The organism is Arthrobacter sp. Soil_N43 (assembly GCF_057655195.1).
In genome coordinates, this window is record NZ_JBDGML010000073.1 from 1 (window position 1) to 55,260 (window position 55,260).

54 protein-coding genes, 3 tRNA genes and 1 riboswitch (1 of these 58 only partly in view) are annotated in these 55,260 nt (G+C 66.6%); of the genes, 17 read left to right on the plus strand and 40 right to left on the minus strand.

What is annotated here, in order from left to right; all coding sequences use genetic code 11:
* Positions 1–389, plus strand: a 389-nt coding sequence (locus AC3A3W_RS07645) for a sodium:solute symporter family transporter (RefSeq protein ID WP_487441644.1), incomplete at its 5' end; no start/stop codon positions are given.
* 45 nt (positions 390–434) lie between these two features.
* On the opposite strand, the gene AC3A3W_RS07650 is transcribed toward AC3A3W_RS07645, so the two are convergent.
* From AC3A3W_RS07650 to rpsB, 6 genes are all read right to left on the minus strand, one after another.
* Entirely contained in the window at positions 435–1,013 is a 579-nt protein-coding gene (locus tag AC3A3W_RS07650) for a DivIVA domain-containing protein (protein WP_487441645.1), read from the minus strand.
* A 67-nt stretch (positions 1,014–1,080) separates the two neighbouring features.
* Entirely contained in the window at positions 1,081–2,013 is a 933-nt protein-coding gene (locus AC3A3W_RS07655; RefSeq protein WP_487441647.1) for a phosphatidate cytidylyltransferase, read from the minus strand.
* Positions 2,013–2,570: a ribosome recycling factor gene (gene frr, locus AC3A3W_RS07660; RefSeq protein ID WP_205654474.1), complete on the minus strand. Its 558-nt coding sequence runs from the start codon at positions 2,568–2,570 to the stop codon at positions 2,013–2,015. Before frr ends, AC3A3W_RS07655 begins: the two co-directional genes overlap by 1 nt.
* A 98-nt stretch (positions 2,571–2,668) precedes the next feature.
* A complete protein-coding gene (pyrH, locus tag AC3A3W_RS07665) occupies positions 2,669–3,406 on the minus strand; it encodes a UMP kinase (protein WP_205654473.1) in 738 nt (245 codons plus the stop codon).
* A 126-nt stretch (positions 3,407–3,532) separates the two neighbouring features.
* Positions 3,533–4,369 (minus strand): translation elongation factor Ts, encoded by an 837-nt coding sequence (gene tsf, locus AC3A3W_RS07670; protein WP_205654472.1) that lies wholly within the window; start codon positions 4,367–4,369, stop codon positions 3,533–3,535.
* 126 nt (positions 4,370–4,495) lie between these two features.
* The gene (rpsB, locus tag AC3A3W_RS07675) at positions 4,496–5,395 is read right to left on the minus strand and encodes a 30S ribosomal protein S2 (protein WP_487441650.1); all 900 of its coding nucleotides are present in this window, start codon (positions 5,393–5,395) and stop codon (positions 4,496–4,498) included.
* Between the two features lie 430 nt (positions 5,396–5,825).
* Between rpsB and AC3A3W_RS07680 the strand changes: the two genes are divergently transcribed.
* Positions 5,826–6,383: a M23 family metallopeptidase gene (locus AC3A3W_RS07680; RefSeq protein ID WP_487441652.1), complete on the plus strand. Its 558-nt coding sequence runs from the start codon at positions 5,826–5,828 to the stop codon at positions 6,381–6,383.
* 7 nt (positions 6,384–6,390) lie between these two features.
* Here the strand turns inward: AC3A3W_RS07680 and AC3A3W_RS07685 are convergent, their stop codons facing one another.
* The 6 genes from AC3A3W_RS07685 to AC3A3W_RS07710 form a co-directional block, all read right to left on the minus strand.
* Positions 6,391–7,581 carry an acyl-CoA dehydrogenase family protein gene (locus AC3A3W_RS07685; RefSeq protein WP_487441653.1) on the minus strand — a complete coding sequence of 397 codons (1,191 nt, stop codon included), beginning with the start codon at positions 7,579–7,581 and terminating at the stop codon, positions 6,391–6,393.
* Between the two features lie 165 nt (positions 7,582–7,746).
* Positions 7,747–7,820 (minus strand) — tRNA-Ile (locus tag AC3A3W_RS07690).
* A 114-nt stretch (positions 7,821–7,934) separates the two neighbouring features.
* Positions 7,935–9,131 (minus strand): glycosyltransferase, encoded by a 1,197-nt coding sequence (locus AC3A3W_RS07695; protein ID WP_487441655.1) that lies wholly within the window; start codon positions 9,129–9,131, stop codon positions 7,935–7,937.
* Between the two features lie 111 nt (positions 9,132–9,242).
* Positions 9,243–10,151: a DMT family transporter gene (locus tag AC3A3W_RS07700; protein ID WP_487441657.1), complete on the minus strand. Its 909-nt coding sequence runs from the start codon at positions 10,149–10,151 to the stop codon at positions 9,243–9,245.
* Positions 10,151–10,774 (minus strand): CDP-alcohol phosphatidyltransferase family protein, encoded by a 624-nt coding sequence (locus AC3A3W_RS07705; RefSeq protein WP_487441658.1) that lies wholly within the window; start codon positions 10,772–10,774, stop codon positions 10,151–10,153. The genes AC3A3W_RS07700 and AC3A3W_RS07705 overlap by 1 nt, the downstream gene beginning before the upstream one ends.
* Before the next feature lie 55 nt (positions 10,775–10,829).
* Positions 10,830–11,708, minus strand: coding sequence for a phage holin family protein (locus AC3A3W_RS07710; RefSeq protein WP_487441659.1), 879 nt, complete (start codon positions 11,706–11,708; stop codon positions 10,830–10,832).
* Positions 11,709–11,889: 181 nt separating this feature from the next.
* Here AC3A3W_RS07710 and AC3A3W_RS07715 point away from each other — a divergent pair, with 181 nt between their 5' ends.
* The 3 genes from AC3A3W_RS07715 to AC3A3W_RS07725 all read left to right on the plus strand — a co-directional run bounded on the left by AC3A3W_RS07715 (position 11,890) and on the right by AC3A3W_RS07725 (position 13,798).
* The gene (locus AC3A3W_RS07715; protein ID WP_487441661.1) at positions 11,890–13,110 is read left to right on the plus strand and encodes a multidrug effflux MFS transporter; all 1,221 of its coding nucleotides are present in this window, start codon (positions 11,890–11,892) and stop codon (positions 13,108–13,110) included.
* A gap of 12 nt (positions 13,111–13,122) precedes the next feature.
* The gene (locus tag AC3A3W_RS07720; protein WP_487441663.1) at positions 13,123–13,308 is read left to right on the plus strand and encodes a hypothetical protein; all 186 of its coding nucleotides are present in this window, start codon (positions 13,123–13,125) and stop codon (positions 13,306–13,308) included.
* A gap of 82 nt (positions 13,309–13,390) precedes the next feature.
* Positions 13,391–13,798 (plus strand): hypothetical protein, encoded by a 408-nt coding sequence (locus AC3A3W_RS07725; protein ID WP_487441665.1) that lies wholly within the window; start codon positions 13,391–13,393, stop codon positions 13,796–13,798.
* Positions 13,799–13,892: 94 nt separating this feature from the next.
* Here the strand turns inward: AC3A3W_RS07725 and AC3A3W_RS07730 are convergent.
* From AC3A3W_RS07730 to AC3A3W_RS07755, 6 genes are all read right to left on the minus strand, one after another.
* Positions 13,893–13,965: transfer RNA gene (locus AC3A3W_RS07730), tRNA-Asn, on the minus strand.
* A 126-nt stretch (positions 13,966–14,091) separates the two neighbouring features.
* Positions 14,092–14,164: transfer RNA gene (locus AC3A3W_RS07735), tRNA-Asn, on the minus strand.
* Between the two features lie 89 nt (positions 14,165–14,253).
* Positions 14,254–16,182, minus strand: coding sequence for a DNA primase (dnaG, locus tag AC3A3W_RS07740; protein ID WP_487441666.1), 1,929 nt, complete (start codon positions 16,180–16,182; stop codon positions 14,254–14,256).
* A 52-nt stretch (positions 16,183–16,234) separates the two neighbouring features.
* On the minus strand, positions 16,235–17,554 hold the full coding sequence (locus tag AC3A3W_RS07745; RefSeq protein ID WP_487441668.1) for a deoxyguanosinetriphosphate triphosphohydrolase: 1,320 nt from the start codon (positions 17,552–17,554) through the stop codon (positions 16,235–16,237).
* A complete protein-coding gene (gene dusB, locus AC3A3W_RS07750) occupies positions 17,547–18,728 on the minus strand; it encodes a tRNA dihydrouridine synthase DusB (RefSeq protein ID WP_487441670.1) in 1,182 nt (393 codons plus the stop codon). Before dusB ends, AC3A3W_RS07745 begins: the two co-directional genes overlap by 8 nt.
* Before the next feature lie 95 nt (positions 18,729–18,823).
* Complete coding sequence (locus AC3A3W_RS07755) at positions 18,824–20,269, minus strand: YibE/F family protein (RefSeq protein WP_487441756.1); 1,446 nt, start codon at positions 20,267–20,269, stop codon at positions 18,824–18,826.
* A gap of 62 nt (positions 20,270–20,331) precedes the next feature.
* Between AC3A3W_RS07755 and AC3A3W_RS07760 the strand changes: the two genes are divergently transcribed.
* From AC3A3W_RS07760 to AC3A3W_RS07770, 3 genes are read left to right on the plus strand one after another with little or no spacing between them, the layout of a single operon-like run.
* Positions 20,332–21,105: an alpha/beta hydrolase gene (locus AC3A3W_RS07760; protein WP_487441758.1), complete on the plus strand. Its 774-nt coding sequence runs from the start codon at positions 20,332–20,334 to the stop codon at positions 21,103–21,105.
* A 13-nt stretch (positions 21,106–21,118) separates the two neighbouring features.
* Positions 21,119–21,931, plus strand: a complete 813-nt coding sequence (locus tag AC3A3W_RS07765; protein ID WP_487441672.1) for a DUF1295 domain-containing protein — start codon at positions 21,119–21,121, stop codon at positions 21,929–21,931.
* A gap of 2 nt (positions 21,932–21,933) precedes the next feature.
* Positions 21,934–22,776 (plus strand): lysophospholipid acyltransferase family protein, encoded by an 843-nt coding sequence (locus AC3A3W_RS07770; protein WP_487441674.1) that lies wholly within the window; start codon positions 21,934–21,936, stop codon positions 22,774–22,776.
* Here the strand turns inward: AC3A3W_RS07770 and AC3A3W_RS07775 are convergent.
* The 3 genes from AC3A3W_RS07775 to AC3A3W_RS07785 all read right to left on the minus strand — a co-directional run bounded on the left by AC3A3W_RS07775 (position 22,773) and on the right by AC3A3W_RS07785 (position 26,273).
* Positions 22,773–23,750 (minus strand): GNAT family N-acetyltransferase, encoded by a 978-nt coding sequence (locus AC3A3W_RS07775; RefSeq protein WP_487441676.1) that lies wholly within the window; start codon positions 23,748–23,750, stop codon positions 22,773–22,775. The genes AC3A3W_RS07770 and AC3A3W_RS07775 overlap by 4 nt on opposite strands.
* A gap of 2 nt (positions 23,751–23,752) precedes the next feature.
* Positions 23,753–25,138, minus strand: a complete 1,386-nt coding sequence (locus AC3A3W_RS07780; RefSeq protein WP_487441678.1) for a glycine--tRNA ligase — start codon at positions 25,136–25,138, stop codon at positions 23,753–23,755.
* Between the two features lie 136 nt (positions 25,139–25,274).
* Complete coding sequence (locus AC3A3W_RS07785) at positions 25,275–26,273, minus strand: DMT family transporter (RefSeq protein WP_487441679.1); 999 nt, start codon at positions 26,271–26,273, stop codon at positions 25,275–25,277.
* A 33-nt stretch (positions 26,274–26,306) separates the two neighbouring features.
* Between AC3A3W_RS07785 and AC3A3W_RS07790 the strand changes: the two genes are divergently transcribed.
* Complete coding sequence (locus AC3A3W_RS07790; RefSeq protein ID WP_205654439.1) at positions 26,307–26,540, plus strand: RNA-binding S4 domain-containing protein; 234 nt, start codon at positions 26,307–26,309, stop codon at positions 26,538–26,540.
* A 36-nt stretch (positions 26,541–26,576) separates the two neighbouring features.
* Here AC3A3W_RS07790 and AC3A3W_RS07795 read toward each other — a convergent pair whose 3' ends face one another.
* Complete coding sequence (locus AC3A3W_RS07795) at positions 26,577–27,227, minus strand: alpha/beta hydrolase (protein ID WP_487441680.1); 651 nt, start codon at positions 27,225–27,227, stop codon at positions 26,577–26,579.
* Between the two features lie 89 nt (positions 27,228–27,316).
* Here AC3A3W_RS07795 and AC3A3W_RS07800 point away from each other — a divergent pair, with 89 nt between their 5' ends.
* Positions 27,317–28,453, plus strand: coding sequence for a winged helix DNA-binding domain-containing protein (locus AC3A3W_RS07800; protein WP_487441682.1), 1,137 nt, complete (start codon positions 27,317–27,319; stop codon positions 28,451–28,453).
* Between the two features lie 74 nt (positions 28,454–28,527).
* Entirely contained in the window at positions 28,528–29,058 is a 531-nt protein-coding gene (locus tag AC3A3W_RS07805) for a hypothetical protein (protein WP_487441684.1), read from the plus strand.
* Between the two features lie 17 nt (positions 29,059–29,075).
* Here AC3A3W_RS07805 and AC3A3W_RS07810 read toward each other — a convergent pair whose 3' ends face one another.
* A complete protein-coding gene (locus tag AC3A3W_RS07810; protein ID WP_487441686.1) occupies positions 29,076–30,560 on the minus strand; it encodes a CoA-acylating methylmalonate-semialdehyde dehydrogenase in 1,485 nt (494 codons plus the stop codon).
* A gap of 32 nt (positions 30,561–30,592) precedes the next feature.
* Positions 30,593–31,495, minus strand: coding sequence for a 3-hydroxyisobutyrate dehydrogenase (gene mmsB / locus AC3A3W_RS07815; RefSeq protein WP_487441687.1), 903 nt, complete (start codon positions 31,493–31,495; stop codon positions 30,593–30,595).
* 139 nt (positions 31,496–31,634) lie between these two features.
* On the opposite strand from mmsB, the gene AC3A3W_RS07820 reads away from it, so the two are divergent.
* Entirely contained in the window at positions 31,635–32,534 is a 900-nt protein-coding gene (locus AC3A3W_RS07820; protein WP_487441688.1) for a LysR family transcriptional regulator, read from the plus strand.
* Positions 32,535–32,572: 38 nt separating this feature from the next.
* Here the strand turns inward: AC3A3W_RS07820 and AC3A3W_RS07825 are convergent, their stop codons facing one another.
* The 3 genes from AC3A3W_RS07825 to metX all read right to left on the minus strand — a co-directional run bounded on the left by AC3A3W_RS07825 (position 32,573) and on the right by metX (position 36,583).
* On the minus strand, positions 32,573–33,691 hold the full coding sequence (locus AC3A3W_RS07825) for a zinc-dependent alcohol dehydrogenase family protein (protein WP_487441689.1): 1,119 nt from the start codon (positions 33,689–33,691) through the stop codon (positions 32,573–32,575).
* Between the two features lie 110 nt (positions 33,692–33,801).
* Positions 33,802–35,184 carry an MFS transporter gene (locus AC3A3W_RS07830; RefSeq protein WP_487441691.1) on the minus strand — a complete coding sequence of 461 codons (1,383 nt, stop codon included), beginning with the start codon at positions 35,182–35,184 and terminating at the stop codon, positions 33,802–33,804.
* Positions 35,185–35,410: 226 nt separating this feature from the next.
* On the minus strand, positions 35,411–36,583 hold the full coding sequence (gene metX / locus AC3A3W_RS07835) for a homoserine O-acetyltransferase MetX (protein WP_487441693.1): 1,173 nt from the start codon (positions 36,581–36,583) through the stop codon (positions 35,411–35,413).
* A 12-nt stretch (positions 36,584–36,595) separates the two neighbouring features.
* Positions 36,596–36,711, minus strand: a riboswitch (SAM riboswitch).
* 186 nt (positions 36,712–36,897) lie between these two features.
* Between metX and AC3A3W_RS07840 the strand changes: the two genes are divergently transcribed.
* Positions 36,898–37,536: a VOC family protein gene (locus tag AC3A3W_RS07840; protein ID WP_487441694.1), complete on the plus strand. Its 639-nt coding sequence runs from the start codon at positions 36,898–36,900 to the stop codon at positions 37,534–37,536.
* Between the two features lie 115 nt (positions 37,537–37,651).
* Here the strand turns inward: AC3A3W_RS07840 and AC3A3W_RS07845 are convergent, their stop codons facing one another.
* A complete protein-coding gene (locus AC3A3W_RS07845; RefSeq protein ID WP_487441696.1) occupies positions 37,652–38,431 on the minus strand; it encodes a CPBP family intramembrane glutamic endopeptidase in 780 nt (259 codons plus the stop codon).
* Between the two features lie 96 nt (positions 38,432–38,527).
* Here AC3A3W_RS07845 and AC3A3W_RS07850 point away from each other — a divergent pair, with 96 nt between their 5' ends.
* Positions 38,528–39,208: a histidine phosphatase family protein gene (locus AC3A3W_RS07850; RefSeq protein WP_487441697.1), complete on the plus strand. Its 681-nt coding sequence runs from the start codon at positions 38,528–38,530 to the stop codon at positions 39,206–39,208.
* Between the two features lie 37 nt (positions 39,209–39,245).
* Here the strand turns inward: AC3A3W_RS07850 and AC3A3W_RS07855 are convergent, their stop codons facing one another.
* From AC3A3W_RS07855 to tdh, 5 genes are all read right to left on the minus strand, one after another.
* Positions 39,246–40,055 carry a DeoR/GlpR family DNA-binding transcription regulator gene (locus AC3A3W_RS07855; RefSeq protein ID WP_487441699.1) on the minus strand — a complete coding sequence of 270 codons (810 nt, stop codon included), beginning with the start codon at positions 40,053–40,055 and terminating at the stop codon, positions 39,246–39,248.
* 107 nt (positions 40,056–40,162) lie between these two features.
* Positions 40,163–41,374, minus strand: a complete 1,212-nt coding sequence (gene hutI / locus AC3A3W_RS07860) for an imidazolonepropionase (protein WP_487441701.1) — start codon at positions 41,372–41,374, stop codon at positions 40,163–40,165.
* An 11-nt stretch (positions 41,375–41,385) separates the two neighbouring features.
* The gene (locus AC3A3W_RS07865; protein WP_487441703.1) at positions 41,386–42,492 is read right to left on the minus strand and encodes an NAD(P)/FAD-dependent oxidoreductase; all 1,107 of its coding nucleotides are present in this window, start codon (positions 42,490–42,492) and stop codon (positions 41,386–41,388) included.
* A 45-nt stretch (positions 42,493–42,537) separates the two neighbouring features.
* Entirely contained in the window at positions 42,538–43,734 is a 1,197-nt protein-coding gene (locus tag AC3A3W_RS07870) for a glycine C-acetyltransferase (RefSeq protein ID WP_487441705.1), read from the minus strand.
* 71 nt (positions 43,735–43,805) lie between these two features.
* Complete coding sequence (gene tdh / locus AC3A3W_RS07875; RefSeq protein ID WP_487441706.1) at positions 43,806–44,852, minus strand: L-threonine 3-dehydrogenase; 1,047 nt, start codon at positions 44,850–44,852, stop codon at positions 43,806–43,808.
* A 137-nt stretch (positions 44,853–44,989) separates the two neighbouring features.
* Between tdh and AC3A3W_RS07880 the strand changes: the two genes are divergently transcribed.
* Complete coding sequence (locus AC3A3W_RS07880; RefSeq protein ID WP_487441708.1) at positions 44,990–45,898, plus strand: LysR family transcriptional regulator; 909 nt, start codon at positions 44,990–44,992, stop codon at positions 45,896–45,898.
* Here AC3A3W_RS07880 and AC3A3W_RS07885 read toward each other — a convergent pair.
* From AC3A3W_RS07885 to AC3A3W_RS07905, 5 genes are all read right to left on the minus strand, one after another.
* The gene (locus AC3A3W_RS07885; RefSeq protein ID WP_487441710.1) at positions 45,895–46,629 is read right to left on the minus strand and encodes a hypothetical protein; all 735 of its coding nucleotides are present in this window, start codon (positions 46,627–46,629) and stop codon (positions 45,895–45,897) included. The genes AC3A3W_RS07880 and AC3A3W_RS07885 overlap by 4 nt on opposite strands.
* 177 nt (positions 46,630–46,806) lie before the next feature.
* Positions 46,807–48,315, minus strand: a complete 1,509-nt coding sequence (gatB, locus tag AC3A3W_RS07890) for an Asp-tRNA(Asn)/Glu-tRNA(Gln) amidotransferase subunit GatB (RefSeq protein WP_487441712.1) — start codon at positions 48,313–48,315, stop codon at positions 46,807–46,809.
* On the minus strand, positions 48,315–49,904 hold the full coding sequence (gatA, locus tag AC3A3W_RS07895; protein WP_487441714.1) for an Asp-tRNA(Asn)/Glu-tRNA(Gln) amidotransferase subunit GatA: 1,590 nt from the start codon (positions 49,902–49,904) through the stop codon (positions 48,315–48,317). Before gatA ends, gatB begins: the two co-directional genes overlap by 1 nt.
* A 4-nt stretch (positions 49,905–49,908) precedes the next feature.
* Positions 49,909–50,205, minus strand: a complete 297-nt coding sequence (gene gatC / locus AC3A3W_RS07900) for an Asp-tRNA(Asn)/Glu-tRNA(Gln) amidotransferase subunit GatC (RefSeq protein WP_400577968.1) — start codon at positions 50,203–50,205, stop codon at positions 49,909–49,911.
* Positions 50,206–50,334: 129 nt separating this feature from the next.
* Positions 50,335–51,825: a CitMHS family transporter gene (locus tag AC3A3W_RS07905; RefSeq protein ID WP_487441716.1), complete on the minus strand. Its 1,491-nt coding sequence runs from the start codon at positions 51,823–51,825 to the stop codon at positions 50,335–50,337.
* Between the two features lie 258 nt (positions 51,826–52,083).
* On the opposite strand from AC3A3W_RS07905, the gene AC3A3W_RS07910 reads away from it, so the two are divergent.
* Entirely contained in the window at positions 52,084–53,841 is a 1,758-nt protein-coding gene (locus AC3A3W_RS07910; protein WP_487441718.1) for a sensor histidine kinase, read from the plus strand.
* Positions 53,842–53,853: 12 nt separating this feature from the next.
* Entirely contained in the window at positions 53,854–54,516 is a 663-nt protein-coding gene (locus AC3A3W_RS07915; protein WP_487441720.1) for a response regulator, read from the plus strand.
* Between the two features lie 34 nt (positions 54,517–54,550).
* On the opposite strand, the gene AC3A3W_RS07920 is transcribed toward AC3A3W_RS07915, so the two are convergent.
* Positions 54,551–54,934, minus strand: coding sequence for a RidA family protein (locus tag AC3A3W_RS07920; protein WP_487441722.1), 384 nt, complete (start codon positions 54,932–54,934; stop codon positions 54,551–54,553).
* Between the two features lie 91 nt (positions 54,935–55,025).
* Positions 55,026–55,260 carry the 3' portion of a GNAT family N-acetyltransferase gene (locus AC3A3W_RS07925; protein ID WP_487441723.1) on the minus strand. 269 nt of this gene lie beyond the right edge of the window, so only the last 235 of its 504 coding nucleotides appear in the window; the start codon falls outside the window, past its right edge; its stop codon occupies positions 55,026–55,028.

The following is a 55,260-nucleotide window of genomic DNA, read 5'->3' on the forward strand; positions in this document are numbered from 1 at the left end:
TCCCGCTGGGCTTGGCGTTCATGACAGACTCGCTGGCCCTGGCCGGCAGCGTCGGCCTGGTCTTCGCCTTTACGGCCTCCACCATCTGTCCGGTGCTGCTGCTGGGGATCTGGTGGCGGGGACTGACCGACGCCGGCGCGATAGCAGGCATGGTGACCGGCGGCCTGCTGTGCGGCGGGGCGATGGTGGCGGGCACCGCGCTCGGTGCCGGCACGCCCGTCTGGCTCGCGCAGCCGGCCGCATGGACCGTGCCGGCGGCCTTCGCCGTCATGGTCCTGGCGTCGCGCGCCACGAAGTCACGGGTCCCCCGCACCACCACGAAGGTGATGACCAGGCTCCATACGCCCGAACGGCCGCTGGCCACGGGCGCAGACATCACGCGCCGCTGAACTGCCTCTCTGCCGAACGGCGGGCAGCCGGGCTGCCGGGCTGCGTCAGTCGATGGCGGCCATCAGCTCGACCACGCGGTCCAGGAAAGCATCCACCTGGGTTTCCTCGTAGCCGTCCTGGCCCACCGCGGGACGGAACACGGCGCGGCGGACGTTGTCCACGCTCAGCGGCTTATCCTCTTCGAGGTAGCCGATCAGGTCTGCGCAGAGCCTGTCCACGTCCCTGGTGTTGTAGCTGCGCGTCTTCTTCTTGGCCGGGCGCCGGAACCGCTCCCCGTCGGGCCGGTGCAGGCGGCCCCGGAGGGTGGCCGAAAGCTGCCCGATCTGCCGCAGCCAGGCCTCCTCGCCTTGCTCGGCGATGAGTTCGTCCCGCTCACGGCGTGCGAAGGCATCTTCGAGCCGGTCCAGCGCCGCGTCAACGGTGGTGGCGGAATAGCCGCCTTTCACCGGGTCGAAGGAGACAGCGCGGACGTCGAGGCTTTTGATGGGACGGGCGGCAGCGGCGGGCGTCTCCAAGGAAATGCGCGCCCTCTGCAGGAACTCGTCCACCTGCCTGGCGTTGTAGCCGTATTCGCCGCGGGGTACGCGTTCGAAAGCGGCAGGGATCTGCCGTTTGCTGTCCACTCTCACTCTGTATCCTTCAATGCTTTCAGCTGGGTTGTAACCGCAACATTCTACGGTCGGGCAGTTGTCAGGCCCCGGAAACGAAGACGAAGAGCAGGTAGGCCACCGGGGATGCGAACACGATCGAGTCCAGCCGGTCCATGACCCCGCCGTGCCCCGGAAGGATGCTGCTCATGTCCTTGATGCCGAGTTCGCGCTTGACCATGGATTCCGCGAGGTCACCGGCTGTGGCGGACGCCACCATCCCCACGGCAAGAACCACGCCCACCCACCACGGCTTTCCCAACACGAAGGTGCAGGCCAGGACGCCGATGAGCATCGCCCCCGCGATGGACCCGGCAAATCCCTCCCACGACTTCTTCGGGCTGATCTTGGGCGCCATGGGGTGCTTGCCCAATGAGGCCCCCACGATGTACCCGAAGGTGTCGTTGGAGACCACGAGCAGCAGCAGGATGGCCACCTGCCAGGCGCCCTCCGGCACGATTCCGCCCGGCCAGAGGCCCACGGGCGTCACACCGCCGGCGACATGGAGCGGCAGTGCGGCGAAACTTATCAGGAAAGGCACCCACGCCAGGGTGAAGACCCCCGCGAAAATGCTGCGTGCCGAGCCTGTGGCGCTTTCGATGGAACGCCACAGGAGAACGGCCACGCTGCTGGCCAACATGGCGAACAGCAGGCTTTCCAGGCCGCCGAAGTAGGCCGCAAACGGCATGGCCACGGTACCGACCATGACCGGGACGATGGGCAACCGTGTGCCGTTGGCCTCCAGTGCGCGGAAGATCTCCCACACACCGAACACGGCGAAGGTGGTGGTGACGGCGACGAAGCCCAGCGGCAGGAACAGCAGCCCGCCCAGAACCGCGAAGAGCATCGCAAGCCCGACCGCGGTGGCCGCGGGAAGGTTGCGCCCCGCTCCGGGGGTGGGATTAGGCCTCGGCTGCCGCGGCTGGCGGATCTGGGATCGGTCCCGCGCTCCGGGGGCCTGCTGTGCCTGACCCATCAGACTTCGAGCAGCTCTGCTTCCTTGCGCTTGAGCAGCTCATCGATGCCGTCGACATGCTGCTTGGTGATGGCGTCGAGTTCCTTTTCACCGCGGCTGCCTTCATCCTCGCCGGCCTCGCCGTCCTTGACCAGGCGGTCCAGGGTTTCCTTGGCCTTTCGGCGGATATTGCGGATAGAGACCTTGGCGTCCTCACCCTTGGACTTCACGATCTTCACGTATTCCTTGCGGCGCTCCTGGGTGAGCTCCGGAATGGTGATGCGGATGACGTTTCCGTCGTTGGACGGGTTGGCGCCGACCTCTGAATCGCTGAGGGCACGTTCGATGTCCCGCAGGGCCGTCTTGTCATACGGGGTGATGAGGATGGTGCGGGCGTCGGGGACCGCGAAGGAGGCCAGCTGCTGGAGCGGCGTCGGGGTGCCGTAGTACTCCACCATCACTTTGTTGTACAGGCCCGGAGTGGCCCGGCCGGTCCGGATCGAGGCGAAGTCTTCCTTGGCTACCTCAACCGCCTTGTCCATCTTGTCCCCGGCTTCGAGCAAGGTTTCTTCGATCACGATCTCTCCTCAGAAATTGGTTCCCGGCGAAGCGGGGCATTTCACAATCCGGGTTCCGCCCGATGGACGGAACCTTCCTAGAAATATCCTAGCTGTAACTAGGGGGTGACCAGCGTTCCCAGCTTCTCGCCGCGGATGGCCCGGGTGACGTTGCCTTCGCCTTCCATGCCGAACACCACCATGGAGAGGTTGTTGTCCTTGCACATGGTCATGGCGGTCTGGTCCATGACCCGGATGTCGCGGCGAAGGGCGTCGTCGTAGCTGAGGTTTTCGAGCTTCTCGGCGGCCGGGTCCTTCTTCGGGTCGGCGGTGTATACGCCGTCGACGCCGCTCTTGGCCATCAGGACAACGTCCGCGTGAACTTCCAGGGCACGCTGGGCCGCCACCGTATCCGTGGAGAAGTACGGCAGTCCGGCGCCGGCGCCGAAGATGACAACGCGGTTCTTCTCCATGTGGCGGATAGCCCGGCGGGGAATGTAGGCCTCGGCTACCTGCCCCATGGTGATCGCGCTCTGGACGCGGGTCTCAACGCCCGCCTGCTCCAGGAAGTCCTGCAGGGCAAGGCAGTTCATGACCGTTCCGAGCATGCCCATGTAGTCGGCGCGTGAGCGGTCCATGCCGCTCTGGGACAGTTCGGCTCCGCGGAAGAAGTTGCCTCCGCCCACCACAATGGCGACCTCGACCTCAGGCACGGCTGCGGCGATCTGCTTGGCGACTGCCCGGACGGTGTCCGGGTCAACGCCCAGCTTGCCGCCGCCGAAGACCTCACCGGACAGCTTCAGGAGGACCCGGCGCCTGCTCTTCTCTGACTGTACTGAGGTGTTGACGGCTTCCATGATGCCTTCCGGTTGGTGGGTTCTGAGCAAAGATTATCGTGCTGGGCGGCCAAAGCTCATATTCTTGCCTGGCCGGTGCATGCAAAAGGGGCGGCCACCGAAGTGACCACCCCCTTGCGTGACTGACTAGGAACCGACGCGGAAACGCGTGAAGGCGGTTCCCTTGACGCCGGCCTCTTCGAGGACCTGAGCCACAGACTTCTTGGCATCCTTGGCGAAGGCCTGGTCAACCAGGACCTCTCCCTTGTAGAAGCCCGTAACGCGGCCTTCCACGATCTTCGTCATGGCAGCTTCGGGCTTGCCCTCAGCCTTGGCGGTCTCCTCGGCGATACGGCGCTCGGACTCGACGAGTTCAGCCGGAACGTCCTCGCGGGAGAGGTAGTTCGGAGCCATGGCGGCAATGTGGACTGCAACGTCGTGCGCGGCGGTGGCAGCAGCGTCGCCTTCGCCGTCAACGGCGAACAGGACGCCGACCTGGGCCGGGAGGTCCTTGGAGGTCTTGTGCAGGTAAGCGTCAACCGTGGCACCCTCGATGCGGGAGATGCGGCGGACCACTACCTTCTCGCCAAGGACAGCGCCCTCTTCGATAACGACCTCGGACAGCGGCTTGCCGTCCACGTCGGTGGCGAGCAGGGTCTCGAGGTCGGCGGCACCGGACTCGACGGCGACGGCCAGAACCTTGTCGGCGAGCTGGATGAACTTGTCAGCCTTGGCGACGAAGTCGGTCTCGCAGTTGACCTCGATCATCACGCCGACGTTGCCATCGACCTTGGCGGCAACCAGGCCTTCGGCCGTGGAGCGGCCTTCACGCTTGGTGGCGCCCTTCAGGCCCTTGATGCGAATGATCTCGATCGCCTTCTCGGCGTCGCCGTTGGCTTCGTCGAGAGCCTTCTTGACATCCATCATGCCGGCGCCGGTGCGCTCGCGCAGAGCCTTGATATCAGCGGCAGTGTAGTTCGCCATGTGAACCCCTCTGTCTAGAAAATTTATGTGGTGTACGGACCGACAGGACGGCAGCCCACATGGTGAGCCGCCATCCTGTCAGTTGCCCCGGCGCCGGAGGGCGCCGGGAAATCCCGGTGGAGTTGTTTACTTGTCGGCGTCGGTGGCCTCGGCAGCAGCCGGGGCTTCCTCTGCGGCAGGAGCAGCATCAGCAGCGGGCGCCTCGGCAGCCGGAGCTTCAGCGGCAGGTGCTTCCGCAGCTGCCTGAGCAGCCTCAGCCTTGCTGCCCTCGAGGAGTTCGCGCTCCCATTCAGCCAGCGGCTCTTCCGGAGTCTCGGTGGTGCCGGTTGCGCGCTGGTTGCGGGCGATCAAACCCTCGGCAACGGCGTCAGCAACAACGCGGGTCAGGAGGTTCACGGAGCGGATGGCGTCGTCGTTGCCCGGGATCGGGAAGTCGACTTCGTCCGGGTCGCAGTTGGTGTCCAGGATGGCCACAACGGGGATGTTGAGCTTCTTGGCCTCGTCAACAGCCAGGTGTTCCTTCTTGGTGTCCACGATCCACAGCACGGACGGTGCCTTGGTGAGGTTGCGGATACCGCCGAGGTTGGACTCAAGCTTGGTGAGTTCGCGGCGGAGGAGCAGCAGTTCCTTCTTGGTGTAAGCGGAACCGGCGACGTCGTCGAAGTCGATCTCTTCGAGTTCCTTCATGCGCTGGATACGCTTGGCAACCGTCTGGAAGTTGGTCAGCATACCGCCGAGCCAACGCTGGTTGACGTAGGGCTGGCCAACGCGGGTTGCCTGCTCGGCAATTGCTTCCTGGGCCTGCTTCTTGGTGCCGACGAAGAGTACGGTGCCGCCGTGTGCAACGGTGGCCTTGACGAACTCGTAGGCGCGGTCGATGTAGGACAGCGACTGCTGGAGGTCAATGATGTAGATGCCGTTGCGCTCCGTGAAGATGAAGCGCTTCATCTTCGGGTTCCAACGGCGGGTCTGGTGTCCAAAGTGGACGCCGCTGTCAAGCAGCTGGCGCATAGTTACGACGGGCATGCCGACGCTCCTTCCGGCAGGTCATTCATGAGAGCACCCGGAGGCCACTCTTACCCTGCCAATAGTTGACGGTTAATTAGCTTCGCCCAAGGCGGGCGCTGCTCCTGGCATCCATTGCGCTTCCCATCCGTTCCATATGGAACGGACCGCGGGAGGCACAATCCTCCTCCGGGAACCTGAGGCTTCCGGTGGTGGAGGGCTGGATGCGCGTAGTCAGCTGCCGTTCCCCCGCACTCCTGAATGGGGCGTGCTGACGCTACCCATGGGAGTGGAATGCGTTGAGGGCACAGCAAACTGCTCCGTCAAGTGTACTACAGCGCTCCCCCGCCTCCGCACCATTCGTGCCGCCCTTCTTGCCTCACTGCCGCGGTTTTCCACATAGCCCGCAAGGGAGGTTTTCGGCGTACGGCACCGCCGCCAGGCTGGAGGGATGAAGATCCCCGCGCTCCGGGCCGTTCTCTTACTCGCCGCCATGGCCGCGGCCCCGTCAGCGACGCCGCCACCGGCCCCGTCATCGACACAGTACGCAGTGCAGCAAAAGCTGGGCGCTGCCTACGCTGCGCCTCCGGCTCCCTCATGGAAGTGGCCGCTGGCTCCCCGCCCGCCCGTACTGCGGCCGTTCGATCCGCCGGACAAGCCGTGGCTGAGCGGCCACCGCGGGGTGGACCTGAAGGCGGCGTCCGACGGCGGTCCGGTGGCCTCGCCGGAGTCCGGCACCGTGAGCTTCGTCGGAGTTGTGGTGGACCGGCCGGTCATCACCGTCGACCACGGGAACGGCCTGCGCAGCAGCTTCGAACCCGTGCGCAGCAGCCTGGCTAAAGGCGACGCCGTGGCCAAGGGGGACGTCCTTGGAACACTGATCACCGGGCATTGCGGAGCCACTCCCTGCGTCCACTGGGGCGTGCGCCGGGGCGACGAATACCTGAATCCGCTGGAATTCGTGATGGACCTGAGGCCATCGGTGCTGCTGCCCCTGGCCGGGAAGTGAGCCGCGGTCAAACGATGGCCGAGACTCCAGTGATCGCGCGTCCGGCCACCAAGGTGTTCACCTCGTGCGTGCCTTCGTAGGAGTAGATGGCCTCCGCATCGGCGAAGATCTTGGCCATCTCGAACTCAGTCACTATGCCGTTGCCGCCCAGCAGGCTGCGGCCGATCGCCACGCTCTCCCGCATCCGCGCGGTGGTGAAAGCCTTGGCGAGCGCGGATTGTTCGTCTTTGGCCTGTCCCGCGTCTTCCAACTGGGAGAGGCGGACCATCATGCCCATGGAGCTGACGGCATTGCCAAGGATCTGCACAAGCTGGCTCTGCACCAGCTGGAAGGAGGCCAGCGGGCGTCCGAACTGGTGTCGCTCGACAACGTAGCGGCGGGCGACGTCGAAGGCCGCCAGCTGCTGGCCGACAGCCTGCCAGGCCACGGCGAGGCGCGTGACCTTGAGGACTTTGTTCGTGTCCCGGAAGCTGTTGGCGTGGGCCAGCTTGCAGAAGTCCGGGACGGCCACATTCCGGAGGGTGATGTCCGCGTTCTGGACCGTGCGGAGTGAGATCTTGTTCTCGATCTTGGTGGCACTGAACCCCGGGAGGGCCGTGTCCACGAGGAAGCCCTTCACCTGGTTGTCGGCCAGGTCCCGGGCATAGATGACCACCCAGTCCGAGAACGTGGCATTGCCGATCCAGCGCTTGGCGCCGTTGAGGATCCAGTGGTCGCCGTCGCGCCGGGCGGTGGTGCGCGTGCCGCCGGCGACGTCGGAGCCGCCCAGCGGTTCGGTCAGGCCGAAGGCGCCGATCTTCTTCAGGGAGTAGATGTCCGGCAGCCAGGCGTCCTGCTGCTCGCGTGAGGCGAGTGCTTCGATGGACCCGGTGAACAGGCCGTCGTGAACGCCCATGAACGTGGCAATCGACGTGTCGGCACGCGTGACCTCGGCATGAAGAATGCCGGCGAAGAGGTTCGAGTGGCCCTGGCGCCGCACGGGGCTGACCAGATCGATCTCCGCCAGCCTGGGAATCAGCTCCATGGGGAACTCGCCGCGGTTCCAGCAGTCCACGGCGATGGGCTTTACCTCGCGGGCGAGGAAGTCCCGGACCTCCGCCAGCCGGTCCTGCTCCTTGCTGCCGAGCAGCTGCTCGAACGCGAAGAAGTCGCCGTCGGCGTAGGGAAGGTTGTTGATGTCGGTTGCGGCTGTGGACATGAGGTTCCTTCGCGGTGATCGGCAGTGACCAGATACGTTCAGGCAATCCGCCTGAGGTATCGCCCTGAGGTATGTTACTGACCAGTAACTTACCTTAGGTGACGAGGAAAACAAAGGAGCCGCGGCCCGACGTCGAAACGTCGGGCCGCGGCTCCGGTGAACAGGTAGGGCTACTCGGACTTGAACCGAGGACCTTAGGATTATGAGTCCCGCGCTCTAACCAGCTGAGCTATAGCCCCTTGTACCTGGGAGGTGTCCCGCATACCTGGCGCCCGGGGTCCCCGGGCCGCCCTCATCTGCGGGGCAAAAACACTCTAGCAAACTGGCGAACGGCTTTTGGACGGGTTTGTCTCTCAAACGACCTTGTCGTCGTAGCTCGCGCCCCGGTACAGATCCTCAAAGGTCTGCAGGGTTCCCTGGATGCTGTGCGGCTCCACCATGCAGCGGCTCGCCTGGCCCATGGCCTGGCGCTCCGCGGCCGGCAGCCGCAAGATCCGGGTGATTTTTGCCGCGAGATCAGCGCTGTCGTTCGGTGTGAAGAGGTAGCCGTTCTCGCCGTCGCGCACCAGATGCGGGAGGGCCATGGCGTCAGCCAGCAGCACAGGAGTCGAGGCGGACATCGCCTCCAGCGTCACCAGGGACTGCAGCTCGGCGGTACCGGGCATGCAGAAGATGTCGGCCCTGATGTACGCCGTGCGCAGATCCTCGTCGCTGGCGAGGCCGAGGAACTTCACCCGGTCCTGCAGTCCGAGCCGCTCCACGAGCGCATCCAGGTCCGGGCGCACCTCGCCGCCGCCCACGATCTCCAGGTGGACGTTCAGATCGGCCGGGGTAGCCGCCACCGCCCTGATCAGCACATCCACGTGCTTCTCCTCTGCCAGCCGGCCGGCAAAGAGGACTGTCGGGTTGGCATGTGGCTCGATCACTTCGCCCGGCTGGATTTCGTAGGCTGCGGAATCTATGCCGTTGGACAGTGGCAGCACCTTCCGCAGGAAGGCGTGCCGGTGCATGGCCTTGGCAGCCAGCGGCGTCGGGGTCGTCACGACGTCGGCCTTGCCCATCACCTTTCCCATGTCCTTCCACGAAATTTTCCCGATGATGTCCTTGAACCACTGAGGGAAGGGCAGGAACGGGTTGAGGTTTTCCGGCATGAAGTGGTTGGTGGCCACAATCCTGACCCCGCGCCGCTCGGCCTCGTAGAGCACGTGCTCGCCGATCATGTAGTGGCTTTGGATGTGCACCACGTCCGGCTGGACCTTGTCGAAGAGGAGGCTGATCTCCTTCTTGATTTCCCAGGGGAAGGTGATCCTGAAGTACTCGTGTGTGGGCACGGAGTGGGAACGGATCCGATGCACGGTTCCTTCCGCACGAAACTCCGTGAAGCTCTTACCCTTGTCCTGCCGGCAGGCCAGAACGTGGACGTTGTGACCGCGGCCGGTCATGCCCTTCGCCAGCCGGTAGCCGAACTGCGCGGCCCCGTTGACGTGCGGCGGATACGTGTCGGCAGCAATCAGGATGGTCAGTGGGCGCTGGGCATCGGGCATGGTCACGTGGAGAGCTCCTGGGGGTCACGGCGCGGTCAGCTGCGGCTGTCCACACCGGCTGGCACTGGCACATATAGCGCTGGCATGTTCACGCCTGGCCCGCTTTGGAAAAGTCGGCTAGTGGGACGCCCTACCCGCAGCTTTCCGTGCGTCTTTCTTCCGTTTGGTCACCTCGGGATGGTGCCGGGAGAGGGCGATTACCCCCACGATAGCAAGCGTTGCCGCCGTACCCATGGCAATTGCCATCACGGCGTGGACGTCAGGGCGCAACTCACCGAGGATGACGATGCCGATTGCGATGCCCACAATCGGGTCGATGACAGTCAGTCCGGCGATGACCAGGTCAGGCGGCCCCGTGGAGTAGGCACTCTGCACAAACCACGATCCGAGCCCTCCGGCGGCCGCTATGGCGACCACGGAATACCACGGGACATTCAGGAAGGCCAGGCCGTTGGGATCGAGCAGGTGCTTGCCAATGATCCGGGTCAGGACGGCGACGAAACCGAACAGGACACCGGCGCCAAGAATGTAGATGAACGCGCTCATGCGGTGCTTGAACATCGCCGCCAGGGTGCCAAAGACGCCCACCGCCAAAGCGAGCAGCAGCACGATGGTGAGCTCGTCGTCGGCGTTGACGTGGTGGTTTTCCTGCGTGACGAAGACGGCGAGCAGGACAAACAACGCGGAGCCGGTGACGCAGGCGGAGATGGCCACCACTGTGGCCCGGTTAATGCTCAGCCCTTGGTCCTTGGCATTGACCACGGTGGTGATCACCAGCGCGATGGCGCCGATCGGCTGCACCACCGTCAGCGGGGCGGTCACCAGCGCGACAGCGTTCATGCCCATTCCCAGGCACAAAAGCAAGAGTCCGAAGACCCATCTGGGGTTCCGCAGGAGGCGCAGGAATCCGTTGGAACTGAGGGCCAGCCCGCCGGTATCGGCCTTGACAGCGCTCCCCTGGCGCTGGGCGCCGAATGCGAGGCAGAACGCGCCCAGGACGGCCAGGAGAACCGCCAGCCACACCATCAGCTGCCCCCGCCGTCGCCGGCGGCCAGCATTTTGCCCTTGCGGCGGATGGCCCAGAAGTAGTTGTAGGCCGCTATCCAATGGCCGACCAGCCCCAGCCCGAGCACGATCCAGGCGGCAACGAAAAAGGCATCCGCTGACGGAAGGTCCAGTTTGGAGAGCACCAGAAGCGGCGTGCCGAGCAGCAGCAGACCCGTGCGCGCCTTCCCGATCAGGCTGACGGGAAGATCCGGATGGCTGTGGAAATAGAAGAGCGACATTGCAAGCAGCACGGCGTCGGGAATGACCAGCGCCGCCAGGTACCACCAGTGGACTACTCCGGCGATGAGGAGCGTTACCGCAACGGCGAGCAGGGCAATCCTGTCTGCGATGGGGTCCAGCACCCTGCCAAGCTTGGACGCCTGGTTGAACCGGCGCGCAACGTAGCCGTCCACCCAGTCCGTACTGCCCATGATTGCCAGCACCAGCACGGCGAACCCATATTCTTTTTGCGCCAGCACGAGCCAGACGAAGAGCGGCACGCCCATGAAGCGCAGGACCGTGAGGAGATTGGGGACAGTGAAGACCAGGTCACGATCGACGTGCGGCTGGCCGGGGCGGGAACCAGCACCGATGAACCTCATCCGGTCCCCCTCTCCTCCGCCGGGGGCGTCCTCCTGTCAAAGTTCAGGACAACGCTCAGCTCTTGAATAATTTTCGCAGCAGGGCAAGCAGCACGGCAGTGGACGCGGCGAGTGCCAGAAGGGGCTTCCACCGGGCTTCCAGCCGCTCCGGAACGGACCCTGTGCCGGCGCCCTCGGAGGAGGCGGACCGGGCCGCCAGTCGCTCACCCAGCCGCTCCCTGCTGTCTTTGAGCCTGTCCCTGCCTTCATCCAGGCGGTGCCTGGCCACGCCGAGCAGAACCTGGGCCTGGGTCTTGACGTCCAGTTCCTCGCCAAGGTCGTCACGCACACTCGTGAGGTGGTCACGCCGCTGCTTCAGGCGGCGCTGGACCTCAGGCTCGGAGACGGGCGGGATCTCGACGGCCTCTGCGGCTGCCTTGGCCTCCTTCTCAGCCTTGGCTTGTGCCTTGGCCGCAGCCTTGGCTTCCTTCTCAGCCTTGGCCTGCGGCGAGTTGGGATCCAGGACCGCGGCGTCGAAGTCCGAGCCTTCCTTCGCGATCCCGAGGTCATGCTTCAGGCCCCGGATGGTGTCTTCCGGTACCAGCGGCATGGCTTGCTTGAACTTCCGGAGACCTATGAGCCCGCCAATGAGGGCGATAAGCAGGAACACGGCGCAGACGAGAAGCGCCGCGAGCCATGCGGGCATGATGGTGGCGAGGCCCATGATGGCAGCGACAATCAATCCGGTGACCAGGAAAGCCAGGAACACCGCGGCCACGCCGAGGAACGCTCCGGCCACGCCCAACTGCTTGCCCTTGCGCTTGACCTCAAACTTGGCCATGGCGATCTCATCATTGAGCTGCCGCGGTGCCAGTTTGAAGATCAATTTCAACGTTTTCGGCAGCGCAGTAATGCGCAATCCCTGGTTGGCCCGCCCGCTGTGACGCCCGCTCATAGGTTCCGCCTAACTGGTTCCATAGTCGATTCTTCTTCGGTTATGCGGCGCCCGCACCTGGTTCGGCGCGCCCCCGCTGACAAAACTATCATTCAGGGTCATCCCCGACTTCTGGAAATACTGCACGGCGTGCCCTCCAACGCTGTAAAAGTATGATCTAAGCGCCCTAGGATTGATCCCTGTGACCCTCACGAACCCGGGCGATGCCCTGAGCCGACGACAGAAATTCCTCTACATCCTTCTCCTCGGCGCCCTCACCGCCTTGGGGCCCTTCACCGTGGACCTCTACCTGCCGGCGTTTCCCGCCCTGGAGTCCAGCCTGAACGTGTCTGAGGCCGCAGTTCAGCTCACCCTGACGGGCACCACTGTGGGCTTCGCCTTGGGGCAGCTGGTGGTCGGCCCATTCAGCGACAAGTTTGGCCGGCGCGTACCCCTCATCCTGGCCACGGCCGTGCATATCGCCGCATCTGTTGGGGCCTCACTGTCCACCGACATCGGCACGCTCGGCCTGTTCCGTGTCCTGATGGGGATCGGCGCGGCAGGCGGTGGCGTCGTAGCCATGGCGATGGTGCGCGATCTCTTCAGCGGCTATGCGATGGTGCGGATGTTCTCCCGGATGGCCCTCGTCAACGGACTGGCCCCCATCCTGGCACCGGTGATTGGATCGCAGCTGCTCCTGGTCATGGAGTGGCCGGGCATCTTCGTATTCCTTGCCTGTTACGGCACCACGGTGATCATCGCGGCCCTGTTCCTGGTTCGGGAGACCTTGCCGCGCGGACAGCGGGGCAAGTCCGGAATGACCGCCCGCCAGCGGTACGCGACGCTCTTTTCCGACCGGATCTTCGTTGGCCTTTTGTTCGTCGGCGGCATGAACTTCGGAGGCTTGTTCACGTACCTGTCCGCTTCCCCGTTCCTCTTCCAGGACATATTTGGTTTCACGCCCCAGCAGTACGGCCTGTTGTTCGGGGTCAATTCACTGGGCATCGTCGCCGGGGTGCAGACCAGTTCGCGGCTGATCAAAAGGGTGCCGCCGCAGTGGATCCTGGCGGCCTCCACCGCCTGGATGTTCCTCATGGCCCTGCTCATTGTCCTCTTCGACCAGCTGGGGTTCGGGCTCTGGGGCGTCATGGTGCCCCTCTGGTTCTACATCCTGGGAACAGGCTTCACCTTTCCGTGCGTTCAGGTCCTGGCCTTGGCCAGCCACGGCGCCCAGGCAGGCACCGCCGCCTCACTGCTGGGCGCCTCCACGTTCCTGATGGCCGGCATCATCTCACCCGTGGTGGGCTGGCTCGGCGGGAGTTCAGCCACGCCGATGGGTGCGGTCCAGGCCTGCTGCATCTTCCTGGCCGCCGCAGCCCTGTGGCTCGTGGTCCGGCCCAAAACCGTGCCCTCCATCCACTAGTACGCTTGCCGCATGACGCGAAAACCGCACCGCAACGGCCGAGGGCTCTTCCTCGGAGCCATCCTTGGTGCCGTGGCCGGCTTCTTTGTGGGCCGCGCCGTAGGCAATGCGGCGGTGGGCATCCTCCTGGGCGCCGTAGTGGGCTCGGCGCTGCTGTACCGGATCAATCCGGGGCCCTGGAACCGCGACCGAGGATAGGGAACCGCAACTAAGATCGGGAACCGCAACTCAGGACAGGGGCATCTGTTCCGCACCGCCCGCTGAGAGTTAAAGTTGATACGTGCCCCACTGGCAGGATCATCCTCCCCTTCCGGCCACGTGGCAGCGGTGCGACACCGGCATACTGCCGTTGTGGTGGGACCGGCTGTGCACACAGACCAGTGCGCAGTCGGCAGCTCTCTATGCCGCCGGGCTCTTCACCGAGGACCGCAGGCGCCCCATCGCCCAGTGGTACAACCCGGCGTTCAATGCGGCGCTCCTGGTGGCTCCGGAGACCTCACCGGAATGGCCCGTGCAGCGCTTCGGCATCTTCTACGCCCCGCCCGACGGCGGCTTCACCCGAGTGCACTCCTCCCCGCACGAGTGGCATCCCCGCCAGCCGCGCACGTCCCCCACCGAGAGCGAGGCCTTCGCGGACGCCGTCGCGGAGGCCGAGCGGTTCCTCCAGGTTGAGATGGACTTCGTCTGAGGCGGATCTTCGCCTGGCTCGGAAATCGCCGAGACAAAGCGTGACACAAAAAAGGTCCCGCAGCCGGCTGTGAGCCGGCTGCGGGACCTGTGCGCTCCTCCTGCTGGACTTGAACCAGCAACCCTTCGATTAACAGTCGAATGCTCTGCCAATTGAGCTAAGGAGGAATGAAGCAGGTACGACATTAGCAAAGGTTCCAGCGCTATGGGAAATCGGCGCGGCGGCTGTTCGAAATACCCCGCCGGGGTATAAAAAAAGTCCCCGTTCCGGATATCCGGAACGGGGACTGTGCGCTCCTCCTGCTGGACTTGAACCAGCAACCCTTCGATTAACAGTCGAATGCTCTGCCAATTGAGCTAAGGAGGAATGAAGCGGATATAAGCCTAGCAAACACCCCGCCGGGAAACGAAATCGAGCGGATCCGCGGTCCGTTCCGGACGCTGCGAAACACGCTTTCAGGCGTCGGAGCGCAGCGCGCGGCGTTCCATTTCCAGCATCATCAGTTCACGGTTGAGCCGCTGGAACTCCTCCGGGTGGGCAGCAGCATCCAGACGCTGCAACTGCCCCATCTTGTCGGCCTTCACGCGCGTGATCTGAAGTTCAAAAAGCCTGGCCAGGATATCCCGGCAGTACTTCTGCACGGCCTCGGCTGTGTGAGCCGGCAAGGGAACCACCGCCAGCTCCGAAACAAGCGGCTGCAGGGGTTCGGGCACCTCCTGGCGCAGTTTTTCGACCCACATCACGGAGTCATCCGCGTGGGCCAGCCCGGTGGCACGGATCGCATCATGGATCGCCTGGTAGGCGGGTGTGGCGAACCGGACTGCGGCGAACCGTTCCCAGATGCCTCCGCCCAGCATCCCCGGCTCCTGCAGTGCGACTTCCAGCGCCTGCCGCTCCATGGACGCCACCGGGTCGCGGGGATCCGGGCGGTAATAGGACGGCGTGACGCCCGAGGCCGGCAGCGCGGCCACGCCAACGGCAGAATTCAGGGCAGAGTTCTGCACAGAATTCTGCGCAGAGTTCTGCGGCGGACCGCCTTGGGCGCCCCGTTTGGCGGCAGCGGCGACGGCACCGCTCACGTCTTCGACGGACATGCCCAGCCAGCCGGCCAGCTCCCGGGCATAGGCAGGCCGGATGCCGGCGTCGCGGATCTGGGCGACCACCGGGGCTGACTCGCGCAGGGCGGCGACCCGGCCCTCCACGGTGTCCAGGTTGTGCCTCCTCAGGGCCGCCCGGATCGCGAACTCGAACAGCGGACGCCGGGTACTGATCAGCTCCCGGACAGCTGCGTCCCCCCTCGTCTGCCGCAGGTCGCACGGGTCCGCGCCGGTGGGCTCCACCGCGACATAGGTCTGGGCCACGAAACGCTGGTCCTCCTCGATGGCCCGCAGGGCGGCCTTCTGGCCGGCAGCATCGCCGTCGAAGGTGAAGATGACCTCTCCCCCGGTGCCGTCGTCGGACAGCAGCCGGCGGGCGATCTTGATGTGGTCTGCGCCGAAGGCGGTACCGCAGGTGGCCACCGCCGTCGGAATTCCTGCGAGGTGGCAGGCCATGACGTCCGTGTAACCTTCAACCACCACCAGCTGGCGGTCCTTGGCGATGTTCCGCTTGGCAAGGTCTATGCCGTACAGCACCTGGGATTTCTTGTAGAGCGTGGTTTCCGGGGTGTTGAGGTACTTGGGGCCCTGGTCGTCCTCGTAAAGCTTGCGCGCGCCGAAACCAATCGTGTCCCCGGCGATGTCCCGGATGGGCCAGATCAGCCGGCCCCTGAAGCGGTCGTAGATCCTCTGCTGGTTACCGGGTCCCCCGGCGGAGAACATCCCTGTCAGCTTCAGCTCCGCATCGGTGAATCCGCGGCCGCGCAGGTGCTTGAGGAGGGCATCCCAGCCCTGCGGCGCGTAGCCGACGCCGAAATGCTCCGCGGCGGCGCGGTCGAACCCCCGCAGCTGCAGGAACCTGCGGCCTTCGGCTGCGCCGGCCGTCAGCAGCTGGGCACGGAAGAACTCGTCGGCCACCTTGTGGGCGTCCAGGAGCCGCTGGCGCTTGCCCACTTCCTCGCGGCTGGGGCCGGTGCCGCCGTCCTCGTAGCGGAGCTCGTAGCCGATCCGTGCCGCCAGCTTCTCCACCGCTTCGTGGAACGAGGTGTGGTCCAGCTTCTGCACGAAGGAGATGACGTCGCCGTCCTCCCCGCAGCCGAAGCAGTGGTAACGGCCCACCTGCGGCCGGACGGTGAATGACGGCGAGCGTTCGTCGTGAAAGGGGCACAGGCCTTTGAAGGAACCCAGGCCCGCGCCCTTGAGCGTGACGTAGCCGTCGACTACTTCCTTGATGTCCGTGCGCTGGCGGACTTCATCGATGTCTTCGCGTTTGATCAGGCCTGCCACGAAGCCATCCTAGTCCCGGGGACGGACAGCGGTGAGCGGCCTATGGCCCGCATCACCACAGGGACGGCAGGCTGCCTACGAGCCGCTCATACATGGCCAGCGCCGAGCCGTCCGTCAGCGAGGCCACCTGGTCGATGACCACCCGCAGCCGGGCGCCGTCGTCGGCCGCGTCCCGCCAGTCAGCGGCGAACATCGGCTCGAGGTGGCGGTCCCCGGAGGCGTTCAGCGACGTGACCAGGGCATGGAGGACTTCGCGCTGCCGCTCGTAGATGGGCTGGCGGTGGTCCGTGGTCATCACGAAGGTGGTGGCCAGGCCCTTCATCACGGCAATCTCCATGACGGTCTCGTCCGGGACCATGAGCTCTGCGTTGTAGCGGGTCAGCTTCTCCGGCCCGTACACGGCCCGGGTGGTCTCCAGCGCGCTCTGGCAGAACCTGCCGATCAGCTGGCTGGTCATGTTCTTCAGGGCGGCCATCGATTTGCGGCTGCCGTCGGCCTCGCGGACCCACACGTCCGTGGCTTCGAGCCGGGCCAGGGCGGCGTCGATGGCGGCGGGGTCGTTGTGCGGGAGATACCACTGCTTGGCGTAGCCCACCACACGGGCGCGGTGGTCCGGATTGTCCATCCAGCGCAGCTGGAAGTGCCCGGCCACGATGGCGTCTTCGACGTCGTGCACCGAATACGAAATATCGTCCGCGAGGTCCATCACTTGGGCTTCGAGGCAGGACCGCCGGAGGGGCGCCCCTTCGCGGATCCAGTTGAAGATGGGCAGGTCGTCCTCGTAGGCGCCGAACTTGCTGGTCCGCTGCCCGTGGATCACGGGGGCGTCCAGGGCGGACCACGGGTACTTGGCCGCCGCGTCGAGGCTCGCGCGGGTCAGGTTCAGGCCGGCTGGCCGGCCTTCGGGATCCAGGACCTTCGGCTCGAGCCGGCTCAGCAGCCGCAGGGTCTGGGCGTTGCCCTCGAAACCGCCGATCGCGTGCGCCATCTCGTTCAGCGCGGACTCACCGTTGTGGCCGAACGGCGGGTGCCCGAGGTCGTGGCTGAGGCACGCGGTGTCCACGACATCCGGATCGCAGCCCAAGGCACGCCCGAGTTCGCGTCCAACCTGGGCCACCTCGAGACTGTGCGTCAGCCGGGTGCGGACGAAGTCGTCCGTATCCGGCGCCACGACCTGGGTCTTGGCCCCGAGCCGGCGCAGCGCCGATGAGTGCAGCACCCTGGCACGGTCCCGCTCGAAGTCGGAGCGGTACGTGCTCTTCGGTGGTTCCTCCACCCAGCGGGCCGAGTCGTGCGGTCCGTAGCCCGGCAGGGAGTGGGACGAACCCCGTGCAGGGACTACCTGGCTGTCAACGAGCCTGCTTTCAGCCACCGGACACGTCCAGTTCCGCGGCGGAGATGTCCCGGGTCTGGTCCGCGTTCAGCTGCCGGCTGAGCAGCCAGTCCTTAGGCAGGGCCGGCTTCTTGGGCGAGCCAGCGCGGCCGCGGGGCCCTTCCGAATCGGTACCCGGGTACGGCAGGTCCATGTCCAGCTGGTCCAGCAGTTCGCGCAGCACCTCGAGAGTGGGCACGGTGGCCAGTTTGGCGCGCAGCTCCCCGCCCACCACGTATCCCTTGAAGTACCAGGCCATGTGCTTGCGGATTTCGCGCAGCGCCTTGTATTCGTCGTTGCCGAAGGTCTCGACCATGAGCTCGGCATGGCGGTAGACGCCTTCGGCGACCTGGCGCAGGCCCGGGCGGTGCCTTTCGTCGCTGCCTTCGAAGGCGGCCTGGAGGTCGCCGAACAGCCAGGGCCGGCCCTGGCAGCCGCGGCCCACCACCACGCCGTCGACTCCCGTTTCGCGGACCATGCGGACGGCGTCCTCGGCGGACCAGATGTCGCCGTTGCCCAGCACGGGGATGTCCGGGAGGGCTTCGCGCAGACGGGCGATTGCTGACCAGTCGGCCTGGCCGGAGTAGAACTGCGCGGCCGTGCGGCCGTGGAGGGCGACGGCGGCGACGCCGGCATCGCGGGCAATGCGGCCGGCGTCGAGGTACGTCAGGTGGTCATCGTCGATGCCCTTGCGCATCTTGATGGTCAGCGGGATGCCGCCCTTGGAGGCCTCCCTGACCGCAGTCTGCACGATCGAGGTGAAGAGGTCGATCTTCCAAGGCAGGGCCGAGCCGCCGCCGCGCCGGGTGACCTTGGGCACGGGGCAGCCGAAGTTGAGGTCGATGTGGTCGGCACGGTCTTCGTCGACGAGCATCCGCACGGCCTGGCCCACCGTGACGGGGTCCACACCGTAGAGCTGGACGGACCGGACCTTTTCGTCCTCGTCGTGGGAGATGATGCGCAGCGACTCCGGCGTGCGTTCCACGAGGGCGCGGGAGGTGACCATCTCCGCCACGTACATGCCGCCGCCGTATTCTCGGCAGAGCCTGCGGAAGGCGGTGTTGGTGATTCCGGCCATGGGTGCCAGCACCACCGGGGTGTCCACGGTGATGGGCCCGAGTTTCAGCGGCGGAAGTTCCAGCTTCGGGGCGGGAGGCGTTGCTACAGCAGTCACCCGTCCATTGTCTCAAAGCCGGGCAAATCCATTCAAAGCCGGGCATGTCCTCTCAAAGCCGGGCGCATCGGGCAGGAAACCGCCGACGACGGCGTTCAGCCGGACTGGGCGGCCCGCCTGCCCCGCCGGGTCTCGGCCGGCGGCCCGGAGGCCCCGCCCGCCGTCGTCCGTTCTCCCGCAACAGCGGCTGCCGCCGCAAGCGCGCCGGTGTCCTCGACGTCGTCGGGCGTCACGGCAGGATGGCCGGCGGCGCGGATGCCGGTGGCCTTGACCACGAGCACCGCGATCAGCGTGGTGACGGGGATTGCCAGCACGAGACCGATGGAGCCGACCAGGGTCCGGATGACTTCCTCGGACAGTTCGGCACTGGTGAGCGCCTCCCCCAAGGGCCGGTCGTAGAGCATCACGATGATGAGAATGGGCAACGCGGCGCCGGCGTACGCGAAGGCAATCGTGTACACGGTCGAGGCGATATGGTCCCGGCCGATCCTCATCGCGGAGGTGAACAGCTTGCGGGCGCTCGTGGCGGGGGCGAGTTCGTACAGCTCCCAGACCGCGGAGGACTGCGTGATGGTGACGTCGTTGAGCACACCCAGCCCCGAGATGATGAGACCGCACAGGATGATCCCCGAGATGGAGATGTTGCCCGAGATGTTGGCGAGCGTGGCGGCGTCGTGGCTTCCCACCCCGGCGAGGTTGGCGGCGTCGGTGGCCCAGGCCGCCAGCAGCGCGGTGATACCCAGGCCGAAGATGGTGCCGAGCAGCGCGGTGGAGGTCCTGGCCGAGAAGCCGTGGGCGAAGTACAGCACCCCGATCATGATCACCGTGGAGCCCACCAGGGCGAGCAGCAGCGGCGGCTTTCCCTCCACGAGGCCGGGCAGCATGAAGCTCACCAGCACGAAATAGGCGCCGACAAGGCCGATCAGGGCCCGCAGCCCCCGCCAGCGCGCCACTGCCACCACGACGAGGGCGTACAGGGCAGCCAGCAGGATGATGGGCATGGTCCGGACGAAGTCCACGAAGATGTACGCCGGGGCACCGTTGGCGGCCGGGGCGTCCGGGCCGGCGGCCGCAGCGCCCTGCGCGTTGGTGAGGTTCAGGTAGCGGATGCTGTCCCCCACGTCCACCCCATGCGATTTGGCGACGTCCGGGTTGATCACCACTTTGACGGGGTTGCCGCCCTTGTCCGGCTCGGTGAAGGCGAAGGTGCACTGGGAGCCGCCGTCGGACTGCCCCTCTTGCTGGGCCCCCTGGGTCCCCTGCTGGGGTGCCTGGCTGGCCGCCGCCGTGCAGCTCTCGGTGACCACCCGCTGGATCCGCCCGGTATCAAACGTCACGCCCGGAGCGGCGTTGTAAGGGTTCGCCAGTGTGAGGCCCTCTTTGCTGCCCGAAGGCCAGAGCGCCGCCATGGCGGCCAACGTCAGGAGGGTCAACGGAATCAGCACGGCGGCAAGAATCCGGTTGGCCTTCCGCCGGGCAGCCATCGCCTGGGGCGTCGGCTCCGAATGACCCGTGTGACCGTGGGAGTGACCGGAGCCCATCAGCAGCAAAACCTCATGCTTGAACTCTACGGCGGTCGCCATAGTGTTGATAAATGGACGACATGAAGTCGGAGGAAGCCGGAGTGAATCACCGCAGGACCGCTCAACAACCTGGGGCGCCAGGTGCCGCGCAGGAAGCCATGCTGACCGTCCTGGCGCCTTCCGGCGCGACGCACGGAGTGGCCCTGGTCCTCCACGGCGGACGGTCCCACTCGTTCGAACCCGTCCAGGCCCGTCATCTCAGCCCGGCCCGGATGGTGCCGTTCGCGCGGCACCTGTACCGGGCAGGCAGGAAGTACGGCCTGGAAGTCTGGATCCTCAGGAACCGGGTCCGCGGCTGGAACGGCGAGGACATGTCGCCGCTGAAGGACGCCCGCTGGGCCTTGGCGAAGATCCGGGAGCAGCACCCCGGCGTGCCCGTCTACCTGCTGGGCCACTCCATGGGCGGCCTGACCGCCATCTGCGCGGCCGACGACCCGCAGGTGGACGCCGTGGTGGCACTCGCCCCGTGGCTCGATGACGCAACACCGGCCACGCCTCTGGCAGGGCGGAAGGTCCTGATCGTGCACGGCGACCAGGACCGCTGGACCAGCCCGACGGCGTCCCTGCGGTTTGCGCGGCGCGCGGCGCCTGCCGCCGGGGTGCTGCAGTACGTGTCGCTGAGGGGTTCCGGCCACTTCATGTTCCGGCGCGTGCGCCTGTGGCACACCCTGGCCACCGGGTTCCTGATCAAGGCCTTCGGCGAACGTGCCGGCACCCCGGCTGTCCGCGCCGCGCGGCAGGCAGGGGCCTTTGACCGGCTGGTTCCGCCATCCGCCGGGACGGTTGCGCTGTGAGGACGGCCGTCCTGTGAGCCCCTTCCCCCTGGACCGGTTCCTGGCCAGCCTCCCGTGGACGGCGGGCGCCGTCCTCCTCGTGCTCGCCGTGACGTTTGCGGTGGCGGCGGCCCAGCGCCGGCACTCGGTGATGGACGTCGCGTGGGGTCCGGGTTTCGTCGCCGTGGCGGCAGTGTCATTTGTGCTGTCATCCGGTGCCGGGGAGGACGCCCGGCGCCTGCTGCTGCTGGCACTCACGGGGGTCTGGGGGCTGCGGCTCGGCCTGCATATCGGCCGGCGGGCGGCCGGGGGCCACGAGGATCCCCGGTACACAGCCATGCTGGACGATGCCCCAGGGTCCCGCAACGCCTATGCCCTCCGCCGCGTCTACCTGCCCCAGGGCGTCGTGATGTTCTTTGTTTCCCTGACCGTCCAGGTGGGCATGTTCGCCACCGGACCGCTGGGGTGGCTTGCCCTCGCCGGAACGCTGTGCTGGATCATTGGCTTCCTCTTCGAAACCGTGGGCGACTGGCAGCTTGCGCAGTTCAAGAAAGACCCCTCACGGAAGGGAACTGTCCTGGACTCCGGGCTGTGGCGCTATACCCGGCATCCGAACTACTTCGGCGACGCCTGCGTGTGGGCGGGCCTTTTCCTGGTGGCCGCCGACTCCTGGCCCGGCGTCCTGACGGTCCTCTCGCCGGCGCTGATGATCTGGACACTGGCGGGCAAGACCGGCAAGCCGCTGACGGAGAAGGCCATGTCCGGCCGCCCCGGCTACCGCGAGTACGTGGAGTCCACGAGCGGGTTCATCCCGTGGGCACCGCGGAACCGGCGGAGCAGGGCCTAGCCATGGCCTGGACGCCTCCGCCGAACGACCGCCTCTACCGGCTCTTCGTCCGGACGGGCCTGTTCCTCCGGTGGCTCTTCCGGGTCCGTGTCATGGTCACCGGCGCCGAAAACCTGCCCGCCCCTGGTCCGCGGCACGGAGCGTCACGGTGCGTCCAGCCCGGCCGCGGAGCGGTCATGGCAGTCACTCATTTCGGCTACCTGGACTTTGCCGTGGCCGAACTCGTGGTCTGGAAGCATGCCCGTGCCCAGCTGCGGTTCCTCATCCACCAGGGCGCGGCGGACCACCCGGTCGCAGGCCCCGCCATCAGCGCCACCGGGAACGTCGTGGTGGGCTACGGTTCCGGCGCTGCGGCCTATGATGCGGCCGTGGCGAAACTGCGCGCCGGGGAATACCTCGCCGTGTTCCCGGAGGCCGGCGTCAGCCGCAGCTTCAAGGTGCGCGAGTGCAAAACCGGCGCCGTGCGGATGGCTGCCGAGGCCGGAGTGCCGGTGATTCCCATCTCCGTCTGGGGCGCGCACCGCTTCCTGACCCGTGGCCACGGTTTCTCACCGCGGCTCACGTGGCGGGCACCGGTCCGCGTCCACATCGGCCCACCGGTCAGGCCGGCGCCGCACGCCGATGCAGACGCTGAAACATCAGCGCTCCGGCAGACGCTGCAGTCCGGAATCGATGCCTGCATGGTCAGCTTCCCGCTCCGCCCCGAACCGGGCAGCTGGTGGATGCCGGCAGATCAGGGCGGCGGCGCCATTTCCGAGGCGGAACGCCAAAGGCTGGACGCCGAGGACCTGGCAAGGGGCCGCCGGCGGGGACCGGACCTGTCCGGGCCCCGCCCCGGCAGCTAGTCCGAGACGACGAACGTCTCGGCGCCCTGGCGGCGGGCCTTGCCTTCTTCCATGAGGGGCTCGACGACGGCGCGCAGCGCCGTCATCGAATCGTCCAGTTCCATGAGGACCGGGTACTGGTACGCGATCAGGGCAAGCAGGTCACGGACGGCCGCCTGCGCGTCGTCGCTGGTGAGCTCCGGCTCATGGCCGAGGAAAACATCCGACGGCTGGCCGGACTGGTCCTGCTCCGTGCCGGGCTGGGCGTAGCTGATGGCAAACGCCTGCAGCTTGCCCTTCTTCGACGCCGGGACACCCGCGCCGAAGGCACTGGCTTTCGGCGCCCGCAGCACGATCGCCCCGTGGGCGCCGCTCAGTTCGTCCAGGAACAGGCGCTGGACCGTGGGGATGCCGAGTTCACCCGGGCTGTCCCAGCCGTGGACGGACGTGTAGTACCGGCCCACCACATCGGACAGCTCGACGGAACCGGTGGCCAGGTCCTCGATGCGTTCCGAGGCCGCTTCTTCGGAACCGTCGCCGAACACCGGCAGCTTGAGGGCTCCGGGTTCCACCACCACGAGCTGCGAGCGCTGGATCGGGGTGAGGCCTGCCGCGTCGGCGAAGGCCGCGCCGGGTGTACCCGGCTCCACCTTGCAGCGCAGCCGGGTGACGCCCGACGGCGACCCTTCAGCTTCACGGCGCAGCATCATGAGCAGGGTGGAACCGATGCCGGAGCGGCGGTGGTCCCGCGCCACCTCGACATACACCCACAGGCGTTCCGGATGCAGCGCAGCCTCGTGGACCACACCGGCTGCCACCGGGATCCCGACGCCGTCAACGACGTCTTCGGCCACGATGCAGCGCCGCCAGGGTGCGTTGCTGGACGGAGCCAGCGTCCCGCGGAACTGTCCGGCCTGGACCGTTTCCGGGTCGCCCCAGATCTGAAGGAGCGTGAGGTCGTCGCCCTCGCGCCATTCGCGGTATTGGATCGCCACGGTCAGGCGCCGATCAGCCGTGCGGCCAGGTAGCCTTCCACCTTGTCCAGCGAGACGCGCTCCTGGCTCATGGTGTCGCGCTCACGGATCGTGACGGCCTGGTCTTCCAGGGTGTCGAAGTCCACGGTGATGCAGAACGGGGTGCCGATCTCGTCCTGGCGGCGGTAGCGGCGGCCGATCGCACCGGCGTCGTCGAAATCGATGTTCCAGTTCTTGCGGAGCTGCACGCCGAGGTCCTTGGCCTTCGGGGACAGGTCCTCGTTGCGGCTCAGCGGAAGGACTGCGGCCTTGACCGGTGCGAGGCGCGGGTCAAGCTTCAGCACGGTGCGCACGTCCACCCCGCCCTTGGCGTTGGGGGCCTCGTCCTCGGTGTAGGCGTCCACCAGGAAGGCCATGAAGGACCGCGTCAGGCCGGCGGCGGGCTCGATGACATAGGGGATGTAGCGCTCGTTGGTGGCCTGGTTGAAGTAGCTCAGGTCCGTGCCGGATGCCTTGGCGTGGGTGGAGAGGTCGAAGTCGGTGCGGTTGGCGATGCCCTCAAGCTCGCCCCACTCGGAACCCTGGAACCCGAAGCGGTATTCGATGTCCGTGGTGCCCTTGGAGTAGTGGCTGAGCTTGTCCAGCGGGTGCTCGAAGAAGCGGAGGTTCTCCTCGCGGATGCCCAGGCCCGTGTACCAGGCCATGCGCTCCTTCATCCAGTACTGGTGCCATTCCTCATCGGTGCCGGGTTCAACGAAGAACTCCATCTCCATCTGCTCGAATTCGCGCGTGCGGAAGATGAAGTTTCCGGGCGTGATCTCGTTGCGGAAGGACTTGCCGATCTGGCCGATGCCAAACGGCGGCTTCCTCCGGGACGTGGTGAGCACGTTGTTGAAGTTCACGAAAATGCCTTGGGCGGTCTCCGGGCGCAGGTAGTGCAGGCCCTCCTCGCTGGCCACCGGGCCGAGGTAGGTCTTCAGGAGGCCGGAAAACTCCTGCGGCTCGGTCCATTCGCCCCGGGTGCCGCAGTTGGCACAAGCGATATCCTTGAGGCCGTTTTCTGCCGGGCGGCCCTTCTTTTCCTCGTACTCTTCCTCGAGGTGGTCCGCACGGTAGCGCTTGTGGCAGGAGAGGCACTCAACCAGGGGGTCGGAGAAGACGTCCACGTGGCCGGAGGCTTCCCAGACCTGGCGGGGCAGGATCACCGAGGAGTCCAGGCCCACAACGTCCTCACGGCCGCGCACGACGGACTGCCACCACTGGCGCTTGATGTTCTCCTTCAGCTCAGCACCGAGGGGTCCGTAGTCCCAGGCGGAACGCGAACCACCGTAGATCTCGCCGGCCTGGAAAACGAAGCCTCTCCGCTTGGAGAGGGAAATGACCTGGTCGAGGACGGATTTTGGTGCCATGGGGGAACTCCAATTTTTCTACAGGGCCGCTGGGTGCGGTCCGCGGTTTGTGGCCCCGGAACCCCGGCTGGTTGCCGGGCGGGGATATGCGAAGGGGAAACGGTGCAGGAAGCTGCGTGTCCTAGCCTACCGGGCGCTACCGGCGGAAGGCTCCCCGCGGCCAGGGAAGCGTGGCGACGACGATGGCCCCCAGGGTCAGGACTGTGCCGAGAACCGTGGGTACCTCCACCACGGTGCCCGGCGCCGGAACCAGCAGGTCGAGGCCGAGCGAACCCAGGAGCTGGCCCGCGATCATCCCCAGCCCGGTCACCAGCACGCCCAGGCTGCGGACGAGCAGGGCTCCGAGGCCGATGAACACGCAGCCCATCGGACCGCCGAGGTAGTACCACCACTCATCCGGCAGCGGGTTGCCCGTACCGGCTACGGCCACCTTGACGAGCCAGGCCACCCACAGGACACACGCGCCGGCCACAAAATTCACCAGGGTGGCCGCGATCGGGGTGCCGTAGTGCATGGTGGCGGTACCGTTCATCGCCTGTTGGAAGCTCATCATGAAGCCTGCCAGGACGGGCAGGAGCACCGGCAGGATGAGCTGGGCCGGGTCGCCTCCCGCAGACGCCCCGGCACTGGACGCCCCGGCGCCCGCACCGAAGCGCGGGGATACCGCCCACGCCACGGCTGCAATGGTAAGGATGCAGCCGATCACGCGGATGCCCGTCACCGCTTTCTTGCCGCCCGGGCCGATGCCCAGCCTGTCCACCAGCAGCCCGCTGACCGTTTGCCCGGTGACGGTGGACACGGTGAACAGCGCAACGCCCAGCAGGCCGATCGTGAACGACTGGGCAAACACGAAGAAGGCGCCAATACCGCCGGCCATGACGTAATAAGGCGGGAACCGCCGCTCGCGCACGGCCGGGACGATCTGGGCAAGGCCGGCCCTGCCGCGCGGCAGGACCAGCGAGACGAGAATCATCAGCACCAGGCCGGTGCTGAAACTGACCACGGCGGCGGCGATTCCGTCATCGAGACGGGCGCCGAGGGCACCGTTGATCCGCCCCTGTGCGGGGATGGCGAGTCCGGCGGCCACGGCCATCGGAAGACCTGCGGCAAGGGGCAGCCGCGGTGCGTGGGTCATTGCGTTTACCTAACGTCAGGCATCATTGCTTGTATGAGCAACCAGGAAATCGAAGACATCCCCATCCGCGACGACATGATCCGCCTCGGGCAGCTCCTGAAACTCGCGAATCTGGTGGAGGACGGCGTCGAGGCCACCGAACTGATCAAGAACGGCCTGGTCAAGGTCAACGGCGAAATCGACGACAGGCGCGGCCGTCAGCTCCACCATGGGGACACGGTGACGCTTAACAACCGCACCGTCCGGATCAGCGCGCCGGGCGCCTGAACACCCGGGGACCTCGGAACAGGGTGCCGCGAAGGACTACTTGTTCAGCACTTCGTGCGTGAGGAACTCGGACACATGGCCAATCTCCTGGGCGTTGATCCCGTGCCACATTCCGGTGTACAGAACCTTGGTCAGCTTCACATGGCTGCGGACCCAGCCCATCGTGTATTCGATCTTGTCCTGGGTGATGACCGGATCCTGCTGGTCCCGGCCCCAGAAGAACGGCACCGTACCGGTGAGTTCGGCGTCGCGGAACTCACCGTCGGACCCCGCATCGACAACAAAACCCGAAAGTCCGACGACGGCGGCAAAGTCTGCCGGACGCTTCCGCAGCAGTGTGGTGGCCATGGCCATGCCCATGGAAAACCCGAGGAGCGTGATGGACGGGTGGTTCGCTTTGACCGTATCGATCCAGTCGAGGACATATCCTGCCGCGGACTTCACCGCGTCAAGGGAGTAATCGACGGTACCCGTCAGCGGGAACCAGGAAAAGCCAGGTCCCATGGCGATGGGTGCACGCACCGAGGCCACTGCGAAGTCGTCCGGGAGCATGTCCGCCAGGCTGAGCAGGTCCTGCTCGTTGGCGCCGTAGCCGTGCAACAGGACGAGCAGGGGCTTGCCGGCCCGATCTTCCTCAGGCTTGGACCACTGGACAACGGGAGCAGGAAAAGAGTCGGCTGAAGTCATGGGTCCATTCTTACAGTTAACGGCCGGCTGACTGACTTCGGCGGCTCCCGGCGGTGGCGGAGCGTCGCGGGGACCGGCAGGATGTGAGCATGGACGCGAAGGCCGTTGTAGGGACCCGGCTGGCAAGCCAGCAGCTGCGCTCCCCCAGGGCAGCCTCCGCGGAGGATGCCCTGAAGGACCTGCTCGCCGACCAGGCGCAGGAATATCCCTATGCATGCTGGTCCCTGGGGCAGCGGACCGCCGGCGCAACGGCCAACGACGTCGGGCAGGCAGTGGCGGAGGGCCGGATCCTGCGGACGCACATCCTGCGGCCGACCTGGCACTTCGTGCATCGGACCGATCTCCCCTGGCTCCGTGCGCTTTCGGCGCCGCGGGTGCACCAGGCGAATGCCGCCACCTACCGCCGGACTGGGATCGACGCCGCGGCGGCAGCGCGGGGCGACGAGGTGCTCGCCGCCGCAGTGGCAGGCGGCCGGCACCGGACACGTGAGCAGCTGGCGGCCGAATTAGGGCACGCGGGATTCGACGCCAGCGGTCTGGCACTGGCCTACTTCATCATGCACGCGGAACTTAATGGCGTGATCGTCAGCGGAGTACCTGTGCGCAGTGCTTCCGGAGCCCTCCGGCAGACGTACGCCGCGTTCGGCGAACGGGTCGGCCCGGCCGCAACCACTCCCCTGTCCAAGGACGAGTCGCTGGCCGCCTTGGCCGGGCGGTACTTCCGTAGCCGCGGGCCGGCCACCGTCAGGGACTGCGCCGACTGGTCCGGCTTGACCATGGCTGACGTCCGGCTCGGATTGGCACTGGCCCTGGAAGATGACCCTGCAGCCCTCGACAGCACGGAAATTGACGGCGTCCCGTTCTACTTCAGCCCGGACCTCGCCCCGCCCGCCAGCCCGGGTTTCCCCGCCGGAGACGAGGCGGGTCCGGCCGGGCGCATTGATCTGATCCAGTGCTACGACGAGTACATCATGGGGTACTCCGCCTCGCGCGGCTACCTGGGCGGCAAGGGACCTGTCTTCCCTTATAACGGCGATCCGATGCATGTCATCCTGCTGGACGGCCGCATGGCCGGTGCATGGAGGCACCGCATGCTCCGGTCGGGATCCCCCGGCCAAAGGTGCGAACTTGATATCCGCATAGGGCAGGACGATGCCCTGGAAGCCGGGCTGGACAAGGCGGTGGCAGCATACGGAGCCTTCCTCGGGATGCCGACGACGTACTGACCTGAAACCGGCCAGCCTCTCTTCAGCTTCGGGGACTAAGCTGGATTGACACTCATGAGAGGCCCAGCACCGCTATGAACAACCTGTTTTTCTGGATCATTATCCTGTCGTTCCTGATTCCCATTGGATTGCGCATGTACCGGAAGTCGGTCCAAAAGCGGGAACAGGGCGGGAATTTCTACGGGCAGAATCCGGGCGGGTTTCCGGGCCAGGGCAGGACAAACAACGCGCCCCGGGACGGTTACACCCAGCAGGACTACATGAGCGGCGGCTTTGGCCTTCCGCCGGCCCGTGACCGGGAACAGCTTCCGCCCCTGGATCAGCCGTACCCGAACACGCCGTACCCCCAGTTCCCGCAGGCCGGCCAGGTCCCCCAGCCCGGCAGCGTCCCCTACGAAGACAGCCCCGAGTACCGCGCCAACCCGCCCCAGCCCCAGCAGGCACGCCCGCCGCAGCAGGAAACGGGCCCGGTGACTCCCCCGCCGCCGTCCGCCCCACAGGGGTACCGTGCGCGCAAACTGGCAGAGCTCGACCAGCAATACAGCAACGGGGAAATCTCCATGGAGGAGTACATGTCCCGGCGCAACGACATCATGAACGGCTAGGCGGGGCAGGCTTCAGGCTAGTCGACCTGCGGGAACCCGAGGTCGATGACCGAGGTGGACGGGTCCGGCCAGCGGGTGGTGACCACCTTGCCCCGTGTGTAGAAGCGGATGCTGTCCGGCCCGTACATGTGGGTGTCGCCGAACAGCGAGTTCTTCCACCCGCCGAAGGAGAAGGTGCCCACCGGCACGGGAATCGGCACGTTGACGCCCACCATGCCGGCGTCGACGTCGAACTCGAACTGCCGGGCGGCTCCGCCGTCGCGGGTGAAGATGGCCACGCCGTTGCCGAACTCGTTCTCATTGACCAGCCGGACGGCGTCGGTGTAGGTGTCGACGCGAACCACCGAGAGGACCGGGCCGAAGATTTCGTCGTCGTACACCTTCATGCCGGGTTTGACGTGGTCCACCAGGCTGACGCCGATGAAGAAACCGTTCGAATCGAACTGCTGCGAGCGGCCGTCCACGACGACCGTGGCGCCTTCGTCCTCCGCGCCGGCCACATAGGAGGCGACGCGGTCCCGGTGCTCCGCCGTGATCAGGGGTCCCATCTGCGACGACGGGTCGGTGCCGGGGCCGATGGTGAGCGTCGCCATCCGGCTCGTGATGGCCTGCACCAGGTCATCGGCGATGTTGCCGACAGCCACCAGCACGCTGACCGCCATGCAGCGCTCCCCGGCCGATCCGTAGGCGGCTGAGATGGCCGCATCGGCCGCCATATCCAGGTCGGCGTCCGGCAGGACCACCATGTGGTTCTTGGCGCCGCCCAGGGCCTGGACGCGCTTGCCGTGATCGGCCGCCCGCTTGTAGATGGACTGGGCGATCGGCGTGGACCCGACGAAGCTGACGGCCTTCACGTCGGGGTGTTCCAACAGCACATCGACGGCTTCCTTGTCGCCCTGCACGACGTTCAGCACGCCGGCCGGCAATCCTGCTTCGGCGAAGACCTCCGCGATGAAGACGGCTGAGGACGGATCCTTCTCGCTGGGCTTGAGCAACACGGTGTTGCCGCAGGCCAGCGCGCTGCCGATCATCCACAGCGGCACCATCGCCGGAAAGTTGAAGGGCGTTATGCACGCAACGACCCCGACGGGCTGCCGGACGGAGTGAACGTCGACGCCGCTTGAGACTTGCTCTGACCGCTCACCCTTGAGCATGTGGGACAGTCCGGTGGCGAACTCGATGTTCTCGAGGCCGCGGGAGATCTCACCTTCGGCGTCGGAGAGCACCTTGCCGTGCTCGCTGGTCAGGATGGCTGCGAGCTCGGATTTGCGCTGCGTCAGGATTTCGCGGACCCGGAAGAAGATGTTGGTGCGCTTCGCCAGGCTGGTGGCCCGCCATGCCGGCAGAGCAGCCTTGGCGGCCGCGATGGCCTCCTCAACCCTGGCGGCCGAAGCGAGCGCCACTTCCTTCTCCTGCTCTCCGGTCGCGGGGTTGAAGACGGGGCCGAACCGTTCGGCGTCGCTGACACGGCTGCCGTTGATGAAATGGGGAATGGTTTCCATGGAGTAAGTCCTTTTCGTAATGCCGGCTGGTGCTAGTTGGAGGTCTCGAGCGAACCGTCGACCAGCTTGATGATCATGGAGCAGTCCTTGCCGGACTCCCCCGCGTCAATGAGCTGCTGGAACAGCTGCTGCACGTGCTTGCCAATTTCGAGGGGCGTTCCGGTGTCTTCGGCCGCGCTGATGGCGAGTCCGATGTCCTTGTTCGCCAGTTCGGTGGTGAACGTCGGCGCGAAATCGTTGTTGGAGGCGGCGGTGGGGACCACGCCGGGAACCGGATACCAGGTGCGCAGGGCCCAGCTGTCTCCCGAGGACACGGACGCGATGTCCCAGAACACCTGCTTGTCGAGGCCGAGCCGGTCCGCCAGGACGGCGCCCTCGGCAGTGGACGCCAGGTTGATGAAGAGCATCAGGTTGTTGCAGATCTTGGCTGCCTGGCCGGTAGTCGCCCCGCCGGTGGGAATGATGTTGGAGGCCATGGGCCCGATGTAGCCCGTGGCGTCAGCCACCGCGCCCTCTTCGCCGCCAACCATGAACGTGAGGGTTCCGGCCTTCGCGCCGCTCATGCCGCCCGAGACTGGGGCGTCCACAAAGCGGAATCCGGCGGCAGCAGCGGCGTCGTGCAGTTCCTGGGCCGAGGCGATATCGATCGTGGAGGAGTCCACCAGGAGGGTGCGGGGATCGGCGTGCGTCAGGACTCCGCCGTCGCCAAGGTAGACGGCCTTGGCATGATCGCCCTTGGGGAGCATCGTGAAAACGACGTCGGCGCCGTCTACAGCCTCGGCGATGCTGCGCACGGGCTTCACGCCGCCGGCCTCGGCGGCGGCGACGGCAGCCGGGTTGAGGTCGAACCCGCGGACCTCATGCCCGGCCTTTGCCAGATTCGCTGACATGGAACCGCCCATGTTTCCCAGACCGATCCAACCGACTACTGCCATGGCGTAAGCTCCTTTGCTTTGGGTCCCGGCCCGGTGGGCCGAACGTTCTGTGTCAACCATCACACCCTGCTAGAGTGCAATCAAGGGGAAAAATTACAGATGGCATGTGCACAGATGCACATAGGGTGAAAGGCGCCACGTGGCTCGGCTTCCAAGTCCGGACGATTTACTGATTCTGCTGACCGTCGCCCGCCTCGGCCGGTTCAACGCCGTCGCCGAAACACTGGGCACAACGCACACCACCATTTCCCGCAGAATCGACGCCCTCGACAAGCAGTTGGGCGGCCGCACCCTGGAACGAAGCCCGCACGGCTGGGAACTGACGGAGCTCGGAGCGTCCGCAGTAGCGGCTGCCGAAGCCATTGAAGAGACCCTTGGATCGCTCTCCGGCCTCATCGGCCAGGACACGAACGCGCTCTCCGGCCTGGTGCGGATCAGCACGTCTGACGGCTTCGGCGCCGAGTTCGCTGCCCCCGCGCTGGTGCGCCTGCAGCGCCGGAACCCGCTGCTGAATGTGGAGATGCTCAGCGCCACCCGGAAGGTGAGCCAGAACAGGTCCGGAGTGGATCTTGAAATCGTGGTAGGCCGGACCGACGTTAGCAACGCCCAGCCGATCTTCCTGGCCAACTACTTCCTGCGGCTCTACGCCAGCCCCGGCTACGCAGCAGAGCGAGGGCTGCCCGAAACGCTCGACGGCGTCGGGCAGCACGGCTTTGTGTCTTACGTTGAGTCGGCCCTCCAGGTGGCCGAGCTGGGCCACCGGGCCTCGCAGCTGCCCATGCCGAAGTCCAGCTTCCAGGCCACGAGCATCTTTGCCCAGGTGGAGGCGGTACGCCGGGGTGCCGGCATCGGGCTGCTGCCGAACTTCATGGTGGCCGGCAGGCCCGGCTTCGTGCCGGTGCTCCCCGACGACTTCCAGCGCCAGCTCTCCATCTGGGCCGTGGCGCGCCCCGAATCACTGAGGTCGGGCAGGGTGCAGGCCGTCATCGCGGCCCTGAAGGACGAGGTGCAGGAACGCCAGGACGTGCTCGCGGCCTGACCCGCCCACTATGACCCGCAGCCAAGCCCGCACACCGCTCAGGCCCTGAACAGCCGCCGCACCACCTGTCCTGCGGCAAGGGCGTCCAGCCCCTCGTTGATATCGTCCAGCTGCTTTGTATCCGTGTGCAGCAGCTCGACGGGCAGGCGGCCCTCACGCCAGTACCCCAGATAGAGGGGAATGTCCCGCTCGGGCACGGCGTCGCCCATGTAGGAGCCCAGCAGGCGCTTGCCCGCGCCCGCGAACTGCAGGGCGGGCACCGTCAGCTCCGCGGAGGGGTGCGGCAGGCCCACCGAAACCACAGCACCGCCGCGCGTCACGTATTCCAGGCACGAGGCAATCACACGGGCGGAACCCACTGCTTCGACGGCGGTGTCCACGCCGTCGCCGGTGGCCTGCGCAATCAGCCGCGCTGCCTCCTCGGGCGTGCCGACGGCGGTTGCACCGCAGTCCAGGGCGAGCTGGTGCTTGCCCGCATTGGGGTCAATGGCGATCACAGCGGCGGCGCCCGAGAGCGCCGCGGCCATCACGGCGGAGAGCCCGACGGCCCCGAGGCCGAAAACAGCGACCGACTGGCCGGCGTCGACCGCCGCCGTGTTCAGGACCGCTCCCATGCCGGTGAGCACGGCACACCCGAACATGGCGGCAACTGTGTCCGGGACGTCGTCGGGAATGACCACCACCGATTCGCGGGCCACCACGGCGTAATCGGCGAAGGCCGAGACACCCAGGTGGTGGTTGATCCGTTCGCCGGACGGCGTCCGGAGCAGCGCCTCACCGTGCAGGAGGTCGCCGGAACCGTTGACCTCAGCGGCACGGTGGCAGAGCGCCGGACGCCCGGCCTTGCATGCCCGGCAGGCACCGCAGCTCGGGACGAAAACCAGCACCACGTGGTCCCCCACGGAAACGTCCGTGACTCCCTCGCCTACGGCCTCCACCCGCCCCACGGCTTCGTGCCCGAGTGCCATGGGAAGCGGCCGGACCCGGGAACCGTCAACCACGGAGAGGTCAGAGTGGCACAGGCTCGAATAGGTGACGGCGACGCCGACTTCCCCTGCGCGGGGCGCGGGCCGGTCCAGCTCCTGCACCACGAGCGGACGGGCTTCGGTGTAGCTGGTTCCGGAGGGAACGGTGGCGTAGAGGACTGCTGCTCGCATGGAGGTTCCTGCCTTTGGCTGAATTGACGGCACGCAGCTGCCCGGGCCGGCGTGATCGCGGTCCGGGCAGCGGCTCTGGCTGTTGTCGTTTTGCGGTGCCTTGCGGGTGGCTACTTCTTGCCGGCAGCCAGAAGGTCGGCGGTGCCCTGGGCGTCGGCGGCGTCAACGTCGTGCAGTGAAATGCCGCGGGTTTCCTTGAGGAAGTACACCGAGATTGCGGTCACAATGCAGGCCCCGAGCAGGTACAGCGCTACCGGAACCGAAGACTTGAAGCCGCTCAGCAGAGCCGTGGCGATAATGGGAGCCAGCGAACCGGCAACAATGGACGTCACCTGGTAACCGAGAGAAACGCCGGAATAGCGCATCCGGGTGGGGAACATTTCCGCCATGATCGATGGCTGCCCCGCGTACATCAGGGCGTGGAACAGAAGTCCGATGGTGATTGCCGCGAGGATGATCATGTCGTTCTTCGTGTCCATCATCGGGAAGGCGAAGAAGCCCCAGGTTCCGCCGAGGATGGCGCCTGCCATGTAGACGGGCTTGCGGCCAAAGGAGTCAGACAGCTTGCCGACCATCGGCACGGCGCAGAAGTGGATGAAGTGCGCCACGAGCAGGAGCAGCAGGATCCGTGACGTGTCGGTCTGGACCACAACCTTCAGGTAGGTGATCGAGAACGTCACCACGAGGTAGTACAGGATGTTTTCCGCAAAGCGCAGGCCCATGGCGGTGAAGACACCGCGCGGGTAGCGGCGGAAGACTTCGGCGACGCCGTAGCCCTTCTTTTCGACGGTGACTTCCTTGCGGGCTTCCAGGAAGATCGGCGCGTCCTGGACCTTGGTGCGGATGTAGTAGCCGACGATGACGATCACGGCAGAGAGCCAGAAGGCCACTCGCCAGCCCCAGCCGAGGAACGCTTCCTGGGACAAGGTGGAGGAAAGGGTGAACAGGACGCCGGTGGCCAGCAGGTTTCCCATCGGAACGGCGGACTGCGGCCAGCTGGACCAGAATCCGCGCGACTTGTTCGGGCTGTGTTCGGCAACGAGCAGCACGGCGCCGCCCCATTCACCGCCGACGGCGAAGCCCTGGACGAAGCGCAGGAAGACCAGCAGCGCCGGAGCCCAGTAGCCGATCTGCGCGAAGGTGGGGAGGCAGCCCATGAGGAAGGTGGAGACACCGACCAGGATGATGCTCAGCTGCAGCAGCTGCTTGCGGCCGAACTTGTCCCCGAAGTGGCCAAACACGATGCCGCCGATCGGCCGGGCAACGAAGCCCACCGCGTAGGTGACGAACGCCGCGATGATGCCGTCCAGTTCCGTCCCTGAATTGGGAAAGAACATCTTGCCGAACACCAGGGTGGCTGCGGAGGCATAGAGGAAGAACTCATACCACTCCACCACAGTGCCGGCCATGGAGGCCGTAACGACTTTCTTCAGGCCAGAGGCCTTGACATCGGTTTCCCCTACGCGCCTTGCGGCGGAGTTTTCCGTACTCATTTTGTGAACTCCTTCGGCGTCTTCGTCGACACCACATGGGACCAGACTCTGACGGACCTGTGATGTGTGCCACGGGCCGCCGTTTCCAACGAGTATGGTCTGCCCCTGCTGCAAGCTCAACGACAAATAGTGCAGAAGGCATCTGCATAATTGCACACGCAGCGGGTTCCGGCGCTGCTCTGTGCAGCGCCGGGACAGGTCCCTGGAGCGGAGTTCAGGCTACGGTTCAGGCCAACAGATGTTCGCGGAGCTGCGCGCTCAGCTGCCCGATCTCGGTGAGGAAGCCGTCATGGCCGATGGGCGCCTCGATGACATGGACGTCCACGTCACCGGGGAGGGCATCAGCGAGTTCGTGGGACTGGGAGGGAAAGTACAGCCGGTCTGAGTCGACGGCGGCGACAAAGAAGTCCGCCGTCGTCCGCGCCAGTGCTTCCTTCAGGGTTCCGCGCCCGCGGCAGACGTCATGGCTCATGAGGGCTTCGGTCAGTGCGATGTAGCTGTTGGCGTCGAAGCGCTGGACGAGCTTGTTCCCCTGGTGGTCCAGGTAGCTTTCCACCTGGTAGCGGCCACGGTCTCCGAGGGCGTCTGCCCGCAGCGGAGCTTCGGCCTCCTGGGGGTTCCGGCCAAACCGGAAGTCCAGCTCGTGCGCCGAACGGTAGGTAATGTGGGCAATCCGGCGGGCCAGAGCCAGTCCGGCTTCGGGGAGCGGGCCTTCGTAGTAGTCGCCGCCGTTGAAGTTGGGGTCCTGGCGGATGGCGAGGGTCTGCGCCTGTGCAAAGGCGATCTGCTCGGCGGTACTGCTGGCGCCCACGGAGATGACACCGCAGCGGCGCACCCGGTCCGGGTAGCTGACCGCCCACTCCAGTGCGCGGGCGCCGCCCATGGAACCGCCCACAACGGCAAACCAGCTGCTGATGCCGAGCCGGTCGGCCAGGCGCGCTTCGGCATCAGTGGAGTCCCGGAGGGTCACCAGCGGGAAGCGCGAGCCCCACGGCTTACCGTCCGGAGCTGTCGACGCCGGGCCCGTGGATCCGTAACAACCGCCCAGGATGTTGATGGAGACGACAAAGAACCTGTCGGTGTCCGCCGGCGCACCCGGCCCGGCGAGCTGCTCCCACCAGCCTTCCTCGTCCCCGTCGCCCCGCGTCACATGGGTGCTCCCGGTGAGGGCGTGCTCCACCAGGATGGCATTGGAGCCGTCGGCGTTGAGCGTTCCCCAGGTTTCGTAGGCCAGCGTCACGTCCGGGAGGAATCCGCCGGCCTCGAGCTCGAGGCCGCCGATGTTGATGTACTGGACGGTGCCGTCGGGAACGCGGCTGTCACGGTCTTCAGTGTCACCGCCTTTACAGGCGGGAGCTTGGCCATCGGGAACGTCGGTGCGGGTGACGGAAATCGTCATCGGTATACCTCTTCTACGCGCTTGCCTGCCGCCAGTTGACCGGCAGGCCAGGTCTTCACCCGGGGCACCCCACCGCGGAAGGAGGGTTGCCGGCCAGCAAGCCGGGGCTGTCGCTGGCACTCATGACCTGGACCAAGCTTACGAAAAGGGCCGCCACCCGCGCGAAGATTGTGACGGTTATGTGACTCCGGAGGCGCCTGGATGCTGCCTGCGAGGGGCGCGCAAGCCGCGGCAATCGACTCTTTTGCAGACACCCCATTTGTGTTAGGGCACCCTTAGCTGAGAGCCGCGTCACAAGATGCCAAGATGATGGCATGCGCATGGATCACGTCTCTTACGCCTGTGAACACGATGGCTTGGCGGCCACCACTGAACGTATTTCGTCCGCCCTCGGCGTTGAAGCCGTGAAGGGTGGAGTACACCCCCGTTTCGGAACCCGGAACATGATTATCCCGCTCGCGGGACACAAATATCTGGAGGTCGTGGAGGTCCTGGACCACCCGGCGTCGGACAAGGCCCCGTTCGGACAGGCCGTGCGTGCACGCTCTGCTGCCGGCGGCGGCTGGATGGGCTGGTGCGTCGAAGTGGACGACCTCGCCCCGTTCGAGGAGCGTCTCGGACGAGCCGCGGTAAACGGCAACCGCAAGTTCCCGGACGGCCGCGAACTCGTGTGGAAGCAGATCGGAATCCTGGGCCTCATTGCAGACCCGCAGGTTCCGTACATGCTGAAGTGGGAGGGCGATCCTTCCCTTCACCCGTCCCACGCCTATGACAGCAACGTCAAGATGTCCAGCCTCACCATCGCGGGCTCCGCCGAACGGGTCACCGAGTGGCTCGGAGAGCCTGTCGAAAGGCCCCTGGAGGACGTCGCCGTCAACTGGGTGGCTCCGCACGGTACCCCCGGCATCCTGTCCGTCACGTTTGAAACCGCAGCAGGCGCCGTCACCATCTGACGCGCGTTGGCAGCATGCTGCCACTACACTTCGGCCGCCATCAGCGGGTGCCAATGTCGTCACCCACCGATGGCGGCCGAATTACTTTCTGCACCGGGTTACGTTCCCATAGCGCCTATCCCAGCCCGACGCTCCTTCCGAACAGGCTGAAGCCGACAAACGCCACAATATCCAGCAGCGCGTGGGCCATGACCAGCGGCATCACCCGCCGGGTTTTGGTATAGATCCACGCGAACACCACGCCCATGACGGCATTGCCAATGAACGGCCCAAAGCCCTGGTAGAGGTGGTAGCTGCCGCGGAGCATGGAACTGGCAAAGATGGCCAGCGGCACGGACCAGCCGAGCTTCCCGAAGCGGTCCAGCAGGTAGCCCACCACGATGACTTCCTCCACCACGGCGTGGCGCATCGCGGAAAGAATCAGGACCGGAATGGTCCACCAGTACGCGTCCAGGGCGCTGGGGATGATCGCCGTCGTAATACCCAGCGCCCGCCCCGCCGCATAGAGCCCCAGCGAGGGAATGCCGATCAGGGCCGCCAGCCCCAGCCCCTGGAGGAGGTCCCGTCCGGGGCGGGCGAAATCGAACCCGAGCTTCCGGAACGCCGAGCCGCTGTCATAGCCCGCGCCTCCCTTCGGCTGCCGCTGCTCCGTCATGAAGTAGATGACCAGCAGGACCGGCACCAGCGCAAAAATGATGTCCAGCAGCTGGTAGGTCAGGTCGAAATACTCGCGCGAGCTTTGCGAACGGTTCAGAGTGGAGGTGCCCTGGGCCAGCGGCGCCTGGGTCATCTTGTCCAGCAGCTGCACCACGGAGTAGACGGCCGACTGCCCCAGGGACAGTCCCAGCACTATCCAGATTTCGATCCTCAGGCGACGGCGGGAAGGAACCAACATGTTCCTATCTTGCCTGCTGTTGCTGGTACTTACCTGTTGGGCTTCAGGACGGAACTGCCACTGCCTGGTGTCCGGCTGGCCCTATGCTGGGAAACTATGAGTGCGCCCGGGAAAATCATCATGATCCGGCACGGCCAGTCCGCCGCCAATGCCGACACCTCCATCTACAACCGGGTGCCCGACTACCGGATTCCGCTGACGCCCTTGGGCGTGGACCAGGCCAAGGCCGCCGGTGAACGTATCCGGCGCGAGCTCGACGGCCAGCAGGTCAGCGTCTACGTCTCGCCCTATCTGCGCGCCTACCAGACGCTGGAAGCACTCAACCTTGGTTCCCTCACGGAACGGGTGATCGAGGAACCCCGGCTCCGTGAGCAGGACTGGGCCAATTTCCAGATCTCCGGCGACATCGAGGACCAGAAGGAGCTGCGCAACGCCTACGGCCATTTCTTCTACCGGTTCCGCGAGGGCGAGTCCGGCTCGGACGTGTATGACCGCATTTCGTCATTTATGGAGACCCTCTACCGGCACTGGGCCAAGCCGGACTACTCCCCCAACACCCTCCTGGTCACGCACGGCCTGACGATGCGCCTGTTCTGCATGCGCTGGTTCCACTGGTCCGTGGAGTACTTCGAGTCGCTGAACAACCCGGACAACGCCGAAATCCGGATGCTGGTGCGCACCGGGGACGGCAAGTACGAACTGGACCAGCCGTTCACGCAGTGGGTGGACCGCCGGGTGGACGAGACCGTCCTCGACGCCCCGCCCGTGGTCTTCTAGGGCTTTCGGCCGGGCGCCGGGTTTCTGGCTACGCTGCTCAGGCCTGCCGGGGCCGCGGCGTTTCCGGTGCCACAATGACTTCGGTGCCGATGGCTTCAAAGGCGGCCTTGTCCTTGGCGGAGATGCCGGAATCGGTGATCAGCTTGGTGAACGCATAACCGTCCATGGTGGCGAAGGCCCGGCGCCCCACCTTGGAGGAGTCCGCGATGACGTAGGACACGCTGGCGCGGCTGGCCAGCAGCGCGTTGACGGAAGCCTCACCTTCTCCGGTGTTGGTGGGGCCAACCTCGGGGTCAATGCCGTTGACGCCGATGAACGCGATGTCCAGCACCACTTTCTGCATGATGATGTCGGTGTACGGCCCCACCAGCTCGTACGAGCGCGGATTGAGGATGCCGCCGGTCACCATGACCTTGATGTTGGGCCGCACCGCCAACTGCCCGGCGATGTTGATGGCGTTGGTGACCACCGTCAGGGTGGGCTGGTTGGACGGCGAGTTGAGGTCCTCACGGGTGGCCAGGATCTGGGCCAGGGCGGTGCTGGTGGTGCCGCCGCAGAGCCCGATCACCATGCCCGGCGAGATGAGGGCCGAGGCCGCCAATGCGATCTCCTGCTTGGCTGCCGCATGGTCGTCGCGGTTGTACCGTCCCGGCAGGTCGTAGGCCAGGGCACCGGTGGTGGCGCCGCCCCGGGTCCGGGTCAGCAGCCGCCGCTTGGCCAGGCTGTCCAGGTCGCGCCTCGCCGTGGCCGGCGAAACGCCGAGCCGGGTGACGATTTCGTCCACCTCCACCTGCCCGGTCTTGGCAAGGAGATCCAGGATCGCCGTCAGTCGGTCGGTGCGGGTCATGCTTGCCTCTCGGTGATCAAACTGCCATCAGAAAATGACGTTTTTTGATTGTAACAGACCGCAAACGATCATCTAACGTCAAGTGGCGGGTTGGATCCCCCTCAGTCTTACCGTGCCCGTACCCCGGCGCGCCACACGGCGTGCGTCAGCGGCATGCCCGGACGGTAGGCCAGATGCGTGGCCGAGGGCGCATTGAGCAGATGCAGGTCTGCACGGTGCCCGACGGCGATCGATCCCACCGCGCGTTCGCCGTCGGCGTCGTTCCCCGACTCACGCCCCAGCGCCAGGGCGCCGCCGTACGTCGCGGCGCGGACGGCCTCGTGGACGCTGAGTCCCATCTGCAGCACGGCGGTGGTCACACAGTATGCCATGGAACTCGTGTAGGACGTCCCCGGGTTGCAGTTGGAAGCCAGGGCCACGGGCACTCCGGCGTCCAGCAGCCGCCTTGCGGGCGCGAGTGGCTGGCGGGTGGAGAGGTCGCAGGCCGGAAGGCACGTCGCCACCGTGCCGCGGGAGTCGGCGCCGGAACCTCCATCCCACCCGGACCAGCTGGCGGCCAGCGCCTCGACGTCTTCGTCGGACAGGTAGTTCACATGGTCCACGCTGGCGGCGCCGAACTCGACGGCGAGCCTGACGCCCGCTCCGGGACCGAGCTGGTTGCCGTGGACGCGCAGCCCGAGGCCGGCGGCGCGGCAGGCCTGCAGCACGCGCCGCGACTGCTCCTCGGTAAAGGCGCCCCGTTCACAGAACACGTCGGCCCACTGCGTGTACGGGCGGACCGCTTCCAGCATGGCACCGCAGACAAGGTCCGTGTACTCGTCGGGATCCATGCCCGCCGGCACCAGGTGTGCCCCGAGGTAGGTGACTTCGTCGGCCACCGTGGACGCGATCCGCGCGCTCCGCGCCTCCTGCTCCACATCCAGGCCGTAGCCCGTCTTGGTCTCCAGGTACGTGGTGCCCTGCGAAACAGCCTCCGCCACCCTGCCCAGTGCCAGTCGGGTGAGGTCATAGTCCCCGGTGCCGCGCGTGGCCCCGGTGGTGACGGCGATGCCGCCCGCGCTGTACTGCTCCCCCGCCATCCGGGCTTCAAACTCTGCCGTCCGGTCACCGGCGAAAATCAGGTGCGTATGCGAATCCACCCAGCCGGGCAGCAGCGCCCGGCCCTCGGCGTCGTAGGAATCGTCCGCCGCCGGTGCGTCCCCGGCGGCTCCGAACCAGGCGATCCGTTCCCCCTCAATCACCACCGCGGCGTTCCGTAGCACACGCTGTTCGCGGTCCTGGGTCATCAGTTCGCCGATATTGGTGAGGAGGGTGCTCATGACTCCATTCTTCAGCGCCGGATGGACCACCGCGTGGCGGCGAGCGCGTCTGCTGTCCGGGATTCCGGACTCCGCCCCGCGCCGGCGCCGCGTCGCTCGAGGATCTGGGCGGCAGCGAATTCGGCAATCGCTGACGACGTCTGGAAGCCGTACCCGCCTTGGCCGGCGAGCCAGTAGAAACCCGCTGCTTCGGCGTCGAACCCCGCCACCGGCACGCCGTCGGCCGCTTCGGTGCGCAGGCCGGTCCATGCTGTGCGAACAGTGCCGATCCCCAACGTCGTCAGGGAATTGAGCCGGGCGATCAGCCGCTCCACGTCGCCGGGGAACGGCCGGGCGTCCTCCGCTGCGCTGGCAACGTGTTCCGACGGCGAGACCAGGACATCCGCCCCCTCCCTGCGGAAGTAAAAGGAGTCGTCCGCTGCCGCCACCATGGGGCTCCCCTCGGGAAGGGAATGCTCGACGGCGGCAATCGCCGCCGTGCGCCGGTACGGCTGGAGTCCGAGCTTCTCCACTCCGCTGATGACCGCCACTTCGTCGGCCCAGGCTCCAGCCGCGTTGACGAGCACGCCGGCCTGGAAAGCCTCCTGCCCTGCACCGATCTCCCAGCCGCTGCCGAGGCGCTGGGCCGAATGGAGCCGGGCGCCGGTGATGATGTCCGCACCCGCGGCCACGGCCCGTGCCCGGTGGTCTTCGAGCAGAACCGGGGCGTTACAGCCGAAGGAACCGGTGTCCAGTCCCGCCGCCGAGAAGCTCCCGGGCTTCAGGACCGGGCACAGCTCCAGGGCTTCGGCGTGGCTGATCATTTTCATCTGCCCGCTGGCTTCCGACCTGACGGCTTCCTCGTCGCCGATCAGCATGAAGCTCCGCGGGGACAACACGGGGCTGGGAAGCTCGGCGTCCCGCGCCGCGATCAGCTCCAGGGTCCGCACCGTAAGTTCCTGGACCACGGGCGGGCCATAACTGGGGATCAGCTGCCGGGCTGAACGGGAGGACGTGTGGTACGCCAGCTGCTGCTCGGCTTCGACCAGCGCCACACTGCATTTGCCTGCCAGGGCGGACGCCAGGGACAGGCCCGCGATCCCGCCGCCGATAATGACCACGTCATAGGTTGCTGCCATGGCTCCATCCTTGCAGACGCATCGTGGGTTCCCTCGGCCTGTCTGCTAGGCAGCGACCGCTTTCCGGCTCTTGACGAAGGCCTGCACGCAGGTTTCGACGTCGTCGGCACTGTGCGCCGCCGACAGCTGCACGCGGATGCGGGCCGCTCCCCGCGGCACCACAGGGAAGCTGAAGGCCGTGACGAAGACTCCGTTCTGCAGCATCCGGTCGGCAACTTTCGCCGCCTGGACGGCGTCGCCGAACATCACCGGCACAATCGCGTGTTCGCCGTCGAGCAGCTCAAAGCCTTCCTCCGTCATGCGGCGGCGGAACAGTGCCGCATTCTCGAACAGGCGGGTCCGCAGTTCGCCGGAGGTCTCCACGAGGTCCAGGGCCTTGATGGTGGCAGCCACGATGGCGGGGGCCACGGAATTGGAGAACAGGTAGGGGCGGGCCTTCTGCCGGAGCATGGCGATGACTTCGCGGCGGCCGGAGACATAGCCGCCCGATGCCCCTCCGAGTGCCTTGCCGAAGGTGCCGGTGTAGATGTCCACGCGGTCAGACACGCCGGCATGCTCCGGGGTTCCCGCCCCGGTGGCACCCATGAAGCCCACGGCGTGGGAGTCGTCCACCATGACCAGGGCATCGTGCTTTTCGGCGAGGTCGCAGATGGCCTCCAGCGGCGCCAGGTAGCCGTCCATGGAGAAGACCCCGTCAGTGACGATGATCTTGCGGCGGGCGTCCTTGGCCTCCAGGAGCTTCGCCTCCAGGTCTGCCATGTCCTGGTTGGCGTAGCGGTAGCGCTGCGCCTTGCAGAGCCGGATGCCGTCGATGATCGACGCGTGGTTCAGGGCGTCGGAGATGACGGCGTCTTCCGGACCGAAGAGCGATTCAAAGACGCCGCCGTTCGCATCGAAGCAGCTGGAGAACAGGATGGTGTCCTCCGTTCCGAGGAACTTGGACACACGGGCTTCAAGCTGCAGGTGGAGGTCCTGGGTGCCGCAGATGAACCGCACGCTGGCCATGCCAAAGCCGCGGTCGTCCATGGCGGCCTTGGCCGCGGCGATGATGTCCGGGTGGTCGGCCAGGCCGAGGTAGTTGTTGGCGCAGAAGTTCAGGACCTGTGAGGCATCCTGCCCGATCTGGCCTGCGGCGATGCGGTTGGCCTGGGGGGAATCGATGTGCCTCTCGGTCTTGTAGAGGCCGGCAGCGCGGATCTCATCCAGTTCGCTGCGCAGTTGGTCCTTGATGGCTGAATACATGGTGTGCTCCTCGGCTTGTGGAAAGTCTCGTGTTTTTTTGATGAAGGGGTACGGCGCTGCCGGAGGTCGGTTCAGACGCCTGACCAGTCGAGCACAACCTTGCCGCCCACGCCGGCGCGGGCAATTTCGAAGCCCTTCTCCCATTGCGCCGCCGGCAGCACGTCCGTGACCACGGCGGAGATGTTGGCGTGCAACGTGCGGTTGGAGGACAGCATGGCGCTCATGGCGTACCAGGTCTCGAACATTTCACGGCCGTAGATGCCCTTCAGGGTCAGCATGTGGGTGACCACCTTGCCCCAGTCGATGTCGATCGACTGGCTGGGCAGGCCCAGCATGGCGATGCGGCCGCCGTGGTTCATGTTGTCGATCATTTCCGGCAGTGCGGTGGGATGGCCGGACATTTCCAGTCCGATGTCGAAGCCCTCGCGCATGCCCAGTTCGCGCTGCGCCTCCCGGACACGCGTCTTGGAGACGTCGATGGCCAGGTCAACGCCGAGCTGGCGGGCCAGCTCCAGCCGCGGTGCCGAGACGTCCGTGATGGCAATCTTGCGGGCGCCGGCGTGGCGGGCCACCGCGATGGCCATGAGACCGATGGGTCCGGCGCCGGTGATCAGCACGTCCTCGCCGACGAGGGGAAAGCTCAGGGCGGTGTGGACGGCGTTGCCGAAGGGGTCGAAGATCGCCCCGAGCTCCGGCGTCACGGACGGATCCTGGTGGACCCACACGTTGGTTTCCGGAATGACCACGTATTCGGCGAATGCACCGTCCCGCTGCACGCCGACGCTCACCGTGTGGATGCACATCTGGCGGCGGCCCGCGCGGCAGTTCCGGCAGATGCCGCAGACCACGTGCCCCTCGCCGGAAACCCGGTCCCCCACCTTGACGTCCCGGACGTCTTCGCCGATTTCCACCACCTCGCCATAGAACTCGTGCCCGGCGATGAGGGGCGCCTGGATGATGCCCTGCGCCCAGGCGTCCCACGACTGGATATGCAGGTCCGTGCCGCAGATGCCCGTGGTCATCACGCGGATCTTCACGTCATCGGGGCCAGCCTCGGGCTCCGGACGGTCGACCAGCTCGAACCCGGCGTGAGGGCCGGCCTTGTACAGAGCCTTCATTGGCATCCTTACTTTGGGCATGCGCTCAAGCCGCATGCGGGCGGAATCTCCCTTCATTAGAGCCACTCCAACGCATTAGCACAAGGGGATTTTTCTCAATCGACGATTTAGGAATTGCTAAGGCATAGGATGGGGCCATGGAAATCCACCAGCTCGAAATGCTCCGCGAGCTTGGCGCCCTCGGAAGCGTCAAGGCCGTGGCGGACACCCTGCTTGTCACGCCGTCGGCGGTCTCCCAGCAGTTGGCACAGCTGCAGAAGAGCGTGGAGGTTCCGCTCACGCGCAAGGAGGGCAGGAACCTGGTCCTCACGGAGGCCGGGCAGGTGCTGGCGGACGCCGGGGCCGCCGTCGTCAGTGCCATGGCCGATGCCCGCATGGCGATCGGCGCCTATCATGGATCCACGGTGGCGCCGGTGACGGTGAGCGGGTTCCACAGCGCAGGGCAGGCGCTGTTCGCCCCGCTCGCGCGGCTGCTGGACGGGTCGGACAAGCCGAAGGTCCAGCTGTTTGACGAGGACGTGGCACAGCAGGATTTCCCCGCCCTCACGGCACGGTACGACCTGGTGCTGGCCCACCGCATGGACCACAGCCCGAGCTGGCCCACTGAGCGGGTGGCGGTGATTCCCCTCGCGCATGAGCCCCTCGACGTGGCCCTTCCCGCGGGACACCGGCTCGCCGCCCAGCCGTCACTGGAACCCGACGACGTCGTCAGCGAACCCTGGGTGACCAGCCGCACCGGCTATTCACCCGCGGACGTGCTGTCCGCTGTTGCCGCCGTTTCCAGCCGTGAACTGAACATTGTGCACCGCATCAACGACTACTCCACGGTGGCGGCCCTGGTGGCGGCGGGCGGCGTGATCGGTCTGCTGCCCAGGCATACGGCGCGGCCCGTGCTGAATCCTGACATTGTGTTGCGCCCGCTCAGGGGGATCAGCACGCGCCGCAGGATCGACATCCTGGCCCGGCCGGAGAACCTCAAGCGGGCGTCCGTGATGATGGTGTGCGAGGCGTTGGAGGACATCATGGCCCGCCTCGTCCACGACTAGGGCGCATCATCGGCTTGGCCTTGGCCCCGGCCTTCGCCTTTGGCCTTGCCCTGACCGAGTCCTTTGCCTTGGCCTTGGCCCTGGCCGGCTCCCTTACCTTGGCCGAGCGCCTTTCCCTTGTCAGCAGCGCCTTCGACGATCGCCGTCGCCGAGATCGACGTGCCGTTCTTGATGCCCCTGATGCGCACCGTGTCCCCCTGCTTGAGGTCAGCGGCGGTGGCGGCGGACGGCTTCGCCCGTTTGCCGGCGTCGTCCTGGGGTGCGGCGCTGTTGGGGGGCGTGGCGCTGTCACTTGGTGCGGTGCCGTCCTGGGGTGCGGTGCCGTTGGCAGCGGCTGCGGGCCGCTTGCGGATCTTGGTGTCGGCGCTGATGGCATAGGCCAGGGTGAAGCCGTCCTCGCTCTTGACCGTGATCGACGTCTCACTCACGGCCTCCACGGTACCGAACTGCGTTATCCGCGTCTCCAGGCTGCCGTCGGCCTTTTTGACCACGCTTTCGCTGTGCAGCTCACGCCCCTTGCCCTGGCCCTTGGCTTGCTCCGACTTTCCCTGGTCACCAGGCGCCGGCGGAGTGGCCGTAGGTTGCGAGGCAACAAGCTGGGGGTCAGCTTCCCCGCGCCCGGCAGTCTCGTCGGCAGCCCGGACCATGGCTGGCCCGGCGCCACACAGGGCGAGTACTACGGCGCCTGCAAACAGGGCCCGACGTAATGTTTTCGGTTGTGGAACCGGCATGGCATGTCCTTCCGCCGCACCGGCGGGACTCCGGCGCCCTCAGTCCACACTTTAAAGCCGCGACCTTATGGAGAGCATGGGGCCCCATTCCCCTTAACCCCCAACTGGATCGCAGCCTGCGCGGTTCCGGAGATTCAGAACGGCTTAGCTGCGACCCAGTTGGGTGGAGGGGAGGGGTCAGGCGTTGACGCCCAGCTTCTCCAGGATCAGCTCCTTGACGCGGCCGGCGTCGGCCTGGCCCCGGGTGGCCTTCATGACGCCGCCGACGATGGCGCCGATGGCCTGCAGCTTGCCGGCGCGGATCTTGTCCGCGACGTCGGGCTGCGCCGCGAGGGCTGCATCGATGGCTTCCAGAAGGGGTCCGTCGTCGGACACGACGGCGAGGCCGCGCTTCTCGACGATTTCGGCCGGGGTGCCTTCGCCGGCGAGCACGCCGTCCAGCACCTCGGTAGCCATCTTGTTGTTGATCTTGCCGTCTTCCACCATCTTGCTCAGCTCGACGATGGTGGCCGGTTCGACGCCCAGCTGGCCGGGGTCGACGTCGGCATTCTTGGCGCGGCCCACGATCTCGCCCATCCACCATTTGCGTGCCACGGAGGCCGTGGCACCGGCGGCGATGGTTTCCTCGATTTCGTCCATGACTCCGGCGTTGACGACGTCGCGGAACTCGAGGTCCGAGTAGCCCCAGTCTGCCTGGAGCCGTTTGCGGCGGGCGGCCGGCGGTTCGGGCAGCGTGGCGCGCAGTTCCTCGACCCATTCGCGGGAAGCGACTACGGGCACGAGGTCGGGCTCCGGGAAGTAGCGGTAGTCATCGGCGTCGGATTTGGCCCGGCCCGACGTCGTCGTGCGCGTGTCCTCGTGCCAGTGGCGCGTTTCCTGGATGACCGGCTCACCGGAGTCCAGCACGGCGGCGTGCCGCTGGATTTCGTAGCGGACGGCGTGCTCGACGGCGCGCAGGGAGTTCACGTTCTTGGTCTCGGAGCGGATGCCGAAGCGTTCGCGGCCGTGCGGGCGCAGCGACACGTTCGCATCGCAGCGGACGTTGCCGCGTTCCATCTTGGCGTCGGACACACCGAGGTTCTTGACGATCTCGCGGACGGCGGCGACGTACGCCTTGGCCAGTTCGGGAGCGCGTGAACCGGCGCCCTGGATGGGCTTGGTGACGATTTCCACCAGCGGAACGCCGGCGCGGTTGTAGTCCACGAGCGAGTAGTCGGCACCCTGGATGCGGCCTGCCGAGCCGCCGAGGTGGGTCAGCTTGCCGGCGTCCTCCTCCATGTGGGCGCGCTCGATTTCAACGCGGAACACCGTACCGTCGGAGAGCTCGATGTCCAGGTAGCCGTCGTACGCGATCGGTTCGTCGTACTGGGAGGTCTGGAAGTTCTTCGGAGTGTCCGGGTAGAAGTAGTTCTTCCGGGCGAAGCGGCAGTAGTCGGCGATCTTGCAGTTCAGCGCCAGGCCGATCTTGATGGAGGATTCCACCGCGGTCCTGTTCAGCACGGGCAGGACGCCGGGCATGCCGAGGTCCACCTCGTTGACGTTCGTGTTGGGCTCATCGCCGAACACGTTCGGCGCCGAGGAGAACATCTTCGTCTTGGTGTTCAGCTCCACGTGGACCTCGAATCCCAGGACGGGATCGTACTTCTCCATGGCCTCTTCGAAGCTCAGGATTGCGTCGGTGCTCATTATTTTGCCTCCTGGGCGTCGACGAGGGTCTCGACAGGCTCGGCCACCGGTGAGGCGGCCAACTCTGGAGCACTGTCCAGCAGCGGACCGCCCCATTTCTCCTCGAGAAGGGATTCCAGCACGGCGCCCACGCGGTACAGGCGGGCGTCCTCACGGGCAGGGGCCAGCAGCTGGATGCCGACGGGCAGGCCGTCCTCATCCGCCAGGCCGCCGGGCAGGGACAGCCCGGGAACACCGGCCATGTTGGCTGGAATGGTGGCGACGTCGTTCAGATACATCGCCAGGGGGTCGTCCAGCTTTTCGCCCAGTTTGAAGGCCGTGGTGGGGGCCGTCGGGGAAATCAGGACATCTGCCTTGGCGAAGGCTGCGTCGAAGTCGCGCTGGATCAGCGTGCGGACCTTCTGCGCCGACCCGTAGTAGGCGTCGTAGTAGCCGGCGGACAGGGCGTAGGTGCCCAGGATGACACGGCGCTTGACCTCGTCGCCGAAGCCGGCGGCCCGGGTGGCCCCCATGACGCGCTCGATGGTCATGGGCGGTTCCTCCGGGAGAACGCGCAGACCGTACCGGACGCCGTCGAACTTGGCCAGGTTGGAGGAGGCCTCGGACGGCATGATGAGGTAGTAGGCCCCGAGGGCGTACTTGAAGTTGGGGCAGGACACCTCAACGATTTCCGCGCCGGCCTGCCTGAGCAGCTCGAGGGACTCGTTGAAGCGGTTCTCGACGCCGGCCTGGTAGCCCTCGCCGTGGAGTTCCTTGATGATGCCGATCTTCATGCCGTCCACGTTGCCCAGCCGGGCGGCGGCGGGGAGGTCCGCCAGCGGGTCCGGCAGCGAGGTGGAGTCGTGCGGGTCGTGGCCGCCGATGACCTGGTGCAGCAGTGCCGAGTCCAGGACCGTGCGGGACACGGGGCCGATCTGGTCCAGGGAGGACGCCATGGCGATGGCGCCGTAGCGGGACACGCCGCCGTACGTGGGCTTCACGCCGACGGTTCCGGTGACGGCGCCCGGCTGGCGGATGGATCCGCCGGTGTCGGTGCCCAGCGCGAGGGGCGCTTCGAAAGCGGCGACGGCGGCTGCCGATCCGCCGCCGGAGCCGCCGGGGATGCGGTCCAGGTCCCAGGGGTTGCGGGTGGGGCCGAACGCGGAGTGCTCCGTGGAGGAGCCCATGGCGAATTCATCCAGGTTGGTCTTGCCCAGGATGGGCATTTTCGCGGCGCGCAGCTTCTGCACGACGGTGGCGTCGTACGGGCTGTGCCAGCCCTCGAGGATCTTCGAGCCGGCGGTGGTGGGCTGGCCGATGGTGACGATGAGGTCCTTCACCGCGATCGGGACGCCGGCGAGCTCGTGGAGTTCCTCGGCGGCAGCGCCGCCGGCGGCGCGGATGGCGTCCACCTCGGCGGCGACGGCGAGCGCCTCTTCGGCGTTGACGTGCAGGAACGCGTGTACGCCGCGCTCTCCCCCGTCGACGGCGGCAATGCGGTCCAGGTGCGCCTGGACGACCTCGACGGCGGTGACTTCGCGGGCGGCCAGCTTGGCGGCCAGCTGGGCTGCGGAGAGGCGGATCAGCGGGGTGCTGTTGTTTTCAGTCATGTGTTTATGCCTCATCCAGGATTGCCGGGACCTTGAAACGGTTCTCATCGGAATCCGGAGCTCCGGAGAGTGCCTGCTCGGCGGTGAAGGTGTGCCCCACCACGTCCTCGCGGAACACGTTGTTCAGCGGAATCGGGTGTGAGGTGGCCGGAACGTCGTCTCCGGCGGCTTCGCTGACGGATTTCACCGCATCTACGATGACGGCCAGCTCGCCGGCCATCCTGTCCAGCTCTTCAGCACTCATCTCAATGTGCGCGAGCCGCGCGAGGTGCGCGACGTCGTCACGGTTGATCGCAGCCATGGATCTCCCCTGCAATGTAGTTGGTTTCCCCATAGTCTACGTGGCAAACGTCAGTGCCCGCCTGACGACCCCCAGCGGGCTCCAGGCGGGCACTTCCGGCCGCGCGGCGGGGCCGCGGGCAGCTACAGGTTAGCCGATGCCGATGGCCCCGGTCAGCATCCCGACGGCGAGCATCACCAGGGAGACGACGGCGCTGCGCCACAGCACCTTCTTGTGGTGGTCGCCCAGGTCCACCTTGGCGAGCGAAACCAGCAGCAGGATCGCCGGAACCAGCGGGCTCTGCATGTGGAACGGCTGCCCGGTGATCGAGGCACGTGCCATGTCCGCGGCGCTGATGCCGTAGTGACCGGCCGTCTCGGCCAGAACCGGCAGCACGCCGAAGTAGAAGGCGTCGTTGCTCATGAAGAACGTCATGGGGATGCTGAGGACGCCGGTGATCACGGCCATGAGCGGGCCCATGTCCGACGGGATGATCTGCACGAGCCAGGCGGACATGGCCTCGACCATTCCGGTGCCGGTGAGAACGCCGGTCAGGACGGCGGCGGCCATGACCATGCTCACCACGGCAACGATCGACGGGGCGTGGGCCACGAGCTGCGCGCCCTGGTCCTTGACCTTGGGGAAGTTCACCAGCAGGGCGATGGCCGAGCCGACCATGAACACGTACGGCAGGGGAACGAGGTCGGCGATGAGCATGCCCATCACGGCGACGGTGAGGCCCAGGTTGAACCACTGCAGCTTGGGGCGCAGGGTCTTGCGGTTGGGGTCCAGGGCGGTGTCGGCCATGGCGGTGTCGCTGTCGTCCACGAGCGTTTCGGTGCGTTCCAGGACGGCAACGGAGGATCCCTCCGGGGAGAGGCCGCCAGGGCCTCCCGTTGCCGGGGCCACTGCACCACGGGTGCCGGAACCGCCGGTGCGGCCGCCGCCGGCGGGCGTTCCGCCGTCGAACCCTTCGGCGGTGAACGGTTCTGCCGTAGACGGCGTCCCCCAGATTTCCGGCTGGGTGGCGCGGAGGCGGTTGCGCTCCTGCAGGCCGAGCAGCCAGGCGAAGGCGAGGACGACGGCGAGGCCGGCGACCAGCGACGGGATCATGGGAACGAAGACGTCGTTGACGTCGATTTTGAGGGCGGTGGCGGCGCGGGCGGTGGGTCCGCCCCACGGCACGATGTTCATGGTGCCGTTGGCCAGGCCGGCGACGCAGGTGAGGACCACGGGGCTCATCTTGAGCCGCAGGTAGATCGGCAGCATGGCCGCCGTGGTGAGGATGAAGGTGGTGGAGCCGTCGCCGTCGAGGGAAACTGCAGCGGCCAGGAGCGCGGTGCCGAGCACCACCTTGGCGGGGTCATTGCCCAGCTTGCGCAGGATGAACCGGACCAGCGGATCGAACAGCCCGACGTCGATCATCAGGCCGAAGTAGATGATGGCAAACATCAGCAGCGCGGCGGTGGACGTCATGGACTTCATCGAGTCCATGACCATGTCGCCGATGCCGAGGCCTGCGCCTGCGAACAGACCGAAAACGGTGGGGACGATTATGAGCGCCAGCACTGGCGTCAACTTCTTCGTCATGATCAGCACCATGAAAACCGCGATCATGGCGAATCCAAGTAATACCAGCACAGCCGGCTCCTTCTTAATGAACGGCACCACCCCGATGTGATGCGCACTACAGACGTTAGAGTGGCGTCCGTCACCGCCGTGCCTTTGGCTCAATTGATTGGCATACTGCTTATTGGGAGCATTTTGCGCATTGTGCTCACGGCTGCCCGGACCTGCTGCGCACAAGCCGTTGTTGCCTTGATATTCCCTGACATTCCCTGATATTGCCTGACCCACGCCATTGGCAGCCCTGCCTGCCCTGCCTCGAGGAGGAGCGCCATGACCGGACCGTCCCGGCGGCTGCCGCTGCGGTTCTCCACGCAGACCCTGCTGCTGCAGCTGGGCGTGGTGCTCCTTGTTGTGCTCCTCAGTGGAGCCGTCCATGCCTGGCTGACCTTCGAACGCCTGGGCCGCGAGGCGGAGAACCAGGCGCTCACGCTGGCCCGGACCGTGGCCTCGGACCCCTCCGTGCGCGCCGACGTGGCGGCCATCAGCCGGCTGCCCGGCACTCCCCCGCGGGACCAACTGCTGGCCGGCCCGCTGATGGCGGCGGCGGAAGGAGCGCGCAGCCGGACCGGTGCCCTGTTCGTGGTGATCACGGACGAAACGGGGCTCCGGCTGGCCCACCCCGAGGCCGAGCGGCTTGGCGAACGCGTCAGCACGGACCCCTCGGAGGCGCTGGCGGGACGTGAAGTCACGACGCGCAACACCGGAACCCTCGGCCCGTCGGCCGGTGCCAAGGTGCCGGTTTTCGCACCGGGCGTAGGATCCGGAGCCGGCACGGCGGGCTCGCGCACTGTGGTGGGCGAAGTCAGCGTGGGCTATTCCACCGAAACCATCGGCCAGAGCCTCGCGCGCGACATCGTGCCGATCGCCGTGACGGCGGCGGGGTCGCTACTGGCCGGGGTGCTGGCCTCGTTCCTGCTCCGGCGCCGGCTGCAGCGGCTCACGCTCGGCCTGGAACCGGAGGAGATCAGCACCCTGGTGCATGACCAGGTGGCCGTGCTGGAAGGCGTGGACGAAGGCGTGGTGGGTGTCTCCGCCGACGGCCGCATCAGCGTCTTCAACGCCGCAGCCCAGCGGCTCCTGGGGCAGCCGGACCTGTCCGGCACACTGTGGTCCGGGGCACCGGTGCCGCCCCAGCTCCAGGCCCTGACGGAGGCCGACGCCAGGGAGGGCGAAGCCGTGGAGCTGATCGCCGGCGGCCGGGTCCTGGTGGCGAGCGCCCGCAAGGCCCTGCACCGCCAGGAGGACCTCGGCTGGGTGGTCATGCTGCGCGACCGCACGGAGCTGCAGCACCTCACACGCCAGCTCGACGCCGTCGGAACCATGTCCACGGCGCTCCGGGCACAGCGGCACGAGTTCGCCAACCAGCTGCACACGATTGCGGGTTTCATGAGCATCGGCCAGCACCAGCAGGCGCGGGAATACCTGGAGCGGCTCGCAGCCACCGGGCCGCTGAAGTTCCCGGTGGACCAGGCCGAGCTCCTGCAGGACCCCTACCTGCAGGCCTTTGTCGGCGCGAAGGGCGTTGAGGCGGACGAACGCGGCGTGGCGCTCCGGATCGGGCCGGAAACCCTGGTGCGCGGCCAGGTAACGGAACCGCAGGACGTGACCACTGTCCTGGGCAACCTGATCGACAACGCGGTGAACGCGGCCGTGGCCGGCTCGGCCGGCGAGCGCTGGGTGGAACTTGAGCTCCTCGACGAACCGTCGGACGACGGCGGGACGCTGCACATCGTCGTCGCCGATTCAGGCGACGGGCTGCCCGGCGGGACGGATCCCGAAGCCGTGTTCGCCGAAGGATTCACGACGGCGTCCGGCGCCGTCCGCCCGGCAGGGGGCCAGGGCCTGGGGCTGGCTCTCGCGCGGCAGCTGGCACGGCGCCGCGGCGGCGACGTCAGGGTGCTGGAGCCCGGCAGCGAGGGCGGGCCAGGCGCCGTGTTCATGGCGACGCTTCCGGGGACGACGAGTTCCAGCAAGGACTCGCAGGGCCGCAGGGGCGACGAGCAGGCTTCCAAGCGGAACGACGGATGAGATAGGACGATGATGTCTGAAGATTTCAGGGTGCTGATCGTGGATGACGACTTCCACGTCGCCAAGCTCCATGCCGCCTATGTGGATTCGGTGGCGGGTTTTCTGGCGCTGCCGCCGGCCGGCTCGGCCTCGCTGGCGCTGCAGTCCATCCACAGCCTGCGGCCGGACCTGGTACTGCTGGATGTGTACCTGCCGGACGCCTCGGGCCTGGATCTGCTGCACCAGCTCGACGTGGACACGATGATCCTGAGCGCGGCGTCCGATGCCGCATCGCTGCGGACGGCGTTCCGCCGCGGCGCCCTCGGGTACCTGCTGAAGCCGTTCACCGCAGAGTCCCTGTCCCAACAGCTTCGGTCCTATGCCCGGTACCGGCGGATCCTCAGCCAGCCCGGGGCGTTGGATCAGGACACCGTGGAGCGGGCCAAGCGTGCCCTGATCCCGGGTGATGTCTCGCCCTCGGCCAGGCCGCGCTCCGCCACCGAGGCGGCAGTGCTGGAGTCGCTCGTGCCGGGCGAGCAGTATTCCGCAGCCGATGTCGCCGGGCGCGTGGGTGTTTCCCGGGCCACCGCCCAGCGGTACCTTTCCTCGCTGGCCGATGACGGCGCCGTCGAAATCCAGCTCCGGTACGGCACCACGGGCCGCCCGGAACACCGCTACGGCCTCCCGACGTCCTAACCCAGGCCGCGGGGCGGGGGCGGGGGGCGGTGTGCTAGCTGGCGCTCTTCTGCGCGACGAGTTCGATTTCCACGAGCATCTCGGGGTCGAGGAACGGCAGCACGTGAACCAGGGACAGCGTGGGGCGGATCTCGCCGAAGACCTCGCCGTGGGCGCGGCCGGCGTCTTCCCACTTGCTGATGTCGGTCAGGTAGAGCTTGGACTGCACGACGTCGGCGAGGCCGAAGCCGGCATCGGCCAGGACCGTCTCCAGCTTCTGCAGGATGTACCTGGTCTGCTCGTAGAAGTCGCTGCCGACGATGCCGTTCTCACCGCTCGAGGATGTGGCCGAGATGTACAGCGTGTTGTCCACCTGCAGTGCGCGGGAATAGCCGAGCGTCTGTTCCCAGACGGAGCCGGTGCCGAATGTCTTGCGCATGGTGCGCCTTTCACTGGGGCCGCATGCATTGCCTGGTGGTTTCGCACCTGCGGCATGGGCCGGGGAATGAGTCGGCACCACTCTAGGTCGGTCAGACGTCCAGCCGGAAAACCAGCAGCTTTATGTCGGTGTCCGGCACGAACCAGTCCCGCTCGGGAACGCGATGGAAGCCTGTCTTCCGGTAGAGTCCGTGGGCGCTCTCCCAGGTCCCGCCGGTGGTCAGTGCCACGGCGCGGATGCCGTCCAGCGACCTGGCGTGCGCGATGATCGCCTCGACCATCGCCAGGCCCGCACCGCTGCGCTGCACGGCCGGGTCCACCACCAGC

Excerpts from the sequence above, each read along its gene's own strand:
- AC3A3W_RS07850 (WP_487441697.1), top strand. The coding sequence starts at position 38,528 with ATGAGTGCGCCCGGGAAAATCATCATGATCCGGCACGGCCAGTCCGCC.
- AC3A3W_RS07805 (WP_487441684.1), top strand. The coding sequence starts at position 28,528 with ATGAACAACCTGTTTTTCTGGATCATTATCCTGTCGTTCCTGATTCCC.
- AC3A3W_RS07840 (WP_487441694.1), top strand. The coding sequence starts at position 36,898 with ATGCGCATGGATCACGTCTCTTACGCCTGTGAACACGATGGCTTGGCG.
- AC3A3W_RS07655 (WP_487441647.1), bottom strand. The coding sequence starts at position 2,013 with ATGGGTCAGGCACAGCAGGCCCCCGGAGCGCGGGACCGATCCCAGATC.
- AC3A3W_RS07920 (WP_487441722.1), bottom strand. The coding sequence starts at position 54,934 with ATGCGCAAGACATTCGGCACCGGCTCCGTCTGGGAACAGACGCTCGGC.
- AC3A3W_RS07700 (WP_487441657.1), bottom strand. The coding sequence starts at position 10,151 with ATGGTGTGGCTGGCGGTTCTCCTGGCCGTCCTGGGCGCGTTCTGCCTC.
- gatB (WP_487441712.1), bottom strand. The coding sequence starts at position 48,315 with ATGAGCACCGACGCAATCCTGAGCTTCGAAGAGGCCATGGAGAAGTAC.
- AC3A3W_RS07780 (WP_487441678.1), bottom strand. The coding sequence starts at position 25,138 with ATGGCACCAAAATCCGTCCTCGACCAGGTCATTTCCCTCTCCAAGCGG.
- rpsB (WP_487441650.1), bottom strand. The coding sequence starts at position 5,395 with ATGCCCGTCGTAACTATGCGCCAGCTGCTTGACAGCGGCGTCCACTTT.
- hutI (WP_487441701.1), bottom strand. The coding sequence starts at position 41,374 with ATGAGCACCCTCCTCACCAATATCGGCGAACTGATGACCCAGGACCGC.
- gatA (WP_487441714.1), bottom strand. The coding sequence starts at position 49,904 with ATGACTGAAAACAACAGCACCCCGCTGATCCGCCTCTCCGCAGCCCAG.
- AC3A3W_RS07760 (WP_487441758.1), top strand. The coding sequence starts at position 20,332 with ATGAAGTCGGAGGAAGCCGGAGTGAATCACCGCAGGACCGCTCAACAA.
- AC3A3W_RS07880 (WP_487441708.1), top strand. The coding sequence starts at position 44,990 with ATGGAAATCCACCAGCTCGAAATGCTCCGCGAGCTTGGCGCCCTCGGA.
- pyrH (WP_205654473.1), bottom strand. The coding sequence starts at position 3,406 with ATGGAAGCCGTCAACACCTCAGTACAGTCAGAGAAGAGCAGGCGCCGG.
- tdh (WP_487441706.1), bottom strand. The coding sequence starts at position 44,852 with ATGAAGGCTCTGTACAAGGCCGGCCCTCACGCCGGGTTCGAGCTGGTC.
- tsf (WP_205654472.1), bottom strand. The coding sequence starts at position 4,369 with ATGGCGAACTACACTGCCGCTGATATCAAGGCTCTGCGCGAGCGCACC.
- AC3A3W_RS07710 (WP_487441659.1), bottom strand. The coding sequence starts at position 11,708 with ATGAGCGGGCGTCACAGCGGGCGGGCCAACCAGGGATTGCGCATTACT.
- AC3A3W_RS07885 (WP_487441710.1), bottom strand. The coding sequence starts at position 46,629 with ATGCCGGTTCCACAACCGAAAACATTACGTCGGGCCCTGTTTGCAGGC.
- mmsB (WP_487441687.1), bottom strand. The coding sequence starts at position 31,495 with ATGGCAGTAGTCGGTTGGATCGGTCTGGGAAACATGGGCGGTTCCATG.
- AC3A3W_RS07910 (WP_487441718.1), top strand. The coding sequence starts at position 52,084 with ATGACCGGACCGTCCCGGCGGCTGCCGCTGCGGTTCTCCACGCAGACC.
- AC3A3W_RS07680 (WP_487441652.1), top strand. The coding sequence starts at position 5,826 with ATGAAGATCCCCGCGCTCCGGGCCGTTCTCTTACTCGCCGCCATGGCC.
- AC3A3W_RS07855 (WP_487441699.1), bottom strand. The coding sequence starts at position 40,055 with ATGACCCGCACCGACCGACTGACGGCGATCCTGGATCTCCTTGCCAAG.
- AC3A3W_RS07800 (WP_487441682.1), top strand. The coding sequence starts at position 27,317 with ATGGACGCGAAGGCCGTTGTAGGGACCCGGCTGGCAAGCCAGCAGCTG.
- AC3A3W_RS07810 (WP_487441686.1), bottom strand. The coding sequence starts at position 30,560 with ATGGAAACCATTCCCCATTTCATCAACGGCAGCCGTGTCAGCGACGCC.
- metX (WP_487441693.1), bottom strand. The coding sequence starts at position 36,583 with ATGACGATTTCCGTCACCCGCACCGACGTTCCCGATGGCCAAGCTCCC.
- AC3A3W_RS07795 (WP_487441680.1), bottom strand. The coding sequence starts at position 27,227 with ATGACTTCAGCCGACTCTTTTCCTGCTCCCGTTGTCCAGTGGTCCAAG.
- AC3A3W_RS07705 (WP_487441658.1), bottom strand. The coding sequence starts at position 10,774 with ATGAGGTTCATCGGTGCTGGTTCCCGCCCCGGCCAGCCGCACGTCGAT.
- AC3A3W_RS07720 (WP_487441663.1), top strand. The coding sequence starts at position 13,123 with ATGACGCGAAAACCGCACCGCAACGGCCGAGGGCTCTTCCTCGGAGCC.
- AC3A3W_RS07685 (WP_487441653.1), bottom strand. The coding sequence starts at position 7,581 with ATGTCCACAGCCGCAACCGACATCAACAACCTTCCCTACGCCGACGGC.
- AC3A3W_RS07865 (WP_487441703.1), bottom strand. The coding sequence starts at position 42,492 with ATGGCAGCAACCTATGACGTGGTCATTATCGGCGGCGGGATCGCGGGC.
- AC3A3W_RS07870 (WP_487441705.1), bottom strand. The coding sequence starts at position 43,734 with ATGTATTCAGCCATCAAGGACCAACTGCGCAGCGAACTGGATGAGATC.
- AC3A3W_RS07845 (WP_487441696.1), bottom strand. The coding sequence starts at position 38,431 with ATGTTGGTTCCTTCCCGCCGTCGCCTGAGGATCGAAATCTGGATAGTG.
- gatC (WP_400577968.1), bottom strand. The coding sequence starts at position 50,205 with ATGGCTGCGATCAACCGTGACGACGTCGCGCACCTCGCGCGGCTCGCG.
- AC3A3W_RS07830 (WP_487441691.1), bottom strand. The coding sequence starts at position 35,184 with ATGAGTACGGAAAACTCCGCCGCAAGGCGCGTAGGGGAAACCGATGTC.
- AC3A3W_RS07770 (WP_487441674.1), top strand. The coding sequence starts at position 21,934 with ATGGCCTGGACGCCTCCGCCGAACGACCGCCTCTACCGGCTCTTCGTC.
- AC3A3W_RS07825 (WP_487441689.1), bottom strand. The coding sequence starts at position 33,691 with ATGCGAGCAGCAGTCCTCTACGCCACCGTTCCCTCCGGAACCAGCTAC.
- AC3A3W_RS07785 (WP_487441679.1), bottom strand. The coding sequence starts at position 26,273 with ATGACCCACGCACCGCGGCTGCCCCTTGCCGCAGGTCTTCCGATGGCC.
- AC3A3W_RS07755 (WP_487441756.1), bottom strand. The coding sequence starts at position 20,269 with ATGGGCTCCGGTCACTCCCACGGTCACACGGGTCATTCGGAGCCGACG.
- AC3A3W_RS07915 (WP_487441720.1), top strand. The coding sequence starts at position 53,854 with ATGTCTGAAGATTTCAGGGTGCTGATCGTGGATGACGACTTCCACGTC.
- AC3A3W_RS07790 (WP_205654439.1), top strand. The coding sequence starts at position 26,307 with ATGAGCAACCAGGAAATCGAAGACATCCCCATCCGCGACGACATGATC.